Here is a 44,456-nt window from a genome sequence, read left to right as displayed (position 1 = left end):
TTGCTGCGATATTGTCCAGAACACGTTGTTTGATTACTGGGCATGTTGCCAGCCCCAGAGGATCAACCCATCCGGTGGGATTATGGACGTACGAATAGGGATTCAGGCCCCCATTCAGCCCAATCGGATCGGGCGTGATAAACCGGCCTGTCTCCGGGGCATAATACCTGAACGTATTAAAATGCAGCCCGGTCTCTTTGTCAAAATATTGGCCCGCATAGCGCAGGCCGCTACTTGACTGCGTGTCGCGATGGCGGCAGAGGTTGGTTGTTGATAAAAACATTGGGGGAACCACTCTTGATTTCCCCGCAGGGACTGCGCGACGAGGCCCCCTTAGAGACGCAGGCGTCACGCGCCATGTCGCCTAAATATCCCGCCGCCATGCCCACCACAATGGCGGCACCCATCAGCAAAACGCCTACCCCGAGACAGGATGTAGCTAATCCGGCGACAAAGAGGGCCCCCGACAGCATTCCCCCGGCGGCTGAAATTAATGAACCGATGACGGTGCCCGCAATCAATCCCGCCATAGCACTGGAATGGCCTATCGTGTCTCCGAGCTGTGCAGCTTCTGGCATAGCGTCCCCTCCCTAGAACTGGAAACTTTTCAGGCAGTCATCCAGCCACTGCCGTTGCGCCTCGGTGAACGCCTGCTGGGATGACAGGGTGAAAATCAGCGCTTTTTTCTCATCCAACCGGAATACCGCCTGATATTGATAGACCTGTTGCCCCTTTTTGGGCCGATAACGGGAGAGCAGCGCCGTGCCTTGCCGCAGGCTATCGCCCAGCGTTATGGGCTGTTCTGCCAATAATTGCCAGTCGCGCAGACCGTTTTTCAGCAGACCTTTCTGGCGGGTGAGATAACTGGCGAGATCTTCGCCTTCGACCAGCTGATCACGCGAGATATTTAGCGCGGGTGCATCGGGCGCGATGAGGATATTTACCGTCTGTTCCTGATAGCCTTCCGGTAACAGAATGCTGCCTTCAGTGAACCGACAACGGGGGCGATTGTCCATCTTTCTTTTGTCTTATTTAATCAGTCAGTGATGTTATTAATACATTAAGCATGTTCGTCCGGTTAGGTCAGTGAACCGAATGCTTATGAAGCAACCACTCTGGCATAAGCACCGTTAATCCACCGCCGTCACAGACAACCTGAATTGATAACCCCGATTGAACAGAGGCAGGCGGTATCCTCTTCTCAGCCATCAATAAAGCGACATAATTAATAATATTATCCGCTTAATATTTAGGCAAAAGGTTATAACAAAAAATCGCCTATGTCTTGATTATTAGGTGAATTAATACTCCATGAATTTAATAAGATGTGATTTATGTCACAAAAAAATGCCAATAATCTCGCTGAAAATCCGTTTTAATGAACTAGATCACTACAATTTTATTCAATCAATTTACCTTGCCCGGTTTACAGACCTTGCATTAATCACCAGATAAGTTTAACTCTGCATTTTTTATGATATTGAAAAAAATTAGCTTTGTTTAAGAGATGCACAGATTCAGACTCATTTTTCTGGGTTGGAATAGGAGGTAATCAAATCCAACTTAGCTCTCTTCTTAAATGAGCTCAGATTAATCGCCAGACGGCCTGAGTGGTGGCAAAGGTGGTCTTCTGGGCACTGGCAATATCTTTAATCGCCGGAGCAAGGGAAGCGGTAGGAGTCATAGGTTGTTTAACCAAAGATTGATATCGACGGTTGAGCCGGGCATTGAGCCCGGCGATAGAAAAATTGAGTGCATACTGAATATCAATACCATTTTTGGCGAAAATTATGTAGATACCTTTGCCTTTAGGAAGGGGAAGATGTCAACGCACAGGCCGCCGTTTGGCGGCCTCCTGATTTGAAAGCCAGGATTTTTTTTAATCAAATTAACATTGGCTTTTCTCTTCCAAAATAAACATCCCAAATGGATGAATCTCCAGATAACAATTATCGCCAACATTAGGCTGTAATTGGGTCGCATTAATCTGTAGCAGCAGAGTTTGGTCTTGCCAGTTTACCGTGACTTCATATTGTGGACCCATATAAGCCACATGGCTGATGGTACAACGCTGGCTCGCATTTCCGTGACGGCTTAGGGTAATGGCTTCCGGCCTGACACCGACCGTTACCGATTGACGGTTAGTGGTAAAATTTTCTGGCCGTGGCAGGCGATAGTGGAAAATTTCCACATAATCAGAACCCAGAGTTGCAGGGAAGATGTTGGCATCTCCCATAAAACTCGCCATAAATTCAGATGCAGGCTGGCGATAGAGAGTTTGTGGCGCGCCAATTTGCATGATTTTGCCTTTGTTCATCACTAATACGGTATCAGAAACCGCAAATGCTTCACTCTGATCGTGAGTGACATATAACGAGGTGATATTGAATTGTTGCTGTAATTCGCGGATCTTTTCGCGCATGCTGCGGCGCAGGTTAGCATCAAGGTTACTGAGCGGCTCATCAAAAAGCAGAACTTTTGGCTTAAGGATCAGAGCGCGGGCGAGAGCAACACGTTGCTGTTGACCACCGGAGATTTGATCTACATAACGATCTTCAAAACCAGCCAAGTCTACCAGTTCCAAAGCCTCTTTAACCCGCTCGCATCTCTCTGCTTTAGGCTGCCCCAGCATTTTCAGTCCATAACCAATGTTTTCTCCCAGCGACATGTGCGGAAACAGGGCGTAGGACTGAAATACCATACAGATATCCCGCTGCTGAATAGAACGGTCTGTAACATCTTCACCATCAATGAAAATTTTACCTTCACTGGGTTTTTCCAGCCCGGCAACCAGACGCAATACGGTGGTTTTACCACAGCCGGATGGTCCTAACAGCGTTACCATATGCCCTTGTGGGATAGACAAATCCAGATTATCGATCACGGTGTTGCTACCGAACCGTTTGGTTACATTTTTCAGTTCGACAAAATTTTGTTGTGCCATGTCGTCACTCCGTGATTACTGTGCATTTTTGGCTTTGGAACGGGAAACCCGTGCTTCGCCAATCAGATAGTCAAATAGGAAAATAATGGCCAGCATGACCACAATCAGAATAGAGCCGTAAGCGATAGCGACGCCATATTCACCATCTTCCACCCGGTTCAGGATATAAGCGGTTGCTACGCGGGTTTCTGGTGTGACCAGAAATACAATAGCGCTGACGGTAGTAATGGCGCGAACGAAGCTGTAAATCAGGGCAGACAGGATTGCCGGGCGCAATAATGGCAACAGAATATGGAAGATGGTTCTCATCGATCCGGCGCGCAGGCTTAACGAAGCTTCATCCAGTGATTTATCAATCTGCCCAAGGCCGGCAATTCCTGCGCGGATACCTACCGGTACGTTTCGCATAGTCATAGAGATAATGACGATAGCCGCAGTGCCGGTGAGGTAAAAAGGTGAATCATTGAAGGCCAGAATGTAGGAAACCCCGGCAACGGTACCCGGTACGGCAAAGCACAGCATGGTGGTGAATTCGATCGTTTTCTTACCCCGGAATTCTTGACGTACAACGATATAAGCGATGAGCAGGCCAAGGATAGCGGTGATAGGGGCGGCGATACCGGCGTAGAGCAGGGTATCCAGTAATGAAGGCCATGCGCCATCATGCATCCCCTGACCAAACAGCTTGATAAAGTTGTCCAGTGTCAGTGTGTAATCCACACCCCAGTTTACGGTGAAACTGCCGTAGAAAATGCTGCCGTACAACAGAACATTGAACACAACCCAGATAAACAAAATGGCACAGATACCCCAAACCAGCGAAGTCGGCAGCGGCTGTACATCACCACGATAGGATTTACCGGAAACCGTGACATAGGAGCGCTTACCAATCCACATATACTGAACGCAGAATATCAGCAGAGAGAAAACCAGAAGCGAAGCGCCCAGCGTACTGGCTGCCTGATAATCAAGTTGGGAACCGGTGATATAAAAATAAATCTGGGTCGCCAGTACATCAAAGCTACCACCCAGTACCAGTGGGTTACTGAAATCTGCCAGCGATTGAACAATCACGATCAGGAAAGCGTTTGCCAGTGCAGGTTTCAACAGCGGAATAAAAACATGGAAGAAAGTTTGATAGCGATTGGCGCGCAGAGTATAGGCAGCTTCTTCCAGTGAAGGATGGATAGTTTTGATGGCGCCATCAAGGATCATAAACGCCATTGGCGTAAAGGCCAGTACCTGAGCCAGCCAGATACCGGTAAAGCCATACAGCCAGTTGGTATTGGTGAGGCCAAGCCAGGTTGCCATAAACTCAGTGATATAACCGGAACGGCCCATCATTAGCGTAACACCCAAACCGACAACAAACGGGGGTGTGACGATGGGCAAGATAGAGAATACCCGGCCAATAATGGCAGAGCGGCGTGCGATTCTGGCGGTATAAATTGCCAGAGCCAGCCCGAAGAAGGTACAGCCTACACCCACTGCCAGCGAAAGCAGAATGGAGTTAGTGATAACCTGGATAATATGTGCCTGTCCCAAGATCGAGATAAAGGCAAATGGAGCAAATTGACCGGCATCATCCGTAAACATCGGTATAAAGATGGCTATACTCGGATAAAGGATAAATGCCCCGATCAGGGCAATAACCGCAACCAGTGAGCCGATAACAAAACGATCACCACCCAGCCATTCAAGGCGGGTCAGGGCGAGGGTAATAATTGCGCTCAGTGAGATAAACAGAATAATCGTCGAGTAGCCTAGTCCACGACCAATCATGGCCGCACTGATAATGACAAACAAGGCGCATAATAAGGCGTAACCCGCATCAAAATAGTGCCGGTTACGCTGATTGCGGTTTGCTGGTGTGAGTGGGCGCAGTAACAGCGCCGATGGGAGCAGGAACCACAGTAAGCTGATGTTTAATCCGTTCCAGCCATAGGCGGTGAAAATTTCATTTTGAGTGGAGTCGAAAAGGCCATAGTCCAGGCTCCAGGATGGTAAAAGGGCGAAAGCCAGCCACGTCAGGGCAATCCACCAAAACACCGCATCCCGCTTTTGTCTGGTAGGCAAAGTCAGAGTGTAAGACATAATTTCCCTCTTTTATTATTATCGTGAGGCAGCAACAGTAAGAATCTATCCTTGTGGCGTTATCAGTCCGGGAAAACAAGATAGCCCGATGGATAGTTTCTAAGGGCGGTGTTATCCGCCCTGGATAGACTTTATTTAGCCATCTTCACATCTGTCACCCATTCGGTGATGAGTGCTTTACGCATATCATTGGCGCCAAATTTATCCATGTCGTAATTGATCAGTTTCAGATCGGACAATTTAAGTGCCAGAGGAGACGCTTTTGCCGTGGTGTTGGTCAGGATCTGATAGGCTTTACCTTTCTTCCAGCTCAGTTCTTGTGCTTCTTTGGACAGCGCCCAGTCAATAAACAGTTTAGCGTTGTCCATATTGCGGGCATTTTTGATGATACTCACACCGCCGATTTCATAACCGGTGCTTTCACATGGTGCGATAAGTTTCAATGGTGCGCCGTTTTCCACTTCCAGAGAGTAATCATGCAAGAAACCGATGCCGATGGCGGATTCACCACGGGCGGCGTTACGTGCTGGTGCGACACCGGATTTGGTGTACTGGGAAATGTTGGCGTTCAGCTTTTTCAGGTAATCAAATGCCTGATCTTTGCCCCATAACTGAACAAAAGTTGCCAGTGCGGTGTAAGCGGTGCCTGAACTTTGAGGATCAGCGATCTGGATTTCACCTTTATAAATCGGTTTGGTCAGATCTTTCCAGCAGGTTGGAACAGGGATCTTTTTCTCTTTCAGACGTTCGGTATTGACGCCATAGCCAAGAATTCCGACGTAAACCGCAGAGGTGTAGTTGCCCTTGCGTTTGGCCGGATCACGGAACTGCGGCATGATTTGCGCCAGATTAGGGGATTTATAGGGGGCCAGCAGATCCATCTCACCCGCCTGAGAGTGTGGATCCAGCGTGCCGCCGTACCAGACGTCAGCTTGTGGATTGCGTTTTTCCGCTTCAATTTTTGCCAGAGTACTGCCTGAACCGTTACGGACAAAGGTGGTTTTCACATTATATTTTTCACCGAATGCTCTGGTTTCGGCTTCACACAAGGCGTTAGTCGCACTGCAATAAACGATCAAGCGGCCGGCGGCCTGAGCACTGTGGGTAAATGCAGCAACGACCAGACCTGCTGCGATAAGTGTAGAGAGAGGTTTCAGTTTCATTATTTTGTCCTTTGTATTCAGAACGTCTTATCATTGGAAAGTAGCGATGCTACCCCTGCCATATGTTCCCTTTTACTGACGTCTGCCATTAACAGTGGCATCAACAACAAACCCATCATGGCGGCTGCGATGGTGAGCAGGGCAAACATCCCTGACCAGCCATAGTGTGCAACAACCTGACTTAGCGGCCAGCCTGCCATTGCAGCGCCCAGGTAGGCGTACAACCCCAGATAACCAGTGACCGTTCCGGCGGCTTGTTTATGGCAATATTCTGTTGCCGCCAGCCCAATCAGCATTTGCGGGCCAAATACAAAAAAACCGATACTGAAAAAACAGACGGCCAACAGCGCATAGTGATGAATAGGCATTAGCCACAATGCGGTGACAGAGATAAACAACCCCAGTGCAAACAGTAAAATCATCGGGGCGCGTTGACCGCGGAACAGTAAATCAGATCCCCAGCCGGAAAAAAGTGCGCCTGTTAAACCGCCCAGCTCAAACAGCGAGAGTGTTGCGTTAGCACTGAGCAGATTGGCACCATGTGTTTCTGACAGCCACAGATTTCCCCAGTCATTAATCGCCATTCTAATGAGGTAGACCAGAATGTAGGAAAGTCCTAATAACCAGATAGTTCTGTTAATCAGAATTGAGTCCCGCAGTATCTGCATCATCGGCATCGGGGGCGATAACTGTTCGTGCCGAAGCTCCAATGGATCCTGTCGCCAGTGCCCTACGCTGGGTAAACTTTGCTTTTGCGGTATGTCACATAACTGATGGCAGAGCCAAATACCCAGTAAAATGCCAATAATTCCCGGCATCATCAGCGCTGCTTGCCAGCCGTAAGTCGTCGCCAGAAAAGCTGACAGTATCGGGATAGTGACACCGACAACATTGATGGAGATATTCCAGCATCCCCACCAGAAACCCCGTTCATTGCGGGAGTACCAGTGTGTCAGTAGCCTGGCGCAGGGCGGCCATCCCCAACCCTGAAAGAAACCGTTCAGTGTCCAGATAATCAGTAGTGCAGGAAATGATGAACAAAAAGCGAAAATAATGTTCAGCACGCCCGTCATCACTAATCCGGCACCCATAAACCCGCGATAGCCGGTGCGATCATGGAATACACCGGAGACAAATTTTGAGCCGCCATAAGCCAAATAAAACAGACTGGTTATCCAGCCAATATCCCCTTTATCCAGCCCCAGTTCCAACTGCATGACTGGCATAACAAAGTTGAAGCTTTTTCGTGTTAGATAAAATGCGGCATAGCCAATAATCATGGAAATCAGCAAACGGTTGCGCCAGTAGCGATAACGTTGTGAAACTTGTTCCTGGCTGGTGGTTTGCATATGCGGCTCCTCCATGAAAAGGGAATGTAAATAAACATTAATGAAAATGGATGGGATAAGGTTTTAGGTAACTAGGAGTAATTCTTAGTTATGCTTGATTTTCATCAGAATTTGTGGGCAGGTTAACAATTATGCGAGTGCCGTTATCGTTATTTAGTTGCCAGTCTCCCCCTAACGCCCGGATGCGCTCTTCAATCCCCTGGAGGCCAAATCCGCCTTTCCTTTTATCTTCAGTGATACCGATGCCGTTATCACTGATTCTGAGTTCGATCACATCCCGGCGTTGCCGCAGCGTGATATCGATGCGGGTTGCTTTGGCATGTTTGCTGATATTGTTCAGTAACTCTTGAACCAAGCGATAAAGGGTAAAAACCACCGTTTCATTGGCTGGATTTTGGGGAAGCTGATAATTCAACTGGCAATCAATCCCCTGCTGCTGAAAAGCAAACTCATTGATTAAATGGTAGAGCGCTTTTTCTAAAGACATCTCTTCCAGCACCGGTGGTCGCAATTGGCGCAATAATTGACGGGTGGATTGATGGATTTGTTGGGCAAGATGATTGATTTGCTCTGCGATCATTGCTATTGCCGGGGTGGTGGCAGTGCGTTTTACCAGTGTCGCCTGAATTTGGATAGCAGTAATATTCTGACCAATTTCGTCATGTAACTCGCGGGCAATACTTTTGCAAATATCTTCTTCTGTGTGAACCAGTTTCTGCATCAGAATATGGCGGGCGGTTAACTCCTTCTCCAATAATTCACGGTAGCGTTGCAGGTTTTCAGCGAGTTGTTGTTGACGGCTGATGGCTATTCCCAGCCCTATTCCTAATAGCGCCTGAATGGTCAGGAACATCTCCAATTCGCGTAAGTCGTTAAAAGCGCCACTGAATTGCCGGGCTGACGTTATCATCAGGCTGCCCAGTAAAGCCGCCAAGACGCCACCTTGCCAGCCATAACGATAGGCCATAAATACATTGGGAATAAATACCAAAATCACCAAAAGCCTCTCAATTTCTGGTGACATAAAGATCTGAGCGCTCAACCCCAGTAAACAGAACAAACAGCACCACATCAGCAGTGAAGTACGTAACTGCGGATCCGGATGGTCAGGTTCCAGCATATTTCTCAGATGTTGCTGACGCAGATATTCATAGATCAGATAAACAAAAGGCGATAGTAAAACACCGCCGGTCAAAGAGGTAAGAAACAGATGATTGGCACTGGCAGTCAGAGAAAATCCCAGACAGACAGCCTGTAACACACTATTGGCGGCTACGGCTGCCAGCAAAATAGAGAGCCGTTGCCAATACAAGGTATAGCGCCACCAGATCCGCTGTACCATAAAGGTAGGTATCAGGCTGAGAAATGGCGATAGCAGAATAATATTGTTAGTCATAAGCTGCTCGCTATCGAGCCATAGCAAGATAATAACCTCGGTTGCTAACAGGGTTGGCAGGTAGCGACGTCCCAGTAGAACAAACAGCGCCAGCCGTAACCCTTGTGGCAGCAGCAATGTGGCTTGTTGCCCATTGTTATTCAGGTAGAAGCTGATGGTCCACAGAGCAAGCCAGCTCAACGAATAAAAAATCAGCAGGAATAGTGATAACAGGCCAAATCGTGATCCTCCGTTCATACGTTACCTGTCAGAATCTGATGTTGCAGGGCATAATGAACCAGTTCAATCGTACTCTCGCACTGCAATTTGCCAAGAATATTGGCACGATGAACATGAACAGTTTTATGGCTGAGATTAAGTTGTTCTGCGATAGCTTTAACCGTGATGCCATTGATGAGCAGATCAAATATCTCCCGTTCTCTGGGCGTCAGGGCTTGCAGTGCTTTAACTTCTTGTGGTACCTGACGCAGGGCTTTCAGAGCATCAGCACACAGATAACAACCGCCTTTATGTACGGAACGCACAGCCTGTACCAACTCTTCAGGGCCACATCGTTTGGTGAGATAACCGCAGGCTCCGGCATCCAACGCGCTTTGTACAAATGCGGTGGTGTCATAAATGCTGAGAATAATGGTGCGAAAATCAGGCCGTTTTTGCCGTAACCGGGTGAGCAGGTGCAAACCGCTCTCATCCGGCATAGCGATGTCCATCACCGCCACATCAATCGGGTTTCTGAGTAAATCCAGCCAGGCTTCGCTGGCACTGGCGTATTGCCCGGCAATTTCAAGATCATGTTCAAGCGTTAGTAATTGGGCAAAGCCGGAACGGACGACTACATGGTCGTCAATAAGTGCAACTTTAATCATAGCTTTTGTTAAGAAGTCATTATAAATACAATAAGTTCCATGATGTGCAGGAAAGGCAGGTTGTGCAAATTAATCAACTAAATCTGCAAGAAAGCTAACAGATTTAGCAAATTGTAGGGTGATAATTAAGTAGATAAGTGGAAGGGATTTCGGTGAAAGTGTGAATATGTTCCGGTTTTGGCGTCAGCTTACCTTTTTCAATTTTCACCATTTTCTCTGCACTGACTAACCAGTGCGAGATCTCACCTTTTTAGCATGGGCAGGCTTTAAACTGTTATTAAAAGTCATGTTTTTAACTTATGGTTTTAATCGGTATAAAGTTTTAACCGTTGTTTTTACCCCTTTTAACGCCTGCTTTTTTGTTAAGTTTAATCATCATCGGTATTGTGTTTTACGTTTAATCAATGTTAATCATACTTGCTTTATTATCTTCATAAACCAGCCAGTAAATGGCCTGATATCTAAAAATACCCCTGTCTGTTTTTTCGGATAATTAACGCCTTTTTCAGGGCTTAAATCCTGCTAAACTAACTGTTTTATCCCTTTTTTATTGTATTATTTTTAGGGTTTTCTTCATAAAATAACCGGCGAGAAATCGCTTTAATACCTATCTGTTCAGATAATATTATTTTACATGCGTATTTCTTTTCAACTTCTTATTAATGGTTAATAGTTTTCGATTAAATGCAATTAATAATCCTTTTGAAAAAATTGTATTTATTGAGTTAAATCTACCCTTGATATAAAAGATTTAATTTTTCTGTATTATCATTTTTAAATGATTATGCCAAGTTAGGTAAATAAAAAATAAGTGGAGTATATAATCTCTGATAAATGAATTAAACATGGCAGGGTAAAAAAATGGAATCGCGCCCTGAGCTATAATAGCAGGTTTTAAACTGTTATTAAAAGCCATTTTTTTAATTTATGGTTTTAATCGATATAAAGTTTTAAATAAGCTTTTGAAATAATAGATCACTTGGAAGGGAACTCAGTCCGATTTTTGCGATCTGATCAATCGCTAAAAATCACAAACCCTAAGACGGACTGAGCGATGCCCATCATAGCACCCATCCCCCGAAATGAACGACAGCAGATGAAAAAACTTATCCATAAAACCCGTGATAAGGATTATGCCCGCCGATTAATGGCATTATTAATGCTACATGAAGGTCATACGGTGACTCATGTCGCCAAAACCCTGCATGCTGCACGTTCTTCGGTTAATCGCTGGATTCACTGGTTTACCTTGTATGGCCTGGAAGGCTGAAAAGTTTACCCGCCGGCAGGCCCATTGTCTGGAATTTAGCCCCGCTCTATCCGCTCTTGTCTTTCTTATTGCAGCACTCGCCTCAAGATTTTAGCTATCTTCGCTCACGCTGGAGCCTGGAGCTCATCACTCAGACTATCAATCAATTGCTCAAGTTATCTCTCACACAAAGTACGTTATATCGCTACTGCCAACAGGTCGGTATTGTCTGGCGCAGGGCCGCCCCCACCCTAAAACGACCTGATCCTGAATATCATGAAAAAATAGCAAAAATCACAGAAGCCCTGACCCATATCTCAGCACAACATCCGGTGTTTTATGAAGATGAGGTCGATATTAATTTGAATCCGAAAATCGGGGCGGACTGGTGTTTTAAAGGGCAGCAAAAACGCGTTGTCACGCCAGGAAAAAATGAAAAACATTATCTTGCCGGCTGCCTCAATGCCGAAACAGGGAAAGTGACTTATGTTAAAGGGACAAAGAAGGACTCTAATTTATTTATCAAGATGTTAGATGAGCTTAATACCCACTATCCTGATGCGAAAACGATCACATTAATCTTAGATAATTACTGCATCCATAGCAGTCAGAAAGTCAAACATTGGTTGGCACAGCATCCGAAATTTAACCTCGTATTTTTACCGAGTTATTCCCCCTGGTTGAATAAAATAGAACGGCTCTGGCAATCGTTGCATGAGACAGTCACCCGGAACCACAGCGGCCAATCTATGTGGCGATTGCTAAGTTATGTTGATGCTTTCTTGGCGTCGATTTCAGCACAGCAAAAACCAGGAATGAATAAAATCGGTGTAGCATCATTATGAATTCTTATTTAACCATTGATTTACCCCTTTTAACACCTGCTTTTGTTAAGTTTAATCATCATCGGATATCCTGTTTTACCTTTAACCTGTGTTTTATCAGATCATAAATAAAGCCTTTTTTCTATCTAAAATAACCGGTTGGTGCTAAAGATCCTGTTTATGAAGGTTTTCTAAAATCTATTCTAATTATGTTGGATTACAATGATGTGACTGCTCCCCGCCGTAAACGGTGAGGCTTCCCACTTCCTAGGCCGCAGCCGTCTGTGCGACGGATTTACGCAGGCCTCCATGGGCAGAAACGACGAGTCCCGCCGCCTGTAATTCAAATATGCCTTGCTGTTTAATATTCAGCGCAGCGTTGAGATCCCGATCGTGCTCTGTGTGGCATGCCGGACATTGCCAGAGCCGTTTGTGGCGCGGCATTTCCGGCATCTTATGACCGCAACAATGGCAGGTTTTCGAGCTGGCAAACCATTGATCCAGCTTCACCAGATGAACACCTGTTTCTGCCGCCTTGTATTCCAGTTTGGTGATGAATCCAGCCCAACCCGCGTCCCCAATGGAACGTGCCAGCCTGTGATTTTTCATCATGTTCGCCGCTTTCAGCGTCTCGACAATTACCGCTTGGTTTTCGGTAGCCCCGTTGATTTTCAAAAACACCCCCCTACCTAAACTCGGTTCGATACCTCCGCTTGCCATTCCATTGTTACAACGAGCGTATAAAAAACTGCAACCTAAATAACATGTATGAGAGCTGGTGACACACTCATCAAACAACCTGAAGTCAAGACTACGTAATTCAATCAAATGGAATTTGAAGCGATAACAGTTATAGAGAGACAGCAGAAAAGAGGCGACCACTCTCGATTGACCACTATCACCCTGAACGGCCTCAGGCAGTCTTTTCAGTGGCCCTCATTTCTTGATGCTCTAAGCTGTATGAACCGTACTTTCACGGTGCAACCCAACTGCTGATAAGTCGCTATTTCGACGTCGATATAAAAAACTTCGCCCCGGAGATAAATCGTGGCTTGCCAGTGATTGTTAACATGCTCTCACTTCCTATTTGCGTGCGAAACCCTTCCGTTTGCAAGGGATAATGAGCGGAGAACATCATAGTGAAAGCATATCAGCAAACAGTATCGGAGTGGTTGCGCCTTGTTGGTGAACGCCAAGGCGTGGCTTTGAGCCTCGGCAGCGATGGTCACTGTACAGTACCTTTCGGTCAAGGTGGAGAGTGTATCATTGAAGTGCCGGATAACGACGATGTTCAGGCATTTTATATCTATATTCCGTTGTTGCGATTGCCAGCAGATGAACCAAGCCAGTTGATGCTGACCCGGGCTGCCCTTGAGCTGAATATGTTCGGTCTCACCACGGGTGGCAGTCAGATCAGCCTGGACAGTCGTACCAATTATCTGGTGTTGAGCTTCTCTGCGTTGATCGAGATGTTCGACGAGACGGCATTTATGCAGACTCTGGGTGAGTTTCTCGATCTTGGGATCAACTTGCAGGCCCAGTTTCAGGTGATCAACTCTCAGCAGAACGAAACATCTTTACTGCATCCATTGCCAGGTTCAGCCATCGTATGCTGAGTGGTTGTCATCTTAATAACAAAGGAGAATAAGATGTCGATTCAAGGTCTTGGGCACACTCCCAGCGCTACTGCATTGTTGCCCCTCTCAAACGGGGAAGTACAGACACCGTCTCGCAGTAACAATGTTCATCATCATCTTGCCTCCCATTACACCAGTACTGCTCTTGGTACTCAGGTGTCACCGGGCAAGGTGCTGACCACCACACTGAAATATCTGACCCTGAGTGCCCCAGCTCGCAAGATTGGCACTGCTATACAGGGAGGACATGACTCCCATGCACAGAGCGCCAAAGGTAAGGCGCGTTACTGGACCGGGGCTATTATCAAAGGATTAGCCAATATTACTGGCGGTGCCAGTAGCGTAACGAGTGGTGCAATTTCGGTCGGTGTTGCAGGCGTTAAAAACCTGGCGGAATCCACGGGGCGTTTGCTGGCATCCTCTGCTCTGGGGCTGGCTGGCGCGGGCATGAAGGGAATTTCGCATCTACCGCTTGGTGCGTCTGATCGTCTGCAAGCTGGAACCCATGCCGAGCAATTGCTGAGTACTGCTAAGGTGCTTGTCAAACCAACGTTTGTGGCTAAAGCAGAGCAAGAACCGTTGAATGCTGTGGGAGCCCGGGCAGTGATGGATGCGGCCCAATTGGCGAGAGTCAGCTGCTCCAGTAGTTATCGGGATATGCCGGCTGGTTACAGTCATGCCACCTTGGCGGATATCCCATCCTCAATATTGGCTCGCCGGGAGAATGGCAGTGGCGGGACTGGTAGTGAGTTAACCCTGCATGTTCGTCCTGGCAAGGGGGAGAATGATCCTTTAATCCTCGAGGGGGATGCCTGGTCTGCGCTCAAGGTTGCTGTCTATAAGCGTGACGATACCATGGTGCTTTCCTTTGTGGGTACCCAACCAACCAAGCGTCCTGGTACTGTGAAGAGTGATGTTGGCGCTGCTTTAGGGATCAAGGACAGCGCGTTTCAGGATGCTGATCGCTTGGTCAAGGCCTTTACCAAACAATATGGCGGCAAGGTTGAGGTTCTGGGCCACTCTTTAGGTGGTGGGTTGGCGCAATATGCGGGCATCAAACATGGGATCAAGGTCACCGCATTCAACAGTATGGGATTACATGTAGGATTGCGGGATCGGCTGGCTGACAAGTTGGATAGCGCCAACGTCACCCACATCAATACCAGTAGCGATCCGCTGAGTCAGAAGGCCGAACATGGTATTTGGGGCTTGGATGCCTCTTCTCAGGTAGGCAAGCGTTATGTGATTGAGCACTCAGGTGGTCACCGTATGGAGGCGGTGACCGCTGGTCTGGAAGCCTTACTTGCTTAATGACTCGATATGTCATGGACAACGCCTCCTGTGGGAGGCGTTGTCGCAGATAGCGGGCAAATCTTGTTTAAAATAACGGGGTTTATTTTTTCCATAATGAAAAAATCAGCCCGCAAAACGCACATGTGTCCACAGGCCGTAACACATTACATAAGATTTAGCGCCCTGAAATTCCGTTTCCTGGGCGGGTGATTTTATTTGTTCAGCATTTTTATATTAATAATCCTTTTAATCCTTGTTGTGTCTGTTGACGCGTCATCTGTTAGTTTCAGCGTTGAAAAGTGGGAATCAAATTCTTTATCACCGCGATTCAAGACCTTCTCCACTAACATTTTTGACTCAGGGGGGAATAGCATCTCTGCTTCTCCTTTAAAATGAGCAACATCCCCTAAAATACGACCTTTATGGCCTGATTCAAGATTGATGACCAGAATCGTATCATTGACCCAGGCTTTATCTGGTGAGGTACTCAGAAACCCTTTTTCCGTAATAATGCTTCCCACTGTAGTATATTGATCCAGTAAATTCTTAAGTTCTGATTTATCGAATTTTAACCCTCGATAAACTTTTTTATGATCCGTTATAGCAAGCTCATTTAATCCCTCAGCGACGTCCTGAATATATGCACGCATTCCCGAATCAAATTCTTTAGGCGTTGGTTCATCACTGTGTAAGTAATCTCTCGATAATAATGTATTAATAGCTTGATTCTTTACGTACTCTCCTCCGCGCAGGTAGGTATTTATAAGATTATATCCCTGTGCGGAATAATATCTGAGTGCCTGGATCTGCTTAGAGTCCGTTTTGACTACCCATTCCTTTACTTTTTGCGTTTTATCTGCTCTTGGCGGTGGTGGGGGCGGTGGCATGTTATTAGCAGGCATTCGTCCATCACTGTCTCTGATGTGCTGCTGGTCGCCTTGATTGTGCTTCATCAGTTCGGCTGTCGCGGAGGAGGAGGCCAAGGTGGTGGTGTAGCCAGCTTGGGTTTTGGTGACCTGAGCGGCGATAGATTGCGGTAAGGCTGGCATGGCCTGTTTTAATATCGCCTGGGGAGCGGTCGCTATCACTTTTGGCTGGAGAGTGCGCACCACGGCGTCCTGTTCTGCCAGAGCCTGTTTAAGCTCGGCAAGGCGGGTACTACGGGCCATCACCTCTTTGGGGTGGTGGTTCTCCCAGTGCTGAATGGCATCCTTCACCCGCTGGGCCTGCATGCTGCTGGGAGCATTCTGCAATTGGCGCAGCTCGGCGCTCAAATGTTTGAGATCCGAACTCTGAAAATGCAGAGGGCCACGTCGAACAGACTGTTCGAACAGACGATTGCCCTGTTCGAGTAGAGGAGACGTTGTGGCATGCTGAGGAACTTGTATTTGGCTAAGCGGCATATGGCCGCTAATGGGCGAGATTGGCATTATTTTTCCAAGATAGGTTGAGTTAATTAGGGGTATTTTAGTATTTTTCCTGCCCTGCTTATGTAAAGAATGGACCAGACTTTTGTCTACTTTAGGTTTTAGGTGCAGACAGGATGAATCGCTGCGGGAAGATGTTCTGACCTATTCTTGGCGGGGTCAGAGTACCCAAATCTGAAAGAGCTGCGGATACAGCATGGAGGTGATCCAGTCAGCGCTTTTTTTGCATTCGATCCTGTCTGTCGTGGGATGCTGCGTTATCGTCCTTGATAACGCAGTTGCGCGTTATTTCAGCGTATTGAGGATTTGCCAGGCTGCTTTGATGCGCGCCTCGTTGGGGTAGTTTTTATTGGCTAGCAGCACAATACCCATGTGCTCTTGCGGCACAAACGCGACATACGCGCCGAAGCCATTGGTGGAGCCGGTTTTATTGATAAAAAGCGCATCCGTTGGCGGCTCCGGTTGCGACAGTTCCGTGGTTTTGTTGGCCTGATAAGCGATCTGCGCCGAGTTGCCGCTCAGTACCTGCTCAAGGGTAACGGGCCAGTGATAAAGCTCCCAGCCCAGCCCTTGCGTCATTTCCCCCACCCGGTAATAGCCGGTATGGGTTGCCCGAATAGCTTGTGCCAGTTTGCTATCACTTATGCGGGAGGGATCGATATTCGCATCAACGAAGCTGATCATATCCTGCGCACTGGCTTTCAGGCCATAGGCTTCCTCATCCAGTACGCCAGGGGTTATGCGAATCGGTTTATTCTCTTTTGAATAACCCCAGGCATAATTCTTCATCTCCTGCGCGGGCACGTTAAACCAGGTATGATGCAGACCAAGCGGTGAAAGAACCTGGTTTGCTACCAGTATTGAGTAAGGTTTTCCAAGGCGTTGGGCAGCGATATAGCCCGCCAGGCCAATGCTGGGATTGGAGTACTGGCGGTAGGTTCCGGGCGTATACTTCGGCTGCCAGTGCTGATACCAGTTCACCATTTTGCTATTGCTGTCGATCTCATCAGGGAATTGTAACGGCAGGCCGCCTGCGGTGTAGGTGGCAATATTCAGCAGGCTTATGTTGTCAAAGTCGCTGCCTGCAAGCGGTTGAAAATGCTGGCTGGCCTTATCGGAGAGGGAAATGGCTCCCGTCACTTGCGCCCAAGAAATCAGGCTGGCGGCAAAGGTTTTGCTGACCGAGCCTAATTCAAAGATTGTCTCTTTGGTGACCGGCGTGTTGTTCTCTTTTGACGCGTCACCGTATTGATAGAAGAAATGCTGACCGCGGAAAGTTACCGCAATAGACATTCCTGGAATGTCATATTCCTGCATCAGGGAGTGTATGGTTTTATCAACAGTATTTGTCAAGCGGGTCTGATCGGGGGTATTCGAGGCTTGAGCGCCGAGAGAAGCAGCGAGCAGCAGCCCGCCAGTCAGCACCGAAAATCGTTTTGTCATGTGGTGTGTCCTTAATTACAGTGAGAGCGTTCAGTTCTAGATTTTATCAGCTTTTCACACCCAATCACGAAATTTGTGATCTCTATCACCTGATAAAATAAAACTTTGCGGTTGCTGATTGAAAACCAAAGGCTTTCGTTTCTTTATATCAATTTCTACTAAAAAAGCGGATGAAAGCTTATTTTGGGGTAAATAGTAAGTAATAATAGAACCTAATATCTTCTTTCGTTTTATTTCTAAACGAAACCTTTTTCACCTTGTTTTGTCTACATAATAGACTGCAACACCGATCACAATTTCATTTCATAGCTTTTGTTGTAATTTAATCGAAAGAGAGAGAAAGCAATTCATCACAGGCGACGTGAGCTTGTCGCTGGAAATCTGAGGAGCATAACGGAATGGCAATGGACACTGTAAAAAGACGTGAACAGATTATCGACCTGCTGTGCCATGAGGGCAGTGTACGTGTTGAGCATTTGAGTTCCCGTTTTGGGGTTTCCAGCGTCACTATCCGAAATGACCTGCGTTATCTGGAGCAAAAAGGTTGTGCGTTGCGTTCTTATGGCGGCGCCATGTTGAATCAGCAATTCGCCTTTGATCGCCCCCTGCAAGACAAAGGCCGGATGAATCGTGATGTGAAATCACGTATTGCGGCCACGGCGGCACAGTTTGTTAAGGATGGTGATGCCTTGATCCTTGACTCCGGCTCCACGACTACCCAAATCGTGCCATATCTTAAAGAGCGGCGTGATTTGGTAGTCATGACTAACGCGTTGAATATCGCCTATGAACTGGCGGGATTTGATCGGATGGAGGTGATGGTGCTTGGCGGGAGTGTGCGTCAGAACTCCTACTCGCTTTATGGTCCGGCGGCGGAACAGCAATTGCGTCAGTATCGCTTTAATACTCTGTTTCTTGGTGTCGATGGATTTGATCTGGAAGCAGGGATTACCACGCCCCACCCCGGCGAAGCTCACCTTAATCGCGTGATGTGTGAGGTGGCGCATGAAATTATCGCTGTGGCGGATGCCAGTAAATTTGGGCGCAGAAGCTTTTGTATGATCCGTCAGGCTGGACAGATTCATCGGCTGATTACTGACAGCCGGATCCCCGATAACTACAGGCGAGCATTAACTGAATTCGGCGTAGATGTGATTATTGCCGACGAATAACTCTTACAGAGATTAGAACTTGTCTAAGAGTTTATAACCGGGTTTTTGCCCGCATGGGAGACACCATGCAGTCACTATTACAACTTATTCGTCGCCATAAATCAGGTGAAGCGGTGGGGATCTATTCGGTCTGTTCCGCCCACCCTTGGATATTGGAAAGTGCTTTGCGCGTCGCTAAAGAGCGTAAGACACCGATACTGATTGAAGCAACGTCTAATCAGGTTAATCAGTTTGGGGGTTATACCGGTATGCAGCCCGCTCAGTTCCGTGATGCCGTTTGGCGACAAGCTGATCTTATCGGTTTACCGCGTGATCGTGTTTGGCTGGGCGGTGATCATCTTGGACCGAACGCTTGGCAGGACCGCACCGCAGCAGAAGCGATGAAACTGGCTGAAACGTTGATACACGATTATGTGGCCGCAGGATTTCGTAAGATCCACCTCGATTGCTCTATGTCTTGCGCCGATGATCCAATACCGCTTGGTGATCATGAGATTGCGGTACGCGCGGCTCGTTTGTGCCAGGTGGCAGAACGTTGCTGGCAGCAGGTGGGGGGAGAATCACCGGTTTATGTGATCGGCACCGAAGTGCCGGTACCGGGAGGCGCTAAAGAAGCGTTGGAAGGAATGCAGGTCACGACACCTCAGGCAGCGGCCACAACGTTGAATGTACATCAACAAGCCTGGCGATTGGCCGGGCTGGAGCAGGTCTGGCCGCGGGTGATTGCGCTGGTGGTGCAGCCGGGTGTGGAGTTCGATCACCATAATGTCGAACATTATCAATCGGGACGTGCAGCGGCACTGAGTCAATATATCGAATCTCAGCCTTACTTAGTCTATGAAGCGCATTCTACCGATTATCAAACTGCACAGGCTTACCGTGAATTGGTTCGTGATCATTTCGCTATTCTCAAAGTCGGTCCCGCTTTGACTTTTGCTCTGCGTGAGGCGCTTTTCGCGCTCGATAAAATTGATGGTGAATGGAATGGGGAACAGACAGCGGCGAATCTGTGCGCCATATTGGAACAGGTTATGCTTGAACAGCCGGAATACTGGAACCGATATTACCACGGTACACCGCATCAGCAGTTTATTGATCGTCAATACAGTTTGAGCGATCGCGTGCGTTACTACTGGCCGCACCCGCAGGTACAACAGGCCGTGAATACTTTGATAGATAATCTGCGCCGTCATCCGGTTTCCCTTTCACTGCTGAGTCAGTACCTGCCAGAACAGGCGCAGGCAGTTAACGCGGGAAGGTTGGAAAATGACCCGCATGCCTGGGTGTTGGACAAGATTCGTTCTGTGCTTTTGAGCTATGCCCAAGCTTGTGAGTCTGAGGCACAAGGAGCTCTCGTATGAATGAGCTGTTTTTCTATAGCGAAGCCTGGCTGCGTGAGCATCACGCGTTGCATACTGCCAGAGAGATTCACCAACAGCCTGCGCTTTGGCGTCAGTTATATCAAAACCTGCAACGTGAGGAAGCGTTGTGGCGACCTTTTTTGCTGCCTTTGTTGTCTGATCCGCAGTTACAGATAGTGCTGTGTGGCGCAGGTTCATCCGCGTTTGTCGGGCGCGCGCTGGCTCCCTGGTTGCGTGAACAGTGCGGGCTGAATGTGGTTGCGTACAGCACCACGGACATTGTGCCTTCTCCTTTGCAATACCTCGATCCAACACGTTCAACGTTGCTGATTTCTTATGGGCGATCCGGCAATAGTCCGGAGAGCGTGGCAGCGGTAAAACTGGCCGATCAGATACTGCCACGCTGTTATCACCTGATGTTGACCTGCAATCCCGATGGTGCACTGGCACGTTATGCCGAAGGACGCGCTCATGTCTGTTCATTGAATATGCCGCAGGGTTCTCATGACCAGAGTTTTGCCATGACATCCAGTTTCAGTTGTATGACGCTGGCGACAGCGTTGCTGTTGGGGCCGTTAACGCTGGAACAGAGTGGTGTGCCACTAATGGCGATGGCTGCGCTGTGTGAGCGTGAGTGGAGACAATGGCAGGTACAGACTAAGCGGCTGGCACGCAGCGGTTTTAAGCGCATGATGTGTCTGGGCTCCAGTTGTTTTACCGGTATAGCCGAAGAAGGGGCGCTCAAGATGCTGGAGCTGACCGCCGGGTATATCGCCACCCGTTACGATTCGTCGATGGGGGTGCGTCATGGGCCGAAGTTTATGATCGAACGCGATACGCTGGTGGTCATGATGCTTTCTGCTGATAAGTATCGTCGTCGTTATGATCTCGATTTGTGGCATGAACTGAATCATGACGGACTGGCGCGTCAGGTTGTTGCTCTGAGTGGCACGCCGGGGGAAGGATTAACGGCGATTAACAGTGAACAAGATGATATCTGGCTGCTTTTTCCCTATCTGATGTTTTTGCAGATGTTAGCGTTTGAAACCTCGCTGGCGTTGGGTATCACGCCGGACAATCCATGTCCAACAGGGGAGGTCAACCGTGTAGTGAAGGGGGTGGAAATTTATCCTTATCTCTCATCTTATTCACAAAGAACAGCATGTAAGCAGGAGTGATTATGTCGATACCGAATATTTTAATGACCCGAATTGATAACCGGTTGGTGCATGGTCAGGTAGGTGTGACCTGGACCAATTCACTGGGGGCCAATTTGGTATTGGTGGCTAACGATCAAGTTGCCGGTGATTTGATGCAGCAAAACCTGATGGATATGGTGGTTTCCGATGGGATTCAGACCCGCTATTTCACTCTGCAAAAAACCATTGATGTGATCCATAAAGCGGCTGAACGCCAGAAAATTTTTATCGTCTGTAAAACACCGCAAGATGTACTGACGCTGGTTAAGGGGGGAGTGCCGATCCGATTTGTTAACGTGGGCAATATGCATTTTGCTGAAGGGAAGCGCCAGATCCATAAGACTGTTTCGGTTGATGATAGTGACGTAGTGGTGTTTCGTGAACTAGAGCAACTGGGTGTTACCTGCGAGATACGGCGGGTACCGGATGAAGCGGGAGAGCTTATCGATAAACTGTTGTTCTAAAGAGGTGAGTTATGCTGATTGATGCGATATTGATTGGATTACTGGCCGGGTTGGCGGGAGTGGATCTGTTTGATGGATTGACCCATTTTCACCGCCCAGTGGTGATTGGCCCGCTGGTCGGGTTGATTTTAGGGGATGTACAGACGGGTTTGCTGGTAGGGGGGACGCTGGAGCTGGTCTGGATGGGAATGGTGCCACTGGCTGGTGCTCAACCGCCAAATGTGGTGATTGGTGGGGTAATTGGTACCGCATTTGCTATTTTGACTCAGGCCGATCCTAAAGTGGCGATTGGTATAGCGGTACCATTTTCCATTGCGGTACAAGGCTGTATTACGCTGTTGTTTACCCTGTTCTCACCCATGATGCATAAATGCGATCAGATGGTGAAAGCGTTGAATTGGCGCGGTGTGGAACGTGTGAACTATCTGGGTATCACCATTTTGTTTTGCTTCTACTTTATTGTGGCGTTTTTGCCAGTCTATTTTGGTGCCGACGCTGCCAGCGTCATGGTGCAGAAAGCGCCGCAGTGGTTGTTGGACGGGTTGGCCGTTGCTGGCGGAATGATGCCTGCCATCGGTTTTTCCATGCTGATGAAAATCATGATGAAAAAGACCTATATAGCCTATTTCATTCTGGGCTTTATTTCGGTCACGTTCCTTAATATGCCAATTATTGCCGTAGCACTCGGCGCATTGGCGATCGCATTAATCGATTTCTTTAACCGTTCCCGTATAGAAGATGCAGCTGAACGCGGCGCACCTACCACCCAATCTCAGGAGATGGAAGATGGCATTTAACGATACCGATGCTGCTATGGCGGCTAAAGCTGAGAAAAGGATGGCGCAGGCACTGGCAACCAGTCAGGTTGAGCAGGATGATTATCAGGACAGTACACCGGGTGAAGAGCTGACTAACCGCGATCTGAATCGTATGGCGTGGCGCTCCCTGTTGTTACAGGCATCATTTAACTATGAGCGTATGCAGGCGGGAGGCTGGTTGTACACCTTGATCCCTGGGCTGTGTAAGATCCATAAGGATCCGCAAGATCTGGCGAATTCTATGAAGATGCACATGGAATTTATCAATGTGCATCCGTTTGATGTCACCTTCCTGTCCGGGTTGGTGCTGGCGATGGAACGGAATAAAGAGAAAATTTCTACTATCCGTGCCGTGAAAGTCGCGCTAATGGGGCCGCTGGGCGGGATTGGTGATGCGTTGTTCTGGCTGACGCTGTTACCCATCTGTGCTGGGATTGGGGCATCTCTGGCGCTACAGGGCAGTCTGTTTGGCCCCCTCGTATTTCTGTTACTGTTCAATATCGTACATTTTGGCTTGCGCTTTGGTCTGGCGCATTATGGTTATCGTACCGGAACCAGTGCGCTGGTATTGCTAAAAAAACATACCAAAAAGATCTCCCATGCGGCATCAATCGTGGGAATGACGGTGATCGGGGCATTGGTGGCTTCCTATGTTCATCTCTCGACTCCGGTGGTGGTCAACGCCGGTAAGGCTAGTGTGGCGTTGCAAAAGGATGTGCTGGATAAACTGATGCCTAATTTATTGCCGTTATGTTTCACCCTGCTGGTGTTTTGGCTGATGAAAAAAGGATTTTCGCCGGTCAAGTTGATTGGTTTGACGGTGGTGATCGGCATTGTGGGTAAATTTGTTGGTTTTCTTTAACAAGCGCACTGAGGAGATGGCATGTTAGGTATTGTAATCACCGGTCATGGGTATTTTGCCAGTGGTTTGTTGCAGGCGGTGGAGCAGGTCGTAGGGCAACAGCCCCAGTGTTGTGCTGTCGATTTTCCAGAAGGGATCAGCAATGAAAAATTATTGGTGTTGCTGGAGGCGGCTTGCTCCGCCTGTGATAGTGGCGATGGTGTGATTATCCTCAGTGATTTGCTGGGCGGATCACCGTTTCGGCAGGCGGCACAACTGGCGATAGTCAATCCACGTTATGAAGTTATCACCGGGACTAATATGCAGTTGGTGGTAGAAATGATGCTGGACCGTGAAGGTATGGCGCTGGAAACCTTTCGTGATATGGCGCTGGAATGTGGGCGGCGGGGATTGACCAGCCTGTGGCATGAACAACAGAAACGGCGATATGACAGCCTGAATCTGGATGGCATTTAAGGAGCTTGTATGTACCTGATTTCCAGTCGTCAAATGCTGAAAAAGGCTCTGCGTGAAGGTTATGCGGTTCCTGCTTTCAACGTCCATAATCTGGAAACTATCCAGGTGGTAGCGGAAACCGCTGCCCGCCTGGCATCACCGGTTATTCTGGCGGGTACGCCGGGCACTTTCAGTTATGCGGGGACTGACTACCTGGTGTCAATCTGTCAGGATGCCGCTCGCCGCCACAATTTGCCACTGGCATTGCATCTCGATCATCATGAGGAATTGGAGGATATCAGCCATAAAGTGACCGCAGGTGTACGTTCAGTAATGATTGATGGCTCGCATTTACCCTTTGAGGAGAATATTCGTAAGGTGGCTGAGGTGGTACGATTTTGCCATCGTTACGATGTTAGCGTTGAGGCGGAATTGGGGCGGCTAGGCGGGCAGGAAGATGATTTGCAGGTCTCCAATGCCGATAGTTTTTTTACCGATCCGCTGGCAGCAAAAGCCTTTGTTGCCCGTACCGGTATTGATTCTCTGGCGGTAGCGATTGGCTCTGCGCATGGTTTATATCATGGTGAACCGCATCTGGATTTTGATCGGTTAGCTGCAATCTGTGAACAGGTGAATATTCCGTTGGTGCTGCATGGCGCATCGGGTATTCCTGAAGTGATGATACAGCAGGCGATTGGTCTTGGCGTATGTAAAGTCAATGTGGCGACCGATCTGAAAATTGCTTTTGCTGATGCGGTAAAGCGCTATTTCATCCAGCATCCAGATGCGAATGATCCACGTAAATATATCGCGCCGGGAAAACAGGCTATGCAGGCAGTAGTAGAAGAAAAGATCCGGATTTGTGGCAGTACAGGCAAGCTGTATTCGTGAAGATTCTGTTTTTTCATTCTGACTATAAGGAAACTGCTGTGAAAATAAGAACGTTAAATAAAATTACGTTGAGTTTATTAGCCAGTTCCGTGTTTTATGGCGCTCCAGTCTGGGCAGATAGCTGGCGATTGGAGGGTGACAATTATCATGTAGCGGTTAGCGATGAACACGGTAAAGTGACGCAACTAAAATTTGAAAATCCGAAAAACCACGATCAAATCATTACTGACAGTCTGTTTGAAATCACGTTGAAATCAGGAGAGAAGCTCACGGCTAAAGATTTTCAGATTACTGATATCAGCAAAAAGCACAATCGTATTGTTGTTTCCTTGAAACATGGCGACATTCAGGTAAGCAATATAATTACTGTGGAAGGTAAAGATAAGTACGGCTCGTTTGAAATCACTATTACACCGCAGGAAAACGCGTTGGAACTCAGCTCCGTCTCGTTGATACCATTTCACACTAAAACCGCTTTTGTTCACGGCTCTATCGTCAGTTCACCGATTATCAGCGATAGATTCTTTATTGTTCCCGGTAATCCATTGATTAACACTGAGGCTTATAAAGGGGACACTTCGCAAAAAATTGCACTCTCTATCCCGTTAGAGCCGGGGAAAACGTTAAGTTATAAGACGTATATTGGTGTTTATCAAGAAGGGCAATTGCGGCGCAACGTCAATGAATTTTTAAACAACGCTCGTCCGCGTAAATACAGCCCTTACCTGCATTACAACTCTTGGTACGATATTGGTTTCTTCACTCCTTATACCGAACAAGAGGCGTTGACCCGTATCAATCAGTTTGGGCAGGAGTTGGTGACTAAGCGCGATGTGAAGTTGAGTGGTTATCTGTTTGATGATGGTTGGGATAACCTCAAAGGAGATTGGGGTTTTAGTGAGGCATTTCCCCATGAATTCAAAAATCTTAAACAGGCGGCAGATCAATATCGTGCTCGTTTAGGTATTTGGCTTTCTCCTTGGGGCGGTTATGGTAAACCCGGTGAGCAACGTGTTTCTCATGCGGAGGAGTTTGGTTATGAAGTGATAGATGGCCGATTTGCGCTTTCAGGCCCTAATTACTACGCCAATTTCCATAACCGGGTGCTCAACCTGATTCAACAACAAAATGTATCCATGTTTAAGCTAGATGGCACCGGCAATGCTGACCGTGTGATTAAAGGGAGTGCATTCACCAGTGATTTTGATGCCGCTATCCATCTTATTGAAGATATGCGCGGTACAGGAAATGATCTGTTTATCAACTTGACCACGGGCACCAAAGCCACGCCTTCCTGGCTATTTTTCGCCGATTCTATTTGGCGTGGTGGCTATGATGTGGAGTTTTACGGTAAAGGTTCCAAAGTGCAGCAGTGGCTTACCTACCGTGATGCGGAAACTTATCGTAATGTCGTAAGAAAGGGGCCGCTGTTCCCACTGAATTCGTTGATGCTGCATGGCATTGTTTATGCTAAACAGGCTAAGCATCTGGATAAACAGTCACCTAAAGATTTTGCCGATCAGGTTTGGAGCTATTTTGGCAGTGGCACTCAGTTACAGGAGATGTATGTTACGCCTGAACTGTTGACCACAGAGGATTGGGATACGTTAGCAAACGCGGCGAAATGGTCGGAGAAAAACCAAGATGTGCTGTTTGATACCCATTGGATTGGTAAAGATCCCACCGATCTAGCGGTGTATGGTTGGGGAGCCTGGAGTCCGAAAAAGTCGATTATTACTTTGCGTAATCCTGCTGATGAGGTGAAACAATATTATCTGGATCTGCAAAGCGATCTTGAATTACCTGATAATCAGCCTTCGGTATATGACGTTAAGATAGACTATGGCGAGAACAACTCGGTGCCGAAGTTTATCAATAAAACAGCGCTGATTACCCTTCAGCCGTTGGAAACGTTAACGTTTTCTCTGACGCCATCTAAATAATCACCGTGTTATTGAACTGCCCTGAATAATGATTTTATTCGGGGCAGTGATTATTTTGTGAAATTATTGTGATGGTGTCTTATTAACCTCAGCTTGGTTTAAAAAAAGTGATATTACAATCCCGTAAATCCAAGCTCGGTTTTTTAGGTTGGAATGTATAAGCAATTAAGCCAGCGACGATTTCCAATAAAAAACCGAGCTGACTGCGGTGTCTTGAATGCGCTATCTGAGAAATATTTTTGAGCTGATCCACGACCGTTTATATCAAAAATCGCCTTCTTAACATCAGCTTATCCCAGAGAGATAACGCTTTTGCCTTCATGTTATTACGGACATGAGTGATTAACGTTATTCCTTCCGCTTCCAGTTCATCGCACAGGGCCTGTGACAAATACCCTTTATCGCCACAAACACCCTGTTAACCCTTGTACCCGCGCTTTGACGGGATGACGATCATCTTTATTTCCTGAGGTCAACTTAACCGCCAAAAGTTCACTACAATCATTGATAATCAGATGAAGTTTAAAGCCATAAAACCGCCTGTACTCGTTTTTCCTCGCTGTGCGACGCCCTTAAATACGCGATGACGGGGAATACGGAGGTTGTGACAAACGGCAATTTTGGTTGAATCAATAAAAGCGATCCCCTGGGTTTCAGCCTTGCGTGACGAAAGAAAAGCACAGAGGGGAATGAGCGCCCTTTGCTTCAAGGTTAACATCTGGGTATAGCTGACCAATTTGGGAAAATCGGCCTTAAGATAGTGTTTAACATGCTGAATATAAAACGTTTTAAAATCACGATAATGGCTCATGTGGAATAAAATGAGGAGCGTCATGACTTCACTGAGAGAAAGGGAAGCTTCGCGGCGACGTTTGAGCAAGCCATTTTCAATTAACTGTTGATGCCAGAGAGGAATAAATTGTTGGCAAAAGTCATCGACGCCGCAGTAAAGTTCTTCTAAATTAGACATGCCTGAGGATCTCCACGATTTTGTTTTATTTGACAAAAACTTTGATCGTGCCTCAGGCACTTAGTTCCCTTCTTAAGCAAACCTCAGGTTACTTGATTAAAATACCATGGACGATAGCCAGCAGGATCAGGATCAGCAGAAAGACAAATTCTATGACGCTTATTAATAGGATCATATACAATAATAATATATTCATTGTCTAATGAATATAAGTCATAACCTTCTCCAAATCCTGATTTCTTTAGCATTACTTGTAATTTTGATTTTGTGGGAGATTGAGACGCGAGCTCAATGCCCATATAACTTCCCGTTCCAGCAGTAAAAACATCTCCGCGTACCCAATACAAATCTTTATTCAGTTGAGAAATAGTTGTAATCGCTCCATCCACAGGCACAGGAGTATTATTGAGTACCCATTTAAATGAAGGGTCTGTATGTGCAGGTGTTTGCGTATAATCAGCTGTTAATATACTTACCTGATTAGCGAGCACTACTCCAGCTTTCGCATATCTGCTAGTAAAGTTTTCCTGTCTATAAATATGATATGTAGCCATTTTTTAAAACCTCCAATTAAAATTAACAATTATATACTAGATCATAAAAATTTTTTCACATTCTTATTTTTATATATGAATTAATAATAACCATAATATTTCGACACTATTTTTAAAATTTCTATAAATAGGGAGAATATAGATGCACAGCGTGGTTTTACTTCAATGAAATTATTTTTTCTGGTATTTTTCCCTCAATGAAAAAGACTGCGTTGACCATTCAGGAAATATATGACTGTGATGTTCTACACATTCCATGGAACGAGTTTAAAGTTGGAAAAAATTAGTCGTGAGAATATTTTTAAAGCATCTTCTTACTATAAAAAAGGGTGATAATAGTCAATTTCGTAACAGAGCACCACGTAACCCGCGCTTCAGCGGGATCAATACCGGAATTAAGCTAGGGAGAATTGGTTTAAATGCCATCAATTGAGCTAGGTCTTAATCCAGGTTTATAATGAGTAATGCTAGTTATTCGCGTTCTAAACCTGTGAGTGACAAAATAGTCGGCTACCCGAACAATATTTCTTATACCCATCATGGGTATTGGTGTTGATGGTGGGTATGAAAAGTGCTATCATTCTCTTGGTTTTGATTAAAGAGAGGGATAATGTCTAGCGATGAACTAATAAAGCAAATCAAAGCGGTTGGCTGGAATTTTGTGCGAGCCAATGGTTCGCATCATGTTTTCGAGAAATCAGGGGAACCCAGCCCGATAGTAATTCCGCATCCGCGCAAAGATTTGGCGGTCGGGACGCTCAATAAAATACTTAAACAAGCAGGACTGAAATAACTTAATTAAGCGGTTGAAAGGCCGCTCTTTAATCAAAGAGAAGGTGTAAGCATGAGATATCCTATTTATTTACATCAGGCTGACGACGGATCGTTTTCCGGTTTTGTGCCAGACGTGATCGGATGTTACTTTGCTGGCGATACCATTGACGACGCTATTAGCGATGCTCAAAACGCATTAGATACTTATTTTGAATACATGAGCGAAAAGGGTGAGGCTCCAGTACAAGCCAGAACTGTTGCTGACCATCTAAGCAATGAAGATTGCACCGGCGGCAGTTGGGCTTATGTTGACATGGATTTAACTAAATACGATGGAAAAGCCATCAAGCTAAACATTACTATGCCCCAACTTTTGTTGGGTAGAATTGATGAATACGTGAACTCACATCGTGAGTATCATAGCCGCAGCGGATTCTTGGCTGAATTGGCTCGGCGTGAGCTGTCGAAACACTCGTAAGATAATCCCTCTATCAAAACCATGAAAAGCCCGCTAACAGCGGGTTTTTTCTTTTAAGAATACCAAAGTGACATGACTAACCTCAGTTTCGTTTAAAAATAGCGATATCACAATCCCGTAAATTCAAGCTCGGTTTTTAACCCTTGTACCCGTGCTTTGACTGGATGACGATCATCTTTATTTCCTGAGGTCAACTTAACCGCCAAAAGTTCACCACAATCATTGATAATCAGATGAAGTTTAAAGCCATAAAACCGTCTGTACTCGTTTTCCCTCGCTGTGCGACGCCCTCAAATACGCGATGACGGGGAATACGGAGGTTGTGACAAACGGCAATTTTGGTTGAATCAATAAAAGCGATCCTCTGGGTTTCAGCCTTGCGTGACGAAAGAAAAGCACAGAGGGGAATGAGCGCCTTTTGCTTCAAGGTTAACATCCGGGTATAGCTGACCAATTTGGGAAAATCGGCCTGAAGATAGTGTTTAACATGCTGAATATAAAACGTTTTAAAATCACGATAATGGCTCATGTGGAATAAAATGAGGAGCGTCATGATTTCACTGAGAGAAAGGGAAACTTCGCGGCGACGTTTGAGCAAGCCATTTTCAATTAACTGTTGATGCCAGAGAGGAATAAATTGTTGGCAAAAGTCATCGAGCAGTAAAGTTCTTCTAAATTAGATGTGCCTGAGGATCTCCACGATTTTGTTTTATCTAGCAAAAACTTTGATCGTGCCTCAGGCACTTAGTCCCCTTCTTAAGCAAACCTCAGGTTAAATAATAAGTTAGTGAAAGTTAAACAGCGGGTAAATTACGTCCATAGTAAATTTCTTGTATCTCTTTTTTTAAGAGATGGGTAATTTCCAGCTTTTCAGTTTCACTTAATTGCTCTGGTGTGGCATTAAATAAACAATCATTCAGGTCAAATTCTTTTAGCATCATTTTTGTATGAAATAAATTTTCCTGATAAATATTGACATCCATCATGTAATACTGTGATTGCACTTCTTCGGTCATATAATTCTGAATAGAACTGATTTCGTGATCGATATAGTGCTTCACGCCATTCACATCTCTGGTGAAACCACGCACGCGATAATCCATTGTGACAATATCCGATTCCAATTCGTGGATCAGATAGTTCAGCGCTTTGAGAGGTGAAATAACACCGCAGGTTGATACTTCAATATCAGCCCGGAAAGTGCATATGCCACCGCCCGGATGACTCTCTGGGTAAGTGTGGACACAGATATGGCTCTTATCCAAATGAGCAACGACAGAATCGGGTAATGGACCTGGATTTTCAGTATTGTCTACATCCTTTGGATCCATCGGCTCTTCGCTGACGAGTATAGTGACACTTGCCCCTTGTGGCTCATAGTCTTGGCGGGCAATATTCAGAATATTTGCACCAATGATCAAACAGGTTTCGCTGAGAATTTCCGTTAAACGATTAGCGTTATATTGTTCGTCAATGTAGGCGATATAACTATCCCGATCAGCTTGGCTTTTTGCATAGCAGATATCATAAATACAAAAACTCAGGCTTTTTGTCAGGTTATTAAAGCCGTGCAATTTCAGCTTGTGCAATTTATTTCACCTCTTGGCTTATGGGTGATTATGGGTTCTTGGATAGTGCATCCAGCAGATATTGCGGTAGAGCAAAGCTACCTGCGTGAACGGCTGGGTTGTAGTAGCGGCAGGTAAAACCTGCGGCATTAAAGCGCTGTTGCAGTGTTGTCGGATCTACATGACGTAATGCCCGGTTCTGGCTTGCCCATGCAAAGGTCATTATTCCACCATAATAGGTTGGAATAGCAGCCTGATAGAAACTGCTGTCAGCGAAATAGTTGCTCAATTTTTTATGGCTGGTTACCGCTTCATCCTGTTGTAGAAAACAGACGCCATTCTGGGCAACCAAAATGCCACCTTCATTCAGACAGCGCTGGCAACCTTGATAGAATTCCGATGTGAATAATCCTTCACCAGGTCCGATCGGATCAGTGCAGTCAGAAATAATGACATCGAATTTCTGGTCGGTGGTGCTAACGAAATTAACACCATCGTCAATGACCAGGTTGAAGCGCGGATCATCATAAGCACCGGCATTATGGTTAGGCAGATACTGACGGCAGAATTCAACTACGCCGGCATCAATTTCAACCATAGTAACGCTTTCAAGGTATTGATGACGACAGACTTCGCGCAGCATACCGCCATCGCCACCGCCGATAATCAGCACGCGTTTGGCGTTTCCGTGGGCGAACAGAGGAACATGAGCCATCATTTCGTGGTAGATAAATTCATCACGTTCAGTCGTTTGTACTGTACCATCCAGCGCCATGATGCGGCCTAACTCCGCATTTTCAAAGATAATCAAATCCTGATGCTCAGTTTTATCGTGATAAAGCACTTTATCGACCGAAAAATACTGACCAAAATTGGCGTGCAGGGTTTCGTACCAAGTTTCTTTTTGTGACATGCCGCAGCTTTCCTCCACTGTGATGGCCGTGAAAATTGGGCTCACATAATAGCCAACAATCCTCACAGTTGCACGGTGAAATTTACCCCTTAAGGGGTATTAGGGGAGGAACTACTTCACGTAGGCAAATAGGCTCAACGAATCTCTGGCGAGGGCATGGCACTTTATCGCATTGGAGAGGTAAATACCTTTCAGATCCTGATAGCTTTCTTCATTGAGTCTATCCATCAATTGGCTGTTGTAATTGGTCAAATCCCACTTATTACGTTGAGCGAAATAGATAATGGCCCGCTTAATTTCCCGGTCAGGGATTTGGCTGTAACCACAGTCATATTTCAGATAGATAAACACCGCCGTCAGATCCGCCAGATCTTCAGCTTCATTTTCTGTCAGCGCTTTTGCGGGGTGGGAAAAACCGAAAAGAACTAATAGGTAAGTCAATAAGGCTAATTTTCGCATTTGTATTATTATAATGAATTCGTGTCAGGTTACGTTAACATATTAATATCTTTGTCCGGTAAAATTTATTTTTTTAAATTATTGTAAAGATCGATTTAAATCACATTCCCATTGCTTGACCTTCCTGTAAGGGCAACCTTTACGTTGCTGTTATGTGTTATTTTTTGCCAGTTTAATCAGGAGATTGATATGCAACGACGTGATTTTATTAAATTAAGTGCCGTTATCGGTGTCTCCGGTATGTTACCTGTCTGGAGCTGTTTCTCCTTTGCTGAACCCTATCCGGCGCTCCCCATTCCTCCACAGATAGAGCCAGATGCATCAGGTAAAATTGCTATTGAAATCAAAGCCGGGCAATCCTGTTTTAGAGCGGGATCGGTGACTAAAACTTGGGGTTACAATGGTGATTTACTTGGCCCGGCATTGAAATTGACTTCAGGTAAACCTGTTACTATCGATATTCGTAATCATCTGCCGGAAGAGACGACGGTTCACTGGCACGGTCTGGAAATTACCGGGGAGGCTGATGGTGGTCCACATGCGATGATTGCACCAGGTGGGAGTCGAACCGTGAGTTTTACCCTTGAACAACCGGAAGCAACTTGCTGGTTCCATCCGCATACACATGGTAAGACGGGTTATCAGGTGGCAATGGGGCTTGGTGGATTAGTACTGATTGAAGATGAGAACAGCATTAAAACGGGTTTGCCAAACCAATGGGGGGTGGATGATGTTCCGGTGATTTTACAGGATAAACGCTTGAATAAAGAGGGTCAGATTGATTATCAACTGGATGTGATGAGTGCTGCTGTTGGTTGGTTTGGCGATATGATGTTGACCAACGGCGTTGTTTTACCTCAGCATATCGCGCCACGTGGTTGGTTACGCCTGCGTTTGCTGAATGGTTGTAATGCCCGCAGCCTGAATATCGCTGTTGGTGATGGCCGAGAATTGTATGTTGTTGCCAGTGATGGTGGCTTGTTAGCAGAACCCGTTGCGGTTAATGAGTTATCGATTCTGTCGGGAGAACGTTTTGAAGTCGTAGTGAATACGTCGGATGGAAAACCTTTCGATCTGGTGACGTTACCGGTAGTTCAGATGGGAATGACATTACCGCCGTTTGATCAGCCATTACCAGTTTTGCGCATTCAACCTCAGCTTTTTTCCAGCCGCACAATATTGTCGGAGCAGCTTGTCGCTCTTCCTGCCTTGCCTTCCCTAAAGGGCTTGAATAGACGTAGTTTGCATCTGGCGATGGATGGTCGTCTGGATATGCAGGGGATGATGCTGTTGTCTCAGCGCTACGGTGAGCAAGCTATGGCGGGTATGGGAATGCATCATGGGAATATGAACCACGGAGATATGCATCATGGCGGTGAATTCAATTTCCATCATGCGAATACCATCAATGGGCAGGCTTTCTCTATGACAGAACCTGCTTTTGATGTTAAACAGGGGCAATATGAGCACTGGGTGATTTCGGGGGTTGGCGATATGATGCTGCATCCGTTCCATATCCACGGTACCCGTTTCCGCATTTTGCGTGAAAATGGCCGCAAACCTGCCGCTCACCGCAGTGGCTGGAAAGACATTGTTCATGTGGAAGGTAAGGAGAGTGAAGTGCTGGTTCAGTTCAATCATACGGCGGGAGCTAAACATCCATTTATGGCGCATTGTCATCTGCTGGAGCATGAGGATACCGGTATGATGCTGGGTTTTACTGTTAGTAAATAATCTTGCTCACATTGCCTCTTATTTGGTTTTATCGTGTTTTTTAGGCCATGGTGGCGGTCAGTATCAATAGAACACCACAAAGCGTTGTACAGTGATTGCTGTAGGCACTAAAATAGACGCAGATTTTTGAGTGTTATTTGTCCTGTTTAAATGAAGGTGTTGAGATGCTTAATGTAAGGTTTGACTCAGAAAAGGCTGTAGAGGCTATTCTGTATGTTGCCTCTGTAGCGCCAATCCCTGATATTTATCATGTGGGTAAAATTCTGTATTTTGCTGACAGGCTCCATTTAGAACATTATGGACGGCTTATTACCGGTGATAACTATCTTGCGATGAAAGATGGGCCTGTCGCAGAAAATGCTTATGATATTATAAAGATAGCCAGAGGTGACGGGCGCTTTATTCCAAATGGGTGTGACATTGATGTTATTCGATCATCTTTGTCAGTAGACGGCAGTAATGGAAATCATCAGGTGCGTGCGTTACGTAATTTCAATGAAGATGTATTCAGTGATTCAGATATTAATTGCATAAATGAAGCAATTGAGAAGTATGGGAATCTTTCTTTTAAAGAAATACGTGATATCAGTCACGATAGCGTTTGGATGGCCGCTGATCAGAATGGTGAAATTCCATTGGAAGTAATAGCGGCCAGTTGCAAAGATGGTGACAAATTAGTTGCTTATCTGACTTCTGCTGAGTAGCTGATGACTAATCTTGGTGACAAATTTCCTGCATCTTTTAGGGCAGATTTCTTAGCCCGGCAGAGTTTAGCTATAGGAGATGTTCTTTATCTTCACTGTCCTTTTACAACGCCTCCAAAGTTAAAATATCTGTTGGTTTGCTACTGTGAGCCGCTGCTTGTTCTGATAATTAATTCTAAAATCAGCGAATTTATCCAATTACGGCAGGAGCTTCTTCAATGTCAGGTTGATCTGCCTCAGAAAGATCATAAGTTTTTGCAATGGGATTCGTTTGTTAATTGTATAGATGCTCATGCGGCATTTGATATTAATGATATTAAGGGAAAAATCAGCACTGATTATCATAATATTGTTAAAGGTAAAGTCGCTGATTATTGTATGCGTGAAGTTTATAAGGCGGTTAAATGTTCCCCGACGATGAAACGTGGACAGAAACGCAAAATATTAGAGTCACTAGAACGATTTGTTGGTTAGCTGTATCTTATTCTGTTCAAAAGAACGGAGTATCAATCGGCATACTAATAATCATGATTTTCACTGTGCTTTATCATGATTATTATTTTTAAAAACAATTGGTTATATTTATAATGAAACACACTGTAGAAGTTATGATCTCCGAACAGGAGGTTAAGCAACGTATCGCTGAGTTGGGAAAACAGATCACTGAACACTATCGTGACAGTGGCAACGAGCTGGTTATGGTCGGGTTACTGAGAGGCTCATTTATTTTTATGGCTGATTTGTGCCGTGAAATTCAGGTTCCTCATGAAGTGGATTTTATGACGGCTTCCAGTTATGGCAGCGGTATGAATTCCACCCGCGATGTGAAAATTCTTAAAGATTTGGATGAAGATATTCGTGGCAAACATGTGCTGATTGTGGAAGACATTATTGATTCAGGTAATACTCTGAATAAAGTGCGTGAAATTCTGGCACTGCGTGAGCCAAAATCACTGGCAATCTGTACTTTGCTTGATAAACCTTCCCGCCGTGAAGTTGATGTTCCGGTTGAATGGATTGGTTACTCAATTGAAGATAAATTTGTTGTGGGTTACGGTATTGATTATGCGCAGCATTATCGCCATTTGCCTTATATCGGCCATGTGATTTTGTTGGAAGAGTAATTTTTACAGAATCTGGAAGCGGCAGCTTTCGGGTTGCCGTTTTTATTTTGTGATTCAGGAATGATGTATAGGGCTGCGTCCCTATCTACATTTCGGCACTGGTGCCTAATACGGCTTCCGGTCGTAGAACCATATCGGCAGATATCCCTGATTAACAGTAGAATTTATTCCAATATGTATGGCCTTTTGTCACCTTGCAGCTCTTGACCAGCGACTGGGTTTAAGCAAGCCTCAATAATATCCCTTCGTTGAAATATTGCCATTACACTTCATTCCCTACAGGCTTACTGGCATCCCATTCTTTTAAGATTTCAGGCATTGGTGCTTCTGAGTCACATAAAGCAAGTCGATCGGCTAATTTGTACTTGGGACGATGGTTTACCGCAGAGATCACGGTTTTCCTTTGTTCTTCGACAATTGATAATTGGTCACCCTCTTTCAGGTAGAGGGATTTCAATAGTTGAGCTGGAATAATAGTACCAACAGAGTTTGCAATTTTTCTGACATGAGTGAGCATAGAACTTTCCTCGCAAGTAACTGTTATCACATTGTTGACACTTTAGAGTGGTCTTACCGAAATATCAACATTGTTATTACAGGTAATGTGATTAGATCGCCCATAAAAATGTTCTTTTTCATGAACTATTTTGTTTTCTTTTTATTACCATATGCGTACATTCGTAAAATAAAGAAATCAAAATAGATACTTGATATTTAAATAGGCAGCGATTTAATAAAATGAAAATCTGTATTAATCTTCGTTTAATTACGCTGTAGAAGAGGTTAAATATAACCTTTTCTACAGCGTATTTTGTTATACCCGTTATCTTTCAAGTTGCCTCTTTGTTGGCTGCACTCGCTCACCCCGGTCACATAGTGAGCTATGCTCCTGGGGATTCGCTCCCTTGCCGTCGCGATGCATCTTGAAATCTATAGGGTATAGTTACCTGAAAACTTACTTTTTATTCGTCAGTTTGGATACGGTCTGACGATAGGCAAGTTCCAGCTTTTCACGACTGTCAGCCGTGACGTCCAGATCCTGCAACTGACCATTATGGATACCGTAAACCCAGCCGTGGATCATCACTTTCTGTCCCCGTTTCCATGCGGCTTGCATAATAGTTGAGTGACCAAGGTTATACACTTGTTCGACAACGTTGATTTCGCACAGACGGTTCAGGCGTTCATTAGGCGGTAATTCACCTAGCATAGAACTGTGTTTATACCAGAGATCGCGGATATGCAGCAGCCAGTTGTTAATCAATCCCAGTTCAGTGCCATCAATTGCGGCTTCGATACCACCACAGCCATAATGGCCGCAGATAATAATATGTTCAACTTCCAGTACGTCTATTGCGTATTGAATAACAGAAAGACAATTTAAGTCAGTATGGATAACCAGGTTTGCCACATTTCTGTGCACAAACAGGTCACCGGGAGCGGCATCAATCAGTTTTTCTGCGGGTACCCGACTGTCTGAGCAACCAATCCACAAGAAATGGGGTTTCTGAGACTTTGCTAATTCTTTGAAAAATTTTGGGTTTTCTTCGTTAACCGATTCTGACCACTGCTTGTTATTGGCAAGCAACTCTTCTATTTTTTTCATCATGGTGAATAGCCTGATAGCGTTTATTTAAGATAGAATCATATACAACATCAATTAAAATTTTAATATTTTGTTGCTGTTTGTTTTTCATCTTTCTACTGTTTTTGCAAAGAAAACCAGGCAGGAAAGGCGCATTATATTTTCATATTGCACGCAAAAGCGGCCAGATAATAAAGGTTTTTTTAATTTATGACTTATGCATTGGAGTTAACGCAGCTTACCAAGACCTACACTGGTGATGTTAAGGCGCTGCGTGGGATTGACCTGAATGTAGAAGCAGGAGATTTCTACGCGTTATTGGGTCCGAACGGTGCAGGGAAGTCCACCACAATCGGTATTATCAGTTCTCTGGTAAACAAAAGCAGCGGTAAGGTTAAGGTGTTTGGCTACGATATTGATACGGATATTGTGAATGCCAAGCGCCAGTTAGGTCTTGTTCCGCAGGAGTTTAACTTTAACCCGTTTGAAACGGTGTTGCAGATTGTTCTCAATCAGGCGGGTTATTACGGTGTGCCGCGAAAAGTGGCTCAAGCCAGAGCGAAAACTTATCTGTCAAAATTGGATCTGTGGGAAAAACGCGATCAACGGGCGATCCGCTTGTCTGGTGGTATGAAACGGCGTCTGATGATTGTACGTGCTTTGATGCATCAGCCTAAATTATTAATCCTTGATGAGCCGACAGCCGGTGTTGATATTGAACTGCGCCGCTCTATGTGGCGTTTTTTGAAAGAATTGAATGCCCAGGGAACCACGATCATTCTGACCACACATTATCTGGAAGAAGCAGAAATGCTGTGCCGTAATATTGGTATTATTCAGCATGGTGAGCTGGTGGAAAACACCAGTATGAAAAATTTACTTAGTCAGGTGGAATCTGAAACGTTCTTCTTCGATCTGGCGACGAAGAGTCCAGCGCCTGAACTTGCCGGATATAATTACCGGGTGATAGACACATCGACCCTGGAAGTCGATGTTCAGCGTGAACAGGGGTTAAATGGTGTATTTACCCAATTAAATGCTCAGGGTATTCAGATCCCAAGTATGCGTAATAAAGCGAACCGTCTGGAAGAGTTGTTTGTCAGTTTGGTGAACAACAAGCAAGGAGACCGTAAATGATTCAGCTGTACTGGGTGGCGCTAAAAACGCTCTGGATTAAAGAAATTACCCGTTTTGGTCGTATCTGGGTACAGACTTTATTACCGCCGGTTATCACTATGTCACTCTATTTTGTTATTTTTGGTAGTTTGATCGGTTCGCGGATTGGACAAATGGGCGGTGTGGATTATATGCAGTTTATTGTCCCTGGCCTGATTATGATGGCAGTGATTACTAACTCTTATGCCAATGTTTCTTCTTCTTTCTTTGGGGCGAAATTTCAGCGCAGTATTGAGGAATTATTGGTAGCGCCGGTTCCAACACATATTGTTATTGCAGGTTTTGTGGGTGGTGGTGTTGCCCGCGGTGTTTGTGTTGGTATTCTGGTGACATTGGTTTCTCTGTTTTTTGTTCCGCTTCATATTCATGCGTGGTGGATGATTGTTGTCACTTTGCTGATGACATCAATTCTGTTCTCGCTGGGTGGTTTGCTGAATTCTATTTTTGCTAAGACATTTGATGATATCAGCATTATTCCGACCTTCGTATTAACGCCTCTGACTTATCTTGGCGGGGTGTTTTATTCGCTGACATTATTACCGCCATTTTGGCAAGCTGTTTCCAAACTGAATCCGATCGTTTATATGATTAGTGGTTTCCGTTACGGCTTTATGGGAATTACCGATGTTTCTTTAACAGTAACGTTGGGTGTTTTGACTGCGTTTATTGCGGTTTTTTATTTTGTCGCCTGGTATTTGATTGAAACAGGGCGGGGGTTGAGGACTTAATTTGTAAATTGTTTTGTAATTAAGTGGTGGTGATGGGTAGGGGAAGTTTATTTATAATGTCTTCACGACCTACCCATTATTAATCATGTGGTGAGTATTCAGGCCACTTGAACCGGAACGGCTTTGGCAATACGGCTCATAATATTGTCACCGTCAAAGTAAGCCATATTAGGCTTATGATGACGGGCATCTTCGTCAGAAATTTGTATATATGAGCAGATAATTAACTTATGACCTACCTTAGCACGGTGAGCCGCTGCTCCGTTGACTGAAATGATTCTGGAACCACGTTCAGCGGCAATAGCATAAGTGGAAAAACGTTCGCCGTTATCCACGTTATAGATATCAATGGCTTCATATTCCAGAATACCGGCTGCATCCATAAAGTTCTGATCAATTGCACAGGAACCTTCATAATGCAGATCTGCCTGAGTGACTTTCACTCGGTGCAATTTCCCTTGTAGCATAGTGCGCAACATGGTTTTCTCCTGATTTGATAACAACTTAGAACCTGTTATTTTATTTTTCTGCGTCAATAACGTCTGACAGAACAGACTATTATTGAGTTAAATCGACCTGCTGATTATCGATTAATCGGGTTTGCCCTAACCAGGCGGCCATCAGAATAACCGCGTTTTTACTTTCGGTATTCAATGGTGCCAGAGTTTCGGCATCACGGATAAACAACTCATCAGGCATAAAGCTAGCTTGGCGTAGCTGTTCGGAAGCTTGAGTGAGTAATCGTTCTGTGTGGCGTTCACCCTGCGCCATTTTTTCAGCGATAGATTTCATGATCTTGCTGAGTTCTGGCGCGATTCTATGTTCATCGGCGGTTAAATTGTTATTACGCGAACTCAGTGCCAGGCCATTTTTATCGCGTACCGTTGGTACTGAAACTAAAGTAATATCATAAGCCAGATCGGCAATCATCTTGCGGATAAGTTGTAATTGCTGAAAATCTTTCTCGCCAAAATAGGTTAAATCCGGTTGCACCAGATTGAACAGTTTGCTCACCACGGTTGAAACACCGCGGAAATGACCAGGACGGCTGGCACCTTCCAGTATGGTAGAAAGTTCAGGAACTTCAACATACGTCTGATGTTCCATACCATTGGGGTATATTTCCTTATCGGAGGGGGCAAAGACCAGATCAGCACCATGTTGGTGAAGTTTTTCGCAATCTTTTTGTAAGGTACGTGGATATCTTGCCAGATCATCCTGACGATTAAACTGCATCGGGTTAACGAAGATACTGACGATGACAATATCTGCCTGCCCTTTGGCTTCATCAACTAATGTCATATGGCCGTTGTGCAGGTTACCCATTGTTGGCACCAGTGCAATGCGTTTCCCTTCCTGACGCCAACGGCGGATTTCACGGCGTAGAATCGGTACTGTTTCGACAATCAGCATTGCTTAATACTCCTTAATGTGTTCAAAGTCTTCGGGCTAACAAGGATAATTTATTAATCAAATGAATGTTCTTTACCAGGATAGGATCCACTTTCTACCTGCTCTTTATACAGGCGGATGGCATCGCGCATATTTCCTGCCTCTTCAAGGAAGTTTTTCGCAAATTTAGGTGGTCTGGCGGTAATTCCCAGTGCGTCATGCATCACCAAAACTTGTCCGTCAGTCACATTACCGGCACCAATACCAATCACCGGGATTTGTAATTCATCGGTAATCCGTTTAGCTAATTCGGTAGGGACACACTCCAGCACCAGCAATTGTATGCCCGCTTGTTCCAGTGTAATCGCATCTTTTATCAACTGATTAGCCGATTTTTCATCACGTCCCTGGACTTTATAACCCCCAAGAACATGAACAGACTGAGGCGTTAGTCCCAAATGAGCGCAAACAGGTACGGAACGTTCGGTAAGCATCTTAGTGGTATCGCTTAACCAACTGCCGCCCTCAATTTTCACCATGTTAGCTCCGGCACGCATAAGTTTGGCGGCGTTTTCACAACTTTGTTCCGGTGTGGCATAACTCATGAAAGGCATATCGGCAATAAGGAAAGTATAGGGCGCACCAGCACGGACGCAACGAGTGTGGTAGACAATATCTTCGACAGTCACTGGAATGGTGGTATTAGCCCCTTGTAATGTCATACCCAGTGAATCACCAACCAGCATGACATCAATACCTTGCCCGGCAAATAGCTGGGCAAAGCTGGAGTCGTAAGCGGTAATAGTAGCGAATTTACGTTTTTCTTTTTTGAGCTGATTCAGATCAGCCATGGTGATGGGTTTCATTATCTATCTTCCTCCTGCAATTTTTCTTGTTATATACAGAAATCGGCCACGGACTGAACTGAGATCCTTATCTACAATGATTAGGATCAGAGGGCTGCGGTGGCTGCCAGAGTACCAGGCCGTTTTCCGGGATATGTTTCAGTCTTTCAGATAAAGCTTCCCCATCAGGAAATACCAGGTCAGGGGCGATTTCAGCCAACGGGTAGAGCATGAATTCGCGTTGTTTCAGTCCATAGTGGGGGATGGTTAAGCGTTCGGTATCAATCACCTGATCACCAAATAGCATGATATCCAGATCAAGTGTCCTTGGCCCCCAACGTTCATCTTTTCTGACTCGTCCCTGAGCCAGTTCAATCGCCTGAGTGTGATTGAGCAGCTCTTCAGGTGCCAGAATGGTTTCCAGTGCTACCGCCACATTCAGAAAGTCAGGCTGATTTTGTGGCCCCATCGGTTTGGTTCGATACCATGAAGAGCTGGCAATAAACTCTGTTTCCGGTAAATCTCTTAATGCAGCAAGTGCATTTTTTACTTGCCGCACAGGTTCTGCCAGGTTGCTGCCAACAGCGATATAAACACGGGTCATGATCAGTTGTCCCTGCTCCGTCTTGGTTTATAGTGGCGGCGTGGTCGTGTACGACGATGGGCAATATCATTGCCCAGCTCAGAAATCATACTCCGTTGCTGTGATGCGTTGGCTTGCTGGAATTCTCCCCACCAATGAGCAAGGTCTTTTAGCTCATTACGGCTTTCGACATTGGCACGCAATTCCAGCAGGTCATAGGCAGCACGGAATTTAGGGTGTTCCATCAGTTTGTTTGCCCGTCTACCATGGCGGCGCGGCAGACGTAACTGCAATTGCCAGATATCACGCATGATGGTTGTCAGGCGTTTAGGAATAGCGATAGAGTGGCACTGTTCGTCCAGAATATCATTCATCGCCAGGGCGAAGGAGTCGTAGTAAGTCAGACCACTTTCCTGAGATAGCTTTTCTGCGTGTTCAACCAATGGATACCAAAGCATCGCGGCGAACAGAAACGCCGGGTTAACCCGTTTATCATTTTGTAGCCGATAGTCGGTATTCTTCAAAACCTGATTGAGCATACGCTCCATAGGTGAATCATTATTTTCGGTGAAATAGCGTTGAACCAATGGGAATAGCGGTTGAAACAGACGGTATTCGCGCAGAAGTTTATAAGTGCTGTAGCCTTGACCTGTTTGCAACAGTTTTAACGACTCTTCAAACAGACGAGCTGGTGGAATATGACTCAGCAGAAAAGCCAGACGGGAAATAGGCTCGGCGGTATCTTCGCTGATTGTCATATCCAGTTTGCTGGCGAAACGAATTGCACGCAGCATTCTGACCGGATCTTCCCGATAACGGGTTTCTGGATCGCCAATCAGACGGATAACACCGGTTTCCAGGTCATTAAGGCCACCGGCATAATCACGCAGAGAGAAATCGTTGATGCCGTAATAGAGGCTGTTAATGGTGAAATCACGGCGCATAGCATCTTCTTCAATTGAGCCGAAGATGTTATCCCGTAACAACATACCGCTCTGAGCCTGTTGTGACTGATTTTTATCATCAGAATCAGTCTGCTCATGTGGCCCACGGAATGTTGCAACTTCAATCACTTCCGGGCCAAACATAATATGGGCTAAACGGAAGCGGCGTCCAACCAGACGGCAGTTGCGAAATAATTTACGGACTTGTTCTGGTGTTGCATTGGTTGCAATATCAAAATCTTTCGGTTGTGTGCCGAGTAGTAAGTCACGGACACCACCGCCGACCAGATAAGCTTCAAAGCCGGATTTATTTAAACGATAAAGTACTTTCAGGGCATTTTCACTGATATCTTTGCGGGAAATATTGTGCTGCTCCCGTGGAATTACCGTTATTGGTAAATCCAAATGAAGACTCTCCTGCTCAACCTTCCTTTGTGTTTTCACGTTGGATGAGGACTGATGGGTTTTTTTGCGATTAGAGTGAAGAGTTACGTACTCTTCCTGAGTAGAACGGTCAGATACGGTGACTGGCCTTTCACTGGCTGCCTGTAGCTCGCGGTTAATTTTCCCCTCGCGGATCAATAAATTACGGCAGAAATTTGCTACTCGGTTAAAAATGGTACACCTCGATAAGTAACTAATCATATAAAACGAATAAAAAACAGCAGCTAATCATAGCCTACTGTGTATTTTTTGAGAATGGTTGTTATGACTAACCTTAACTTTATTCACGTTACCTGTATATTTTACCTTGCCGTGGAATTCGATCCAGATCCCAACGTACTATTGCTTTGTTCAACAGTTGATCGTGGGAAAGATCTTGCCAGTTTTTTATGACAGGCTGATTAAGGAAAGATAATGCTTCAATCAATAACGGCCGGGGATCATCCAATGGGATTGGTTGGGCGTGATTCTGTTTGGAAAGTTTATTACCGTCCTTATTCAGAGCCAGTGGCAGGTGAATATAACTAGGGGCTGTTGACGTTTCGTGTACATAACTTATACAGCCCACATGGGTAACCACATCATTATAAAAGCCATGGCAACCATACTGGCATAATTTCGCTCAAGTTTGTCGTATCTTGTTGCTATTGC

41 protein-coding genes and 10 pseudogenes are annotated in these 44,456 nt (G+C 45.7%); 22 read left to right on the top strand and 29 right to left on the bottom strand.

The genetic code is table 11. The features are described from left to right. From C5470_RS23440 to C5470_RS18280, 9 genes and pseudogenes are all read right to left on the bottom strand, one after another. A pseudogene (locus C5470_RS23440) lies at nucleotides 1-235 on the bottom strand (RHS repeat-associated core domain-containing protein); the annotation flags it as partial. Continuing rightward, nucleotides 229-578, bottom strand: a pseudogene (locus C5470_RS23955) (hypothetical protein); the annotation flags it as partial. The pseudogenes C5470_RS23440 and C5470_RS23955, both read right to left, overlap by 7 nt. Before the next feature lie 12 nt (nucleotides 579-590). Continuing rightward, on the bottom strand, nucleotides 591-1,016 hold the full coding sequence (locus tag C5470_RS18310) for a DcrB-related protein (RefSeq protein WP_166291095.1): 426 nt from the start codon (nucleotides 1,014-1,016) through the stop codon (nucleotides 591-593). A gap of 872 nt (nucleotides 1,017-1,888) precedes the next feature. After that, nucleotides 1,889-2,944 (bottom strand): ferric ABC transporter ATP-binding protein, encoded by a 1,056-nt coding sequence (gene fbpC / locus C5470_RS18305; protein WP_166291093.1) that lies wholly within the window; start codon nucleotides 2,942-2,944, stop codon nucleotides 1,889-1,891. A gap of 15 nt (nucleotides 2,945-2,959) precedes the next feature. Continuing rightward, nucleotides 2,960-5,038 (bottom strand): ABC transporter permease, encoded by a 2,079-nt coding sequence (locus C5470_RS18300; RefSeq protein WP_166291091.1) that lies wholly within the window; start codon nucleotides 5,036-5,038, stop codon nucleotides 2,960-2,962. Between the two features lie 131 nt (nucleotides 5,039-5,169). Then, nucleotides 5,170-6,201, bottom strand: a complete 1,032-nt coding sequence (locus C5470_RS18295) for an ABC transporter substrate-binding protein (RefSeq protein ID WP_152963122.1) — start codon at nucleotides 6,199-6,201, stop codon at nucleotides 5,170-5,172. Nucleotides 6,202-6,218: 17 nt separating this feature from the next. Next, complete coding sequence (gene uhpC / locus C5470_RS18290; RefSeq protein WP_166291089.1) at nucleotides 6,219-7,550, bottom strand: MFS transporter family glucose-6-phosphate receptor UhpC; 1,332 nt, start codon at nucleotides 7,548-7,550, stop codon at nucleotides 6,219-6,221. Nucleotides 7,551-7,638: 88 nt separating this feature from the next. Continuing rightward, nucleotides 7,639-9,183 carry an MASE1 domain-containing sensor histidine kinase gene (locus C5470_RS18285; RefSeq protein WP_166291087.1) on the bottom strand — a complete coding sequence of 515 codons (1,545 nt, stop codon included), beginning with the start codon at nucleotides 9,181-9,183 and terminating at the stop codon, nucleotides 7,639-7,641. Continuing rightward, entirely contained in the window at nucleotides 9,180-9,812 is a 633-nt protein-coding gene (locus C5470_RS18280) for a response regulator transcription factor (RefSeq protein WP_036849708.1), read from the bottom strand. Before C5470_RS18280 ends, C5470_RS18285 begins: the two co-directional genes overlap by 4 nt. A gap of 1,054 nt (nucleotides 9,813-10,866) precedes the next feature. Between C5470_RS18280 and C5470_RS18275 the strand changes: the two are divergent. After that, a pseudogene (locus C5470_RS18275) lies at nucleotides 10,867-11,906 on the top strand (IS630 family transposase). Nucleotides 11,907-12,152: 246 nt separating this feature from the next. On the opposite strand, the pseudogene C5470_RS18270 reads toward C5470_RS18275, so the two are convergent. Both C5470_RS18270 and C5470_RS23800 read right to left on the bottom strand, forming a co-directional pair. Then, a pseudogene (locus C5470_RS18270) lies at nucleotides 12,153-12,539 on the bottom strand (RNA-guided endonuclease InsQ/TnpB family protein); the annotation flags it as partial. Between the two features lie 135 nt (nucleotides 12,540-12,674). After that, nucleotides 12,675-12,806, bottom strand: a pseudogene (locus C5470_RS23800) (DUF7673 family protein); the annotation flags it as partial. Nucleotides 12,807-13,057: 251 nt separating this feature from the next. On the opposite strand from C5470_RS23800, the gene C5470_RS18265 reads away from it, so the two are divergent. After that, nucleotides 13,058-13,501 carry a CesT family type III secretion system chaperone gene (locus C5470_RS18265; protein WP_207627040.1) on the top strand — a complete coding sequence of 148 codons (444 nt, stop codon included), beginning with the start codon at nucleotides 13,058-13,060 and terminating at the stop codon, nucleotides 13,499-13,501. A 33-nt stretch (nucleotides 13,502-13,534) separates the two neighbouring features. Next, nucleotides 13,535-14,833 carry a Tle-like phospholipase domain-containing protein gene (locus tag C5470_RS18260; protein WP_166291083.1) on the top strand — a complete coding sequence of 433 codons (1,299 nt, stop codon included), beginning with the start codon at nucleotides 13,535-13,537 and terminating at the stop codon, nucleotides 14,831-14,833. A gap of 194 nt (nucleotides 14,834-15,027) precedes the next feature. Here C5470_RS18260 and C5470_RS23295 read toward each other — a convergent pair whose 3' ends face one another. Continuing rightward, complete coding sequence (locus C5470_RS23295; protein ID WP_278249201.1) at nucleotides 15,028-16,245, bottom strand: ADP-ribosyltransferase; 1,218 nt, start codon at nucleotides 16,243-16,245, stop codon at nucleotides 15,028-15,030. A gap of 147 nt (nucleotides 16,246-16,392) precedes the next feature. On the opposite strand from C5470_RS23295, the pseudogene C5470_RS23795 reads away from it, so the two are divergent. Further along, nucleotides 16,393-16,497, top strand: a pseudogene (locus C5470_RS23795) (type II toxin-antitoxin system RelE/ParE family toxin); the annotation flags it as partial. A 30-nt stretch (nucleotides 16,498-16,527) separates the two neighbouring features. On the opposite strand, the gene ampC reads toward C5470_RS23795, so the two are convergent. Further along, on the bottom strand, nucleotides 16,528-17,685 hold the full coding sequence (gene ampC, locus C5470_RS18250; protein ID WP_166291081.1) for a class C beta-lactamase: 1,158 nt from the start codon (nucleotides 17,683-17,685) through the stop codon (nucleotides 16,528-16,530). A gap of 398 nt (nucleotides 17,686-18,083) precedes the next feature. Between ampC and agaR the strand changes: the two genes are divergently transcribed. The 9 genes from agaR to C5470_RS18205 all read left to right on the top strand — a co-directional run bounded on the left by agaR (nucleotide 18,084) and on the right by C5470_RS18205 (nucleotide 26,830). Beyond that, complete coding sequence (agaR, locus tag C5470_RS18245; RefSeq protein ID WP_166291079.1) at nucleotides 18,084-18,857, top strand: transcriptional repressor AgaR; 774 nt, start codon at nucleotides 18,084-18,086, stop codon at nucleotides 18,855-18,857. 65 nt (nucleotides 18,858-18,922) lie between these two features. Then, the gene (locus C5470_RS18240) at nucleotides 18,923-20,218 is read left to right on the top strand and encodes a D-tagatose-bisphosphate aldolase, class II, non-catalytic subunit (RefSeq protein WP_166291077.1); all 1,296 of its coding nucleotides are present in this window, start codon (nucleotides 18,923-18,925) and stop codon (nucleotides 20,216-20,218) included. Beyond that, complete coding sequence (locus tag C5470_RS18235; RefSeq protein ID WP_166291076.1) at nucleotides 20,215-21,396, top strand: AgaS family sugar isomerase; 1,182 nt, start codon at nucleotides 20,215-20,217, stop codon at nucleotides 21,394-21,396. Before C5470_RS18240 ends, C5470_RS18235 begins: the two co-directional genes overlap by 4 nt. A gap of 2 nt (nucleotides 21,397-21,398) precedes the next feature. After that, entirely contained in the window at nucleotides 21,399-21,881 is a 483-nt protein-coding gene (gene agaV, locus C5470_RS18230) for a PTS N-acetylgalactosamine transporter subunit IIB (RefSeq protein WP_152963109.1), read from the top strand. Between the two features lie 11 nt (nucleotides 21,882-21,892). Further along, entirely contained in the window at nucleotides 21,893-22,678 is a 786-nt protein-coding gene (agaW, locus tag C5470_RS18225; protein ID WP_036849723.1) for a PTS N-acetylgalactosamine transporter subunit IIC, read from the top strand. Continuing rightward, nucleotides 22,668-23,561, top strand: coding sequence for a PTS system mannose/fructose/sorbose family transporter subunit IID (locus tag C5470_RS18220; protein ID WP_166291074.1), 894 nt, complete (start codon nucleotides 22,668-22,670; stop codon nucleotides 23,559-23,561). The genes agaW and C5470_RS18220 overlap by 11 nt, the downstream gene beginning before the upstream one ends. 21 nt (nucleotides 23,562-23,582) lie before the next feature. Then, a complete protein-coding gene (gene agaF / locus C5470_RS18215; protein WP_166291072.1) occupies nucleotides 23,583-24,017 on the top strand; it encodes a PTS galactosamine/N-acetylgalactosamine transporter subunit IIA in 435 nt (144 codons plus the stop codon). A gap of 9 nt (nucleotides 24,018-24,026) precedes the next feature. Next, complete coding sequence (locus C5470_RS18210) at nucleotides 24,027-24,887, top strand: tagatose bisphosphate family class II aldolase (protein ID WP_036849726.1); 861 nt, start codon at nucleotides 24,027-24,029, stop codon at nucleotides 24,885-24,887. Between the two features lie 38 nt (nucleotides 24,888-24,925). Further along, nucleotides 24,926-26,830, top strand: coding sequence for an enterotoxin (locus tag C5470_RS18205; RefSeq protein WP_339916932.1), 1,905 nt, complete (start codon nucleotides 24,926-24,928; stop codon nucleotides 26,828-26,830). Between the two features lie 259 nt (nucleotides 26,831-27,089). On the opposite strand, the pseudogene C5470_RS23790 reads toward C5470_RS18205, so the two are convergent. Together C5470_RS23790 and C5470_RS18195 are read right to left on the bottom strand one after the other, a co-directional pair. Next, nucleotides 27,090-27,548, bottom strand: a pseudogene (locus C5470_RS23790) (IS982 family transposase). Nucleotides 27,549-27,883: 335 nt separating this feature from the next. Then, nucleotides 27,884-28,354 carry a hypothetical protein gene (locus C5470_RS18195; RefSeq protein ID WP_070974616.1) on the bottom strand — a complete coding sequence of 157 codons (471 nt, stop codon included), beginning with the start codon at nucleotides 28,352-28,354 and terminating at the stop codon, nucleotides 27,884-27,886. A 197-nt stretch (nucleotides 28,355-28,551) separates the two neighbouring features. Between C5470_RS18195 and C5470_RS22950 the strand changes: the two genes are divergently transcribed. The 3 genes from C5470_RS22950 (at nucleotide 28,552) to C5470_RS18180 (ending at nucleotide 29,606) form a co-directional block, all read left to right on the top strand. Continuing rightward, nucleotides 28,552-28,641 carry an S-4TM family putative pore-forming effector gene (locus C5470_RS22950; RefSeq protein ID WP_232832504.1) on the top strand — a complete coding sequence of 30 codons (90 nt, stop codon included), beginning with the start codon at nucleotides 28,552-28,554 and terminating at the stop codon, nucleotides 28,639-28,641. A 323-nt stretch (nucleotides 28,642-28,964) separates the two neighbouring features. Further along, on the top strand, nucleotides 28,965-29,147 hold the full coding sequence (locus C5470_RS18185; protein WP_036849727.1) for a type II toxin-antitoxin system HicA family toxin: 183 nt from the start codon (nucleotides 28,965-28,967) through the stop codon (nucleotides 29,145-29,147). A gap of 51 nt (nucleotides 29,148-29,198) precedes the next feature. Then, entirely contained in the window at nucleotides 29,199-29,606 is a 408-nt protein-coding gene (locus tag C5470_RS18180) for a type II toxin-antitoxin system HicB family antitoxin (RefSeq protein ID WP_036782624.1), read from the top strand. Nucleotides 29,607-29,743: 137 nt separating this feature from the next. Here the strand turns inward: C5470_RS18180 and C5470_RS23785 are convergent. The 4 genes and pseudogenes from C5470_RS23785 to C5470_RS18155 all read right to left on the bottom strand — a co-directional run. Then, nucleotides 29,744-30,326 (bottom strand): annotated as a pseudogene (locus C5470_RS23785) (IS982 family transposase); the annotation flags it as partial. A gap of 74 nt (nucleotides 30,327-30,400) precedes the next feature. Continuing rightward, nucleotides 30,401-31,195: an adenosylmethionine decarboxylase gene (speD, locus tag C5470_RS18165; RefSeq protein ID WP_036849728.1), complete on the bottom strand. Its 795-nt coding sequence runs from the start codon at nucleotides 31,193-31,195 to the stop codon at nucleotides 30,401-30,403. Between the two features lie 28 nt (nucleotides 31,196-31,223). Next, nucleotides 31,224-32,087 (bottom strand): polyamine aminopropyltransferase, encoded by an 864-nt coding sequence (gene speE, locus C5470_RS18160; RefSeq protein ID WP_036849729.1) that lies wholly within the window; start codon nucleotides 32,085-32,087, stop codon nucleotides 31,224-31,226. Nucleotides 32,088-32,198: 111 nt separating this feature from the next. Then, nucleotides 32,199-32,546 (bottom strand): YacC family pilotin-like protein, encoded by a 348-nt coding sequence (locus C5470_RS18155; protein ID WP_036849730.1) that lies wholly within the window; start codon nucleotides 32,544-32,546, stop codon nucleotides 32,199-32,201. Between the two features lie 189 nt (nucleotides 32,547-32,735). Here C5470_RS18155 and cueO point away from each other — a divergent pair, with 189 nt between their 5' ends. The 4 genes from cueO to hpt all read left to right on the top strand — a co-directional run bounded on the left by cueO (nucleotide 32,736) and on the right by hpt (nucleotide 36,108). Further along, entirely contained in the window at nucleotides 32,736-34,280 is a 1,545-nt protein-coding gene (gene cueO / locus C5470_RS18150; protein WP_166291068.1) for a multicopper oxidase CueO, read from the top strand. Between the two features lie 164 nt (nucleotides 34,281-34,444). Then, nucleotides 34,445-34,984 (top strand): Panacea domain-containing protein, encoded by a 540-nt coding sequence (locus C5470_RS18145; RefSeq protein ID WP_036849732.1) that lies wholly within the window; start codon nucleotides 34,445-34,447, stop codon nucleotides 34,982-34,984. A gap of 3 nt (nucleotides 34,985-34,987) precedes the next feature. After that, a complete protein-coding gene (locus C5470_RS18140; RefSeq protein ID WP_166291066.1) occupies nucleotides 34,988-35,458 on the top strand; it encodes a hypothetical protein in 471 nt (156 codons plus the stop codon). A gap of 113 nt (nucleotides 35,459-35,571) precedes the next feature. Next, nucleotides 35,572-36,108 (top strand): hypoxanthine phosphoribosyltransferase, encoded by a 537-nt coding sequence (gene hpt, locus C5470_RS18135; RefSeq protein WP_036849734.1) that lies wholly within the window; start codon nucleotides 35,572-35,574, stop codon nucleotides 36,106-36,108. Between the two features lie 262 nt (nucleotides 36,109-36,370). Here hpt and C5470_RS18130 read toward each other — a convergent pair whose 3' ends face one another. From C5470_RS18130 to C5470_RS23290, 3 genes are all read right to left on the bottom strand, one after another. After that, nucleotides 36,371-36,625 carry an AbrB/MazE/SpoVT family DNA-binding domain-containing protein gene (locus C5470_RS18130; RefSeq protein ID WP_152963102.1) on the bottom strand — a complete coding sequence of 85 codons (255 nt, stop codon included), beginning with the start codon at nucleotides 36,623-36,625 and terminating at the stop codon, nucleotides 36,371-36,373. A 438-nt stretch (nucleotides 36,626-37,063) separates the two neighbouring features. Then, nucleotides 37,064-37,717: a carbonate dehydratase gene (can, locus tag C5470_RS18125; RefSeq protein WP_036849736.1), complete on the bottom strand. Its 654-nt coding sequence runs from the start codon at nucleotides 37,715-37,717 to the stop codon at nucleotides 37,064-37,066. Continuing rightward, nucleotides 37,683-37,805: a hypothetical protein gene (locus C5470_RS23290; RefSeq protein ID WP_278249200.1), complete on the bottom strand. Its 123-nt coding sequence runs from the start codon at nucleotides 37,803-37,805 to the stop codon at nucleotides 37,683-37,685. The genes can and C5470_RS23290 overlap by 35 nt, the downstream gene beginning before the upstream one ends. A gap of 98 nt (nucleotides 37,806-37,903) precedes the next feature. Here C5470_RS23290 and C5470_RS18120 point away from each other — a divergent pair, with 98 nt between their 5' ends. Both C5470_RS18120 and C5470_RS18115 read left to right on the top strand, forming a co-directional pair. Next, on the top strand, nucleotides 37,904-38,830 hold the full coding sequence (locus tag C5470_RS18120; RefSeq protein WP_166291064.1) for an ABC transporter ATP-binding protein: 927 nt from the start codon (nucleotides 37,904-37,906) through the stop codon (nucleotides 38,828-38,830). Next, nucleotides 38,827-39,597, top strand: a complete 771-nt coding sequence (locus C5470_RS18115) for an ABC transporter permease (protein ID WP_036849738.1) — start codon at nucleotides 38,827-38,829, stop codon at nucleotides 39,595-39,597. The genes C5470_RS18120 and C5470_RS18115 overlap by 4 nt, the downstream gene beginning before the upstream one ends. Nucleotides 39,598-39,695: 98 nt before the next feature. Here C5470_RS18115 and panD read toward each other — a convergent pair whose 3' ends face one another. The 7 genes and pseudogenes from panD to C5470_RS18080 form a co-directional block, all read right to left on the bottom strand. After that, entirely contained in the window at nucleotides 39,696-40,076 is a 381-nt protein-coding gene (gene panD, locus C5470_RS18110) for an aspartate 1-decarboxylase (RefSeq protein ID WP_023044121.1), read from the bottom strand. A 79-nt stretch (nucleotides 40,077-40,155) separates the two neighbouring features. After that, entirely contained in the window at nucleotides 40,156-41,010 is an 855-nt protein-coding gene (gene panC / locus C5470_RS18105; RefSeq protein ID WP_166291062.1) for a pantoate--beta-alanine ligase, read from the bottom strand. A gap of 53 nt (nucleotides 41,011-41,063) precedes the next feature. Then, the gene (gene panB, locus C5470_RS18100; RefSeq protein WP_036849740.1) at nucleotides 41,064-41,855 is read right to left on the bottom strand and encodes a 3-methyl-2-oxobutanoate hydroxymethyltransferase; all 792 of its coding nucleotides are present in this window, start codon (nucleotides 41,853-41,855) and stop codon (nucleotides 41,064-41,066) included. 67 nt (nucleotides 41,856-41,922) lie between these two features. Then, nucleotides 41,923-42,438, bottom strand: a complete 516-nt coding sequence (gene folK, locus C5470_RS18095) for a 2-amino-4-hydroxy-6-hydroxymethyldihydropteridine diphosphokinase (RefSeq protein WP_166291061.1) — start codon at nucleotides 42,436-42,438, stop codon at nucleotides 41,923-41,925. 2 nt (nucleotides 42,439-42,440) lie between these two features. Beyond that, on the bottom strand, nucleotides 42,441-43,943 hold the full coding sequence (gene pcnB / locus C5470_RS18090) for a polynucleotide adenylyltransferase PcnB (protein WP_242688104.1): 1,503 nt from the start codon (nucleotides 43,941-43,943) through the stop codon (nucleotides 42,441-42,443). 151 nt (nucleotides 43,944-44,094) lie between these two features. Further along, a pseudogene (locus C5470_RS18085) lies at nucleotides 44,095-44,334 on the bottom strand (tRNA glutamyl-Q(34) synthetase GluQRS); the annotation flags it as partial. 26 nt (nucleotides 44,335-44,360) lie between these two features. Next, nucleotides 44,361-44,456 (bottom strand): annotated as a pseudogene (locus tag C5470_RS18080) (IS5/IS1182 family transposase); the annotation flags it as partial.

Source organism: Photorhabdus stackebrandtii (assembly GCF_011189495.1).
GTDB classification, from domain to species: domain Bacteria; phylum Pseudomonadota; class Gammaproteobacteria; order Enterobacterales; family Enterobacteriaceae; genus Photorhabdus; species Photorhabdus khanii.
This window is presented reverse-complemented; position numbering and strand designations above follow the sequence as displayed.

What these genes read in the sequence shown, in the direction of transcription:
- agaF (WP_166291072.1), top strand. Translation starts at nt 23,583, where the DNA reads ATGTTAGGTATTGTAATCACCGGTCATGGGTATTTTGCCAGTGGTTTG.
- C5470_RS18300 (WP_166291091.1), bottom strand. Translation starts at nt 5,038, where the DNA reads ATGTCTTACACTCTGACTTTGCCTACCAGACAAAAGCGGGATGCGGTG.
- C5470_RS18280 (WP_036849708.1), bottom strand. Translation starts at nt 9,812, where the DNA reads ATGATTAAAGTTGCACTTATTGACGACCATGTAGTCGTCCGTTCCGGC.
- C5470_RS18285 (WP_166291087.1), bottom strand. Translation starts at nt 9,183, where the DNA reads ATGAACGGAGGATCACGATTTGGCCTGTTATCACTATTCCTGCTGATT.
- cueO (WP_166291068.1), top strand. Translation starts at nt 32,736, where the DNA reads ATGCAACGACGTGATTTTATTAAATTAAGTGCCGTTATCGGTGTCTCC.
- agaV (WP_152963109.1), top strand. Translation starts at nt 21,399, where the DNA reads ATGTCGATACCGAATATTTTAATGACCCGAATTGATAACCGGTTGGTG.
- panD (WP_023044121.1), bottom strand. Translation starts at nt 40,076, where the DNA reads ATGTTGCGCACTATGCTACAAGGGAAATTGCACCGAGTGAAAGTCACT.
- C5470_RS18185 (WP_036849727.1), top strand. Translation starts at nt 28,965, where the DNA reads ATGTCTAGCGATGAACTAATAAAGCAAATCAAAGCGGTTGGCTGGAAT.
- C5470_RS22950 (WP_232832504.1), top strand. Translation starts at nt 28,552, where the DNA reads ATGAAAAAGACTGCGTTGACCATTCAGGAAATATATGACTGTGATGTT.
- panC (WP_166291062.1), bottom strand. Translation starts at nt 41,010, where the DNA reads ATGCTGATTGTCGAAACAGTACCGATTCTACGCCGTGAAATCCGCCGT.
- C5470_RS18240 (WP_166291077.1), top strand. Translation starts at nt 18,923, where the DNA reads ATGCAGTCACTATTACAACTTATTCGTCGCCATAAATCAGGTGAAGCG.
- C5470_RS18195 (WP_070974616.1), bottom strand. Translation starts at nt 28,354, where the DNA reads ATGGCTACATATCATATTTATAGACAGGAAAACTTTACTAGCAGATAT.
- C5470_RS23290 (WP_278249200.1), bottom strand. Translation starts at nt 37,805, where the DNA reads ATGAAAAACAAACAGCAACAAAATATTAAAATTTTAATTGATGTTGTA.
- C5470_RS18145 (WP_036849732.1), top strand. Translation starts at nt 34,445, where the DNA reads ATGCTTAATGTAAGGTTTGACTCAGAAAAGGCTGTAGAGGCTATTCTG.
- C5470_RS18130 (WP_152963102.1), bottom strand. Translation starts at nt 36,625, where the DNA reads ATGCTCACTCATGTCAGAAAAATTGCAAACTCTGTTGGTACTATTATT.
- C5470_RS18180 (WP_036782624.1), top strand. Translation starts at nt 29,199, where the DNA reads ATGAGATATCCTATTTATTTACATCAGGCTGACGACGGATCGTTTTCC.
- C5470_RS23295 (WP_278249201.1), bottom strand. Translation starts at nt 16,245, where the DNA reads ATGCCAATCTCGCCCATTAGCGGCCATATGCCGCTTAGCCAAATACAA.
- ampC (WP_166291081.1), bottom strand. Translation starts at nt 17,685, where the DNA reads ATGACAAAACGATTTTCGGTGCTGACTGGCGGGCTGCTGCTCGCTGCT.
- agaW (WP_036849723.1), top strand. Translation starts at nt 21,893, where the DNA reads ATGCTGATTGATGCGATATTGATTGGATTACTGGCCGGGTTGGCGGGA.
- C5470_RS18310 (WP_166291095.1), bottom strand. Translation starts at nt 1,016, where the DNA reads ATGGACAATCGCCCCCGTTGTCGGTTCACTGAAGGCAGCATTCTGTTA.
- C5470_RS18260 (WP_166291083.1), top strand. Translation starts at nt 13,535, where the DNA reads ATGTCGATTCAAGGTCTTGGGCACACTCCCAGCGCTACTGCATTGTTG.
- folK (WP_166291061.1), bottom strand. Translation starts at nt 42,438, where the DNA reads ATGACCCGTGTTTATATCGCTGTTGGCAGCAACCTGGCAGAACCTGTG.
- C5470_RS18140 (WP_166291066.1), top strand. Translation starts at nt 34,988, where the DNA reads ATGACTAATCTTGGTGACAAATTTCCTGCATCTTTTAGGGCAGATTTC.
- hpt (WP_036849734.1), top strand. Translation starts at nt 35,572, where the DNA reads ATGAAACACACTGTAGAAGTTATGATCTCCGAACAGGAGGTTAAGCAA.
- C5470_RS18220 (WP_166291074.1), top strand. Translation starts at nt 22,668, where the DNA reads ATGGCATTTAACGATACCGATGCTGCTATGGCGGCTAAAGCTGAGAAA.
- C5470_RS18235 (WP_166291076.1), top strand. Translation starts at nt 20,215, where the DNA reads ATGAATGAGCTGTTTTTCTATAGCGAAGCCTGGCTGCGTGAGCATCAC.
- panB (WP_036849740.1), bottom strand. Translation starts at nt 41,855, where the DNA reads ATGAAACCCATCACCATGGCTGATCTGAATCAGCTCAAAAAAGAAAAA.
- C5470_RS18120 (WP_166291064.1), top strand. Translation starts at nt 37,904, where the DNA reads ATGACTTATGCATTGGAGTTAACGCAGCTTACCAAGACCTACACTGGT.
- fbpC (WP_166291093.1), bottom strand. Translation starts at nt 2,944, where the DNA reads ATGGCACAACAAAATTTTGTCGAACTGAAAAATGTAACCAAACGGTTC.
- C5470_RS18155 (WP_036849730.1), bottom strand. Translation starts at nt 32,546, where the DNA reads ATGCGAAAATTAGCCTTATTGACTTACCTATTAGTTCTTTTCGGTTTT.
- C5470_RS18115 (WP_036849738.1), top strand. Translation starts at nt 38,827, where the DNA reads ATGATTCAGCTGTACTGGGTGGCGCTAAAAACGCTCTGGATTAAAGAA.
- uhpC (WP_166291089.1), bottom strand. Translation starts at nt 7,550, where the DNA reads ATGCAAACCACCAGCCAGGAACAAGTTTCACAACGTTATCGCTACTGG.
- speE (WP_036849729.1), bottom strand. Translation starts at nt 32,087, where the DNA reads ATGTCACAAAAAGAAACTTGGTACGAAACCCTGCACGCCAATTTTGGT.
- can (WP_036849736.1), bottom strand. Translation starts at nt 37,717, where the DNA reads ATGATGAAAAAAATAGAAGAGTTGCTTGCCAATAACAAGCAGTGGTCA.
- C5470_RS18210 (WP_036849726.1), top strand. Translation starts at nt 24,027, where the DNA reads ATGTACCTGATTTCCAGTCGTCAAATGCTGAAAAAGGCTCTGCGTGAA.
- agaR (WP_166291079.1), top strand. Translation starts at nt 18,084, where the DNA reads ATGGCAATGGACACTGTAAAAAGACGTGAACAGATTATCGACCTGCTG.
- C5470_RS18295 (WP_152963122.1), bottom strand. Translation starts at nt 6,201, where the DNA reads ATGAAACTGAAACCTCTCTCTACACTTATCGCAGCAGGTCTGGTCGTT.